This is a genomic window from Ornithinibacillus liuyingii (assembly GCF_055550225.1).
Genome location: NZ_JBPWOS010000003.1, coordinates 115,344 through 173,014 on the forward strand (window position 1 = coordinate 115,344; position 57,671 = coordinate 173,014).

Here is a 57,671-nt window from a genome sequence, read left to right on the forward strand (position 1 = left end):
ACTATACCGGATAATTTATCAATTAAGTTATCACGTTGATCATATAAGTCATTTGTTACATAGCCATGTGGCTCAAGCTCTTTAATTTGATCATTAATTCGACTTATTTGACGAAGAAGTGAGTTAGCATCACCAATTGTTACTTCAATCTGATTACTAACATCAGCCTCCATTTTTGTTAAATTTTCCCTTAAGTAGTTAAACATGTCTGCTACCGCAAGGCCACGTTGTACGACAACTGACCTAGCACCAGAATTTTCTGGACTACCAGCTAAAATCTGTAATGATTCCCAAAACTTGTCCATCGTACTAGATAAACCGCTTTCTGATGGTTCATTTAGAAGGCTTTCCACACGATAAAGGGATTCGGACATTGTTTCCCAATAGCTAGCTTTGCTGTTTTCTGAACGAAATTGAAGATCTAAGAATCTATCACGAATACGTTCCACTGACCCAGCTTGTACACCTTGTCCAAGCTGGCCAGGTATTTGTGGACGATTGAGTGAGCCACTTGGATAGCCTGGCAACGTCTCAAAATTAACACGTTGTCTCGAATAACCTTCTGTATTCGCGTTTGAAATATTATGACCAGTTGTATATAAAGCGGATTGTTGGGTAAATAGCGCTCTTTTCGCCATTTCCAAGCCGTGGAATGTACTCATTTCATTTCTCCTTTTCTATCATTTTTTCTTATGCTTTTGAATCAAAGACCGAGCGATTGATCTGTGATTGCTCTTGCTCTTTTCCATAATTCAAGTTTTTTAGCGATGGACTCAATAAATCAATGGAAAGCTGAACAAACTGCATAGACTGTTGAATTAGTGCCATGTTCAATTGTTCCTGTTGCTTTAAATTCACGATAGTTTCTGTTAAGCGAACAGCACTTTCTTCAATCGCTTTCCTCTCTTCATTATTACTTAGTTGATTAACTAAATTAGTAACGGTAGCTTCTTCGTTGGTTAGGCGATGATTCGCAAACCAGTCCTCAACTTCTTTCTGCCGACTCTCTTCTAGTTGGGTGATTTGCTGTAGGATTTTACGTTCCTTTATTAATACAGTTTGCAAATTTTCTACATTGCCTTCTTTAACGATAGCTGTTTTTTCCTTTGATAGGTCTAACAACTGTTCGTGAGTCACTATTAACTTTTCTAGCTTTTCAATAATTGCTTGTACGGACACTTGGTGAGTCCTCCTCTTATTGCTTCGACCAGAAATCGATCATTTTTTGTGCTGTTTTTTCAAAATTGATGGTATATTCTCCTGATTCAACACGATTCTTTATTTCTTGTACATATGCTTCACGCTCAGCATTTACTTTTGTATTTTCCTGTAATTGCTTAGCTTGTGATGAAATCTGCAATTGATCTTGTGGCTTAGCGGATTTCTTCATATCCATATGCTGTTGGATTTGATTCTTGTACGGGTTAAAATTCGTTTGATTTGGTCCAGTTATTTTCATAAGATCACCTCACTAATTATCCGTTCGATTGATACTTACTATATATATCGGCACATTACCTATTAAGTAAAGTCTTATCTGTGATGTTTATCTAATGTATAGTAAATGTTTTCCTTTGATTTCGATTCTTTATTCCGCTCTGCTACCTTTTCAACTTTTTCTATTTTATTCAGTTCCTTATGAAGTTCATTGGAACATGATGAACAAATTTTACCAGTTGTAATGGGTGCTCCACATCTTTCACATGGGTATCCGAGCTTTGGAAACATAGTCGTACGTAGTCTTTTTTCCTTAATAAATTTCGTTATTAATGTTTCCTCTACCCCTGTTGCTTCCACCACTTCTCGTAATGTAGATTCTCTATTTTTTTGCTTTTTTAGAAATTCATATACTTTCTTAAATGCGGCTTCCTCTTCCTTATAGCAATCTTGACAAATGTCTCGAAGATTTTTTACAAATACTTTGCCACATTTTGTACAGTTGGTTAATTCAGCCATTTCAATCATATCTCCTCTTAACATTATCATACCATACTATTCCATCTATCCACGAATTAACGTATAAGAATATACTTCGGGACATCCGGCATCTTTCAATAACTTGGCTGCATGACGTAACGTAGTACCTGTTGTATATATATCATCGACAAGAATAATAGGATTGTTTAGTTTTTGCTGTAATATAAATGGATTTTCAGAATAAATTCTTTCTTTACGAGACTTTTTGGATTGTTTTTCACCGTGGGTTCTGGACAGGATATTCATTTTCTTAGGGGTTAGAAATGAGGCTAACATTTCTGCTTGATTAAAACATCTCTCTTGGAGTCTTTCCATACTCAATGGAATTGGAATTATAACAGCATCTTTAATCGAAGCAAATGCTTTATGGAAGTATGTGGAATAGGAATCTTCAAATATAGTACCGAGCTCATAATCTCCTCGGTATTTCCATTTTGCTATTATAACTTGCATAAATGTGGAATACGTATAGACAGAATAATTAAATTCGAGTACATCATGCCCACCATAATACGTTTCCCATCGCAAGCAATCATCACATATTTTAGCTTCTGTTACCCGACTACACCGTAAACACCGATTTCCACCAAGGAGCGTCATTTGCCGTTTACAAATATCACAAATCAGGCTAGGCTTTGGCGGAAACAAAAAATTAGCCCAGTCCATTTCTATGATTATTTCTTCGTGACAACATAAACAATTCATCCTCTAAAATCCCCCTCTTTTATTCATTTGCTTAATAGATTGGACGGCCTGAACCATTGCATCTGTTTTCCCTTCATGCAAGAATATTACTTCTCCGGATGGATCATCTGCACTTCTTCCTGCCCTACCAGCTATTTGAACTAATGCAGCTTCATCAAATACCGTATGTCCCGCATCCAATACCATCACATCTACAGATGGAAAAGTAACACCTCGTTCTAATATGGTTGTGGTAATTAATAGATCAATTTCTCGATTTCTGAATTGATTAATCTTCTCTATTCTTTCCTCATCATCCGAATGAACAGAATCAATTAATTGGAAAGGTAAATTCTTCATTTCCTTCAACATGGTCGATAAGTTCTCCGCAAGCTGGATGGTTGGAACGAATATTAGCATTTGCCGTTTAGGATTTTCTCTATGGTTCATCCATTTCATTAATGATTTAGGTAACTTATTTTTCTTCAATGTTTTTTTCAAGGAATAACTTATGACCAGCTGTGGAACAGGTAGTGGGTGGCCATGATAGCGAATCGGAACAAACGTATGTGGGAGATGTTTACGTGCAATGCGAAGACGAAGGTCTTGTCTTGGAGTCGCGGTTAAATATACCGTAGTACTAGTCGATTTCTTTGCCCGATTTACTGCAAAAGAAAGGGTGGGGTCATTATGGTATGGGAAAGCGTCAATTTCATCAATAATTATGATATCGAAGGTTTTATGATAGCGTAATAGCTGATGGGTTGTCGCAATAATGAGTTGTGTGGATCCTTCTTTCTCATCACTTCCACCATATAAGGCTTGGATTGGTACTTCTTGAAAAGCGGATTGGATTCGTGGTTTTAATTCACGGACAACATCAGCACGAGGAGTGGCAATACAAATCCTTTTTCCAAGCTGTAATCCTTTTTCAATAGCCTCAAAAAGCATTTCGGTCTTTCCAGATCCACAAACCGCCCAAACTAAATACGCTTTCATTCCATCCTGAATAGCTTGTACTAGTTTACTAGAAGCCTGTTGTTGAGCAGGAGTAAGTTCCCCCTGCCAGGTCATTGGCGAAGGATAGTTAGTCCAAGTTGGCTCTTCACCAGAATAATAATATAACGCTTCACATTCCATCACTCTACCCATTTGAATACAATTCCTACAGTAAAGATGTGTCTCATTACAATTAGCACAGGGTATCTTGCCAAATAAGGAGTGCTTCTGATTTCCACAGCGCATACATGTAAAAGATAGAAGCTTTCTCGTTATAGATGGGATTTGTGTAAACAGTTGGGGGTTAGCATCAGCGGGAAGTTCCGATTGGAGAAGTAATTTACCAGCGTATTGATATATATCAGAAGGCTGTTTGGAAGATTCGATTTTGAACGTCATATCCTCACTCACTTTCCTTTAAAGGATAGACTGCCAGATATCCTGACAGCCATGAATATAAAAATAAAATGATTGCTTATTTATAGTACCAGCATACTCCAATTGCCCCTTCACCAACATGCGTACCAATTACAGGTCCGAAGTAGCTAATTAAGGCTTCCGTATTGGGGTATTTCTCGTTAAAATCTTCTTTTAAATCAATAGCAGCTTGTTCGTCATTTGCATGAACAAACACAACTTTCGCTACCTTGTCTTCCTTCGCATCTTCCTCTAACATACCTAAGATACGATTCAGTGCTTTTTTACGGGTGCGAATTTTTTCAAAAGGAACAATAATCTTATCAACAAAGTGTAGGACCGGTTTAACTTGTAGAAGGCTACCAACAAGTGCTTGTGCTCCGTTAAGTCTACCGCCACGATGTAGATTGGTAAGATCATCCACCATAAAGAATCCATGCATTGTTTCCTTCATTTCATTTAAACGATTCATGATTGCTTCTGGTGACTTATTTTCTTTTGCCATTTCAGCCGCTTCTATTGCATAGAAACCTTGAGCCATACAACTAATTTCAGAATCAAAGGCATAAACATCGATTCCATCTACCATATCCCCAGCACTTACTACCGCTTGGTAAGTACCACTAATACCACTAGATAAATGAACCGATATCACCGCATCAAACTCTTTACTTAGTTCTTCTAATTTTTCCGTAATCAGACCAATAGCAGGCTGAGAAGTAGTTGGAAGTTCTTTTACATCTTTAATCTTTCGATAAAATTCTTCTGTTGAAATATCAATTTCCTCTTGATATGTTTCATCCCCAAAGTTCACACTTAGCGGAATCATATGTATTCCGTAAGCGTCACGCATATCCTTTGGAATATATGCAGTGCTGTCTGTCATTACAGCAACCTTCATTTCTTCCCTTCCTCTCCATTTATTTATTTTCATTGTACAAAATGTGTGCTTCTTATATTCTACATGAATGTAATAAAAAATGCACCAAGATATGTGTATACTTATCTATAGTACAAAAAATATACCAAATTAGCATAGCAGTGTAGATAAATCTGTATCTAACCATTGGAAAAATATAGCGTTATTCGTGACAATACGCCCGCTACTTGGTCGTAAACCATATATCGGTTATCCAACATCTCTACACAATAAAAGACCCTTGACATTATGAACATCAAGGATCTATTTCAGGAAAAATTATAATACTTCAACCCAGCCTTTTCTTATTGCAGATACTACCGCTTGGGTTCTATCATTTACATTCATTTTTTGAAGAATGTTACTTACATGGTTCTTAACCGTTTTTTCACTAATATATAACGCTTCCGCAACAGCGCGGTTACTTTTACCATCTGCTAAGAGCTGCAGTACTTCACACTCACGTTTAGTAAGCAAGTGTAATGGGCGATGATATTCAACTCGACTTCCACCTATACCAACAGCCACGTTCTCCTTTGCTAGTCGACGATATTCTTGTACGAGGTTATGGGTTACTTTCGGGTGTAAATAAGATCCGCCTTCACTAACAACCTTAATCGCTTCAATTAGAGAATTAGAGTCCATCTCTTTTAATAGATATCCTTGTGCACCTGTTTTCAGCGCATGTGTTACATAGCTTTCATCATCATGAATCGATAAGATAATTACTTTTGATTTAGGATAATTACGTACTAATTCAGCGGTAGCCTGTACACCATTCATGTTTGGCATGTTGATATCCATTAATATTACATCAGGATTATATTCTTGCACTAGTTTAGTTGCCATTGCACCATCATCACCCTCAGCTACTACATTAAATGATGGTTCAAATTCTAAAATACGTTTAACCCCTTCACGAAATAACTTATGATCATCAATTAAGACGATACTAACATTTTTTTCTAAACTCATTGTCTCTTCCTCCCCATTACGTAATATTATCCCCTATTACGTTTATCTGATAGACAATTTCTATAATATTTATTTTAAAAGAGCCCTTCCATGGGTACTTGAATAACTATTTTTGTACCTTTTCCGATGGTTGATATAATATCCATTACTCCATCAAACATCTCAACACGCTCTTTCATTCCCATTAAACCAAATGACTTATCTCGTTTTATAGAAGGATCGAAGCCTTTTCCATTATCTGTTACGATTAAATTTAAATTTCTAGTACATATTTCGATTTTAACAGAGATTAAGGTTGCTTCCGCGTGTTTTACAGCATTTTGTATTGCTTCTTGTGCTAATCTAAACACTGCTATCTCATACTTCTGATTAATTCGTTTCACTTCACCAATCGATGTAAATTCAATATTAATATTGTTGTACTCCGATGTAGTCGTTATATATTTTTTAATCGTAGGAATAAGACCTAAGTCATCAAGAGCCATTGGCCGCAAATCATAAATAATACGACGAACCTCATAAAGTGATGAACGAACCATTTTACGTAAGCTTCGTATCTCTTCTAAAGCATCATCTGTACTTCCTTCACGGAAGGTACGATCAACTAATTCAGAGCGTAAGAGAATATTAGCAAGCATTTGTGCAGGTCCATCATGAATTTCCCTAGAAATTCGTTTTCTTTCTTCCTCTTGTGCTTCAATGATTCTTAAACTAAATTCCTGTTTTTCCTTAGCCTCTTCTATCATTTCGTTTACTTGCCTGAAGTCATCTGTTAAATATGTGAGTATGACAGATATTTTGTTGGCAAGATTTTCTGCACGCTTAATCGTATGATCAATGTTTTGCAGTCTTCTCTCCAACTCATCACGCTTTTCACGTAGTCCTTTTTCCTCTTGACGAAGCATGGCTAGTTTTGTCTGAAGTTCATGTGTCGATTCATATACTTCTCGAATCTCATCTTCAGAATAGCGGTCAAAGTATTTACTGACTTCTGATAAACGCTTTCTCGAGTACCGAACATTTTGCTCTAATTTGTCACCTTCATCTATGTAACGTAATACTTTAGCCTTGGTGTACTCCAAATCTCGAAGCAATCGTTCATACTCCGTACGAGCCTCCTCACTTATGTGAAAAACCTCATCCTTACTGTTCTCAACTACATCTACCATTTCGTTGAGAATATAATCTAAAGCTTTTTCCCTAGTTTTCACTGCCATCAGCACTCACCAACCTATGGTATAATTATACGTGCTAAAAATCTTTTTTTATAGGGTTATTTGGAAAGTTTTTATAAAAATGATTAATTATTTGCATTTACCCTAGTAACATATACCCAAACATTTCTTTACTCAAACATATTTTTTCCTTATATTAGACTAAAATGCAACTAGGAGGAGGATTTATTCCTGTGTTAACGAACTATTATACTGTGAATAAAGATGGCGGATCCCATGAAATCGTTATTCAAAAATCAAGATTTATAGGCACGATTAAACGTGTTGAAACAGAAGAAGAAGCCCAGAGCTTTATTCAGGAAATGAAGAAGAAGTATCATGATGCAACACATAATTGTTCTGCATATATAATCGGTGAGCATGACCATATCCAAAAGGCAAACGATGATGGTGAACCGAGCGGGACAGCTGGAGTGCCTATGCTAGAAGTCCTAAAAAAACAGAATCTTAAGGACACTGCAGTAGTCGTCACGAGATATTTCGGTGGAATTAAGCTTGGTGCAGGTGGACTAATCCGCGCTTACGGCAGTTCAACCTCAGAAGCGATTAAAGCAGTTGGAATTATTAAAAGACAATTAATGAAAGGGATCTCTATCACTGTCGATTATGCCTTACTTGGAAAGCTTGAAAATGAATTACGGAATTCTGAACATATGTTAGAGACGATACATTATCTGGAGAATATAGAATTTATTGTCTATGTAGAAGATGGTCTGGAAACTGCCTTTCAAAAGTGGATGACAGATTTAACGAACGGACAAGCTGTCATACAAGCTATTGGCGAAAAGTATGTGGAAATTGAGGTTGAAAGTACAAAGGAATAGAAAAACTTGGCGTTTCAATCATGACGCCAAGTTTTTTTATTCCTTTGTACTTTTGATAAAGCTGCTTCATCTGCAATTACGGTAACATTCGGATGTTCTTTCAATACGGACGCTGGAAATTCTTCAGAAATTTCTCCATCTAACAATCGGTTCAATGCTTCAGCTTTATCCTCACCAGATACTAGTAATAAAATCTGTTTACTATCCATAATCGTACCAATTCCAGTCGTAATCGCTTGTGATGGTACTTCTTCCCATGAATTGAAGAAACGGGCATTGGCTTTACGAGTCGTCTCCGCTAATTCAACTAAATGGGTTCGAGTAGTAAACGATGTTCCTGGTTCATTAAACCCAATATGTCCGTTATGACCTATCCCTAGAATTTGTAAGTCAATGCAATTGTGCTGCTGAATTAATTCCTCGTAAGCTACACATTCTTTTTCTAAATCCTTGGCAGAACCATTTGGAATATGCGTATTCTCTATAGAAATATCAATATGCTGAAACAGTTTTTCATTCATATAATAGCGATAACTATTCGGATGATTTGCTGTTAGCCCAACATATTCATCCAAGTTAAATGTGGTCACTTCTTGGAAAGAAACTTGTTTCTCATTATTTCGATCAATCAGGCATTTATACAGTCCTTCTGGCGTAGAGCCAGTCGCAAGCCCTAATACTGGCTTGTCCAACTCTTTAATAGTTTGAATTACAAATTCACTAGCTTTCAAACTTATATCCTGATAATCCTTGGCAGATATGATGTTCATATCACTCGTCTCCTTTGTATGCTATCTTTCCACGGCAAAGTGTATAGTTTATCGTAAAGTTCTCATCAATTAATAAAATGTCTGCATCTTTCCCTTTAGCGATACTTCCTTTCCGGTCGTATACTCCCAGTTGTTTTGCTGGATTCGTGCTCGTCATTTTAATGACATCCTCAACACAAACATCCTGTATATTCAACATTTGTTTAACACCATGATTCATCTTCAAAATACTACCTGCTAGTGTTCCATCTTCGAGTACAGCTCGTTGCTCATCTACTAAAACTGTTTGACCGCCAAGTTCATATGTACCAGCATGTAAGCATTTTGCCCGCATGGCATCTGTAATTAGTATTATCCGATCACTACCCATATTTTGATAGATTACTTCTAGCATTTCAGGAACGACATGTATGCCATCAGCAATTAGTTCTGCTCGTATTTCTTCTAACAGAAATGCTGCTCCTACAACACCAATATCCCGATGATGAATCCCAGTCATGGCATTGCATAAATGTGTAACTTGCTTAACCCCATTGGATACCGCTTCTTTCATACCTTTAAAATCAATCGCAGTATGTCCTGCTGATATATTGACACCTTGATTTGCTAAATGGCGGATAAACGATCCCTCTGGATCAAGTTCCGGTGCCATCGTAATCGTTTTAATCATATGATTAGAAAGCTTCTGCCATTTGTCAAAAAGAGCACTATCTGGTCTACTAATATGCTCAAGAGGCTGTGCGCCTTTCTTACTTTCTTCTATAAAAGGTCCTTCCAGATGAATCCCGATTATTTCAGCACAATTCTCTTTAGGTTGATAATCCGCAACCGTACGTAGTGCCTGTTCAATTTGTTCTTCTGCCTGGGTAATCGTCGTTGCAAGGAAACTAGTTGTCCCTTCTTTCGGTAGTACTTCTGCAATGGTATCTAATGCCTCTTCTGTTCCATCCATTACGTCTGCCCCATTCGCACCGTGAATGTGGCCGTCAATAAAGCCCGGAACAGCATATAGCCCTTCCCCATCGATAATTTTAAACTGACTTGGATAACGCTTAGGCTTTTCATTTTCTTGATAGATCTCGCTTATTTTTCCTTTTTCAATGACAAGACTTCCATTAGGAATTCTAGTGTTCTCTAAGAATACGGTTACATTTTTTATCAATAGTGCTGTATGATCCATTTATGCCCCTACCCTTCGCTAACTACAATCTCAAATTATCATATGGTAGTACTATTGTCCAGTTATGGAATAGCTAGTCTAAACAAGAAAAAAGCCATTCCCTCTAAAAGGAAATAGCTCTAGTGTTAATTTATTATACGTTTATTTTGATTTAATTCTCGTTGATCATTCAATTCTTTAATTAATGTTTGAATTAATTCTTCAGAGGAACGGATTTTATTTTTTTCTGTATCATCGATTACCTTTTTCATCATGTTCTTAAAAAACTCACGCTCAACCATGAAATTACCGCCTTGACTATGATTTAATTTAAAAACTAGTATACCATGAAATCTATAACATTTTTACTATAATTATTAAATTTTATATTTTTTTCCATTTTTTGTACCGGATTAGTAGAAAGAAGTATGCCACGCTAGCTCCAAATCCGTCAATTACTACATCTCCATAAAAAGGCGTTCTGTTTGGTGTTAAGCCTTGATGTAATTCATCCATAATAGCATATGCAATCGTCAATCCAAATGAGACAACTAGAATTTTATGTAAATTCCATTGTACGGTCTTTCGGAATGCTATACAAAACAGAATCATCAATAAGAAAAATGCACCGAAATGCGCCCCTTTACGAATGAAAAATTCGATAAATCCTTCTACACCAAGTGCAGCAATGCTTACCTCTGATTGATTATATATAAATGAAACCCAACTAAAATACGGTTCTAAAATAGAAAAATCAATAATGCTCGCTAGTAATGGTTTCATATCCTGTTTTTCATAAGGGGTCGCAGAAGAAAAGAAAATGACAGCCATCCATATGATTGGCAGAAACCAATAAAATAGTTTACGATTCATCATTCCACCATACTTGTCCAAAATCACTTATATTACTATATCATAACAAATAAAAAAACCGCAGTATAATCTACGGTTCCTAATTATTATTTTTTCTCCATTTATTAAATTCAAGGAAACTCTTAAAATCTTCTTTCGATACACCAGATTCCATCGCTTCTTTCACGATTTCTAGCCATTCTCCGTCTAAATCTTCCAATTCTATGGAGTCTTTAGTATTAATTAATTCATTCACAGATACACCTAGAACCGCACTAATTTTCTCGATGAATTGTATAGATGGATTGGATTGGAGGTTACGTTCGATTGAACTTAAGTAAGACTTGGCAACATTTGCTTTTTCTGCTAGTTCAGATATAGACATTTTCTTTTCTTTGCGTAATTGTTTGATTTTTTCTCCGATCAATTCGACTCACCTCTTTCAAGCGAAATTATATCACAAACAGGTGAGCAGTTCTATATTAAGTACAAAAATACAACAAAAGAATTATGCATGGTGCTTTGCTTCCGCTAGAAATAGTCGTATTTCTTCTACGGTCATCCCCTGTTTTTTTGCCTCCTTAATTAACAAAATCCACTCATAGTCTAAACCGATCATTTTATTCAAATTCCCGTCCCCCATACTTATCTATGCAATCCAGCCATCCAGTATTGGACCTGTGACTTTGCGTCCCCATCTCTCAATGAGGTTGCCTTTGTAGATGGAATTTATTACTAAATCTATTATACTAAAGAACTAGTACTTTATGTATGTCTTGTTTTGTCAGAATGAAACTAGTTTTGTAGGAGGTTCAAACCAATCATATTACTTTTTTCGATATGCTACACTCTCCTCATTCACGCTTTTTTCAATCTTCTAGAAATAATGTAAATGATTAACCCAGCTAGAAGTAAACAGGTACCAATTAATAAATAATGAAACATATTTGTTGCTGTCTTAGGAAGTGGAGATCCTGCTGTGTTATCTCCATCGTTTATTTTACCTCCCACATGCTTTACATCTTTGTCTGTTTTGCTATTATCTTCACCATCGGAATCACCTGTACCAGGGGTGCTATTAGCTGCCTCTGCTACAAACGACATGTTAAAAAGAACAGCTAACCCTTGAAACTCATTACCAAGATGCTCCGGAAAACGAACGGTGATGTCTATTTCTTCGTATGTGTTAGCAGCAAGAAATCTCTTCGGTAACGTTTCCAATTCTGCTAATTTACCTTCATATAGTATCCCTTCCTCCCCTTCCATTTCGATGAGAAGTTCATTAAATAGTTTCGCTTCCCCTTCATTGGTAATGCTTATCTGATAGTGAAAATCATTTTTCCCGTCATTCATAACCGTAAGTGTTCTTGGTGCCCAGTCTCCTGGTTTCATATTATTCACATTAAAAAGCATATCACTAGGTGAAAGCGAGATAGCTATTTCTGCTTTTTCATTAATTGTTGCATTGGAATTATCGGCCATCGTTAATAAAGGATCATGTAGTATAAAAAACCCGATAACGAATGCCAAACTAACCAACATTAGCCGCTTCAATTCATCGCCCCCTTAAGGCAAAACTATCAAAATCATATTAAGATACCGTACTATTTTCATTTATTTGTTTAGCTAGTTCTTTATTCGTAGCCTCTAGTTCTCGAACTGCTTGCCATATAGTGAAACCGGCATACACGATTAGGATGAATCCTGGTATTAATAGTAAAAATGCTCCATTTTGGGATTGTGCAAAGTTAACGACATATCCTAAATAAGGAATAGTGAAGCCTGTATACTGGGCAACAACGTTATCAGAAAGTACTAAGCTACTATCTGGGGAAGCATTATTATCTCCCTTTGTTCGATACATAACATGTTCTCCACTATTTACTACCTCTATAACCCTATGGGTAATTAACTTTCCATCTTCTTCCACGAATGTGATAACATCCCCCGATTGAAAGCGAGTCATGTCTCCACCAGGCTCCACTGCGATAATAGAACCTGTATTGAATTCTGGCTCCATTGATCCCGATAATACCGTTTTTAATTGATAGCCTAGAATTTCTGGTTCTCCCCCTGAAGCTTTCGTTGCAACAACCGTAACCGCTAGAAAGATTAATACAGCCATCATGACATACGTAAGTAAATTACCAGTCCATTTTGCGACTGTTTTTAAATTCATTTAATTTTCTCCTTCCTCAGATGAATTCACAGTGTCTTCTTCCATCGGTTCACTCTCTGAATGAACAGATTCATTTTGTTCAACTGGATTTTCCTCTACCCCATTTATTTCATTAGCATTATCTTTTTTCGTGCTAGCCTTATTTTCATCTTCATTCTCTTCTTCTGGTTGTATGACGGTCTGCTCTTCTACTATTTCTTCCTCTTTAGGTTCATTTTCACTCGCTTCTTTCTCATTGATAGCAGAATCTTCTTCGTGTTTTTTATCTTTTGGCGGGCATTGTACCTTTACTTTATTGCTCCATATTTCCGTTCTATTCTCTTCATTTTCTTGAAAGCCTGGTAGCTGATACGCCATGAATTGATACCAACCTTCTTCTGTTGCAGTATATGTAAGGCTTATTTCTTCACCGGCATTTAATGGTTGTATCAGTCCATTTGCAATTTCTTTGCCAAGTTTCTCAGGGTTACCTTTTTGTTCAGAATAAAATACTTTGTATTCTGTTGCCCCTGTCATGTCACCGTGTCCAATATTCTTGATCTGTACTTCTATTTCAACTGGTGGACAGCTATGTACAACATCTGTTGCATTATCAAGGAATGCTAATTCACTTCCATCCCACCAGTCACTTGCTGTAGAAATGGTAGTCGTCACCTTAGGACTTGTATAGCTAAAATAAGCCGTTGTAGTTGAGGTAACGAGCGATAATGATGCGATAGAAGCATATAGGATAGCTAATAATTGCATGATAATGTTTAATTTTCTATGTTTTTTCCGATACTTAGCTACTCGTGACTGTCTCATTTTCTCCCCCCTATCTCCCCCTTATTAACTATCATCGTTATTCCAAGACTTCGATTAACCAGGATAGTTAATAAATAAGGAATGGAAAGGTGAGGATTCTCACCTTTCCTTGTTCATATTAAAATTACTTTTCTTCTCCGTCAGTTTGGTAACCTTCGAATGTCCAAGTAAGCTCTAAGTCTAGATTTTGTAGTTCATTTTGTGCCACACCAGTATCATTGAAACGGAATTGAACATCAAAGTTAGCTTTATCGCCAGCTTCAATACCATATACTTCCTCCGGTACATCATCAAATACTGGATCAACTGTTATCCATTTGCCAAAGACTGGCCAAATAATCCATTCCCAATATCTATACCCTTCTTCAACCATAATGTTTTCAAGATTTACTTTTGTTGCTAAATCTTCTGGTGTTAAATCACGAAGGTCTTTTAAACTTACTTCAAACAACACTTCATAATCCGCATCCCCAGAAGTATTTTTTAAGAATTGCACATAAAGTTGTTCTGCATATGCATCTGCTAAGTCATTACTAACAGCCTCACCATTTCTTGTAACCGCATATTCTGTCTTTAAGTCAACATACTTAATATCAAGCGTTCCATTGTTTTGTAATTCAAAAGATCTTGGCATCCAGTCTCCAGGCTTAAGATTATCCATTTCTACTTGTACAGTCGGATCAACATCAAGTTGAATTGTACCGGAAGCAAACGTGTTCGTTTGCGCTGCAGTATCACTAAAGTATGCAAACGTTCCTCCACCGATTAATGCAATACCTAATACAGCTGATGTAATGCCCATACCTAACTTTTTCTTCATACTCATCCTCGTTCATCTCCCTAATTTAAATTCTAATTACAGAACAATTCACCTTTAAATCTGCGCAAATTTAAAAGTGTCGGGAAAGAGTTTTATAATCATTCTCTTTCCATATGTATTTAACCAGTTAAACACAATCGTTCTTCAATAAGACTCATTTAGTTCCTAATAAAGAACAACCTAATTGGAGTATAGGATAATTTACTTAGATATGAAAACCTCAAATTTCGGCAAATATTCACTATAAAGAACGTTTTTGTTGGATTATCTTTATATTTCTTTAGATTCCTTATAATTACGTACTTTTTAACGTATTATATTTACTTTATAAAGAACAATTTGGATTACTATTATGTATGCCTATCTTTATAGTATGTGTAATATTATAAAGATAAGATTATGGAAGGAGTATTCTTATATGAAATAACAAACACGAATTTTGTGGGTAAGTGTTCGAAAGCCAACTGAGATAAGTGAATATTGCTGCTAACTACTGCTAATCGTTGTGTTTCTTTTTGGAGGAACTAAACCGCTATATGATTAACACAATTCCATTAGCGAAAAATAATGAGTAATAAATCCTATTTTGCAATAGACTAAAATGACAGGATTCGATATAATATTTCCAATAGTTAACAATTAAGGAGAATGACAGTGGCGGAATCAAGGAAAGAACTCAAACAAAAGAAAAGACGGAAATGGTTATACTGGGTCGGTGGGATACTTCTTTTCCTTCTACTAGCCGGTGGGGGATTTGCATGGTATGTATGGGATAAGATACACGACACAGTTAATACCATGCATGAACCATTGGATCGTGATAAAGACCCTAAAAGGCAAGAAGAGATTAATAGCATTTTCAAAGACAAAAAATCAATCAACATTTTACTTCTAGGTGTAGATGAACGTGAAGGTGACAGAGGTCGCTCCGATACCATGATTCTCATGTCATTAAATCCGAAGACCGATTCGATGAAAATGCTTAGTATTCCAAGAGACACTTATGTCAACATTCCTGGCCGAGGAATGGATAAAATCAATCACGCCTATGCATTTGGTGGGGTTGAATTATCTGTTCAAACCGTTGAAGAAGCCTTCGATCTTCCAGTACACTTCTACGGTAAAATAAATATGGAAGGCTTTGAGCTTGGGGTAGATGCTTTAGGTGGCGTAACCATCGATAATCATATAAATTTTACACAGGATGGCTTTCACTTTGAAGAAGGTAATATTCGTTTAAATGGTAAAGAAGCATTAGCTTACATTCGGATGAGAAAAAGTGACCCACGTGGAGATATGGGGCGGAATGAAAGACAACGCGCTATCGTAACTGCTGCAATGAATGAGGCTGCAAGTTTTTCAAGTATAACAAAAGTCGGTGAGATTCTCGATATTGTAGGTAATAATGTCAATACCGATTTGCAAATGAAAAACATGCAAGCATTATTCACCAACTATCTCGGCACTAGAGCGAACATCGACACAATGGAGATTTCTGGTAGCGGCCAAATCATTGGAGGAATTTGGTACTATATAGTACCGGAAGCAGAATTCAGTAGGATTTCAACTGAGATAAAAGATCATATGGAAGCGAACTAAAGAAAATAAGTCACCTGATGAATTCAGTGTGACTTTTTCTTTTATATCGATGATATAATACAAAGAGAGAAAAAAACACTTACAGATAGTAGGGGGATTAGTTATGAAACGCTTCTTTATTACCTTTGCATTATTTCTAGCTTTGATATTAGCTGGATGTTCCGAGGATAAAGTAACACCTCATGACAGACTTGATGACTATTTTAAACTTTGGGAGGAGCAAAGCTTCTCCAGTATGTATGATATGCTTACAGAGGAAGCTAAGCAAGCATATCATACAGACCAATACATAGACCGCTATGAAAAAATATACCAAGACTTACACATTACAGAAATACAATTACATTATGAAAAACTATCTGATGAAAAGATAAAACAAGCTTTGGAAGAAGGTACGGCAACGATACCATTTTCAGCAAGTTTGACGTCAATGGCTGGTCCAATTGAATTTGACTATGAAGTAACGTTAAAGCAAGCTGGGGAAGAAGAAGAGAAGAATTGGTTTATCGATTGGAATCCTGGTTTTATTTTCCCGGAAATCAAAGATGGTGGAGAGATTCGAATATCTACTACTGAGCCAAAGAGAGGAGATATTCTAGACCGTAACAGACTCCCATTAGCTCTAAATGGAATTGTATATGAGGTTGGGATTGTTCCTGGGCAATTGGGTGATAATCCTGAAGCAAGTAAAAAAAAGCTTGCTTCCCTATTGAATATTTCTGTTGCATCCATTGATAATGCTCTTAATGAGAGCTGGGTTCAGCCGGATTTGTTCGTCCCAATTGGAAAAAAGGTGCAAGAATCCGATCAAGCTTTGCTAGACCAATTATGGCAAATGGATGGCGTAATGACACAGCAAACAACAGGGCGTATATATCCTTTAGGCAAAGCGGCGGCACATGTTGTAGGGTATGTGAGAAAAATAACAGCTGAAGAATTAGAAGAGAAAGACCCTGAGCGATATACAGAAAATGATATGATTGGTTCTACTGGTTTAGAGAGACGTTTCGAAGATGAACTAAAAGGCGAGAAAGGGGTTAAGATTTACGTTACAGAGGATGAAAAAGAGGTTGCCACATTAGCCATGAAACCAGTAGAGGACGGAAAAAATATTCAAACAACCCTTGATATTACGGTCCAAGAGGAATTATTTAACTCTTTGGATGATGCACCGGGAACGGCGGCTGCTATCCACCCTAAAACCGGGGAAACTTTAGCATTGGTAAGTAGCCCATCCTTTGATCCAAATAAACTAGTCTATGGCATTTCTCAAAGCGATTGGGAAGCACTTCAAGACAACCCAGAGCAACCTTTATTTAATCGCTTTAATGCGACATATGCACCAGGCTCTGTTATAAAGCCAGTCACAGCAGCTATTGGTTTACAAAATGGCACGATTAAACCTGAGGAGGAACTCGAGATTAAGGGGCTATCTTGGGGTAAGGGTGAATCTTGGGGCAATTATGAAGTAACTCGTGTGTCCGAAGCTAACCCAGTTGACTTAATGAAAGCCATGGCTCTTTCAGATAATATTTACTTTGCAATGAAAGGTGTTGAAATGGGTGGTGATCAACTAGTAAAGGGACTCGAACAGTTCGGTTTTGGCGAACAGCTACCAATTAATTTCCCAATATCTACTTCAACCATTTCAACTTCTGGAACGTTAGATGATGAAGTATTAGTAGCAAACACAAGCTATGGTCAAGGTGAGGTTGAAGCAAGTGTCCTTCATTTAGCCACGATGTATACGAGCTTTTTAAATAATGGCAATATGATCAAACCAATTTTATTAATGGAGGAAGAACCGAATCAAGTTTGGAAAGAAGGTCTACTATCACCAGAACAAGCTACTATCGTGCAAGAAACATTGCGAAATGTAGTTACAGATGGAACGGCTGGCTATGCGAAAAATGCTTCATTCCCTATCTCTGGGAAAACTGGAACGGCAGAATTAAAATTAACCTTAGATGAGGAAAATGGCGAGCAAAATGGCTGGTTTGTTGGTTATCCAACAGAGGATCAGGACATCATCATCGCAATGATGATGGAGAAGGTTCAAGATCTCGGAGCAAGCGGATTAGTTGTACAGAAGGTTACGGATGTATTGGAAGCTATTAAAGAATAGAAACTTGTAAAAATGGCGCTTCCTACGAATGAATTAGAGAATGGGACAAAAAAAGTAAACGTAATGGATGTAAATACGAACATCTACTAGCTCCTAAAAATATACGTAGACGAAAGTGGGATGAATAAGGAAAGCTTGAGGCCTTAGATGTACCTCTAGTCTATTAACAATACTACTTAGAAGGTTTTTTCGGTGCATGGCTACTAAGAAGTAGCAGCCTGATAGACACTTCGGTGGATTTTTTGAGCAGATACCACCCCCTATACTGAAAGTAACCGCAACGATATTTCCAGTACAGGGGGCTTGCTCATTATTCGTATTTGCCTTTAAGATAAATCTTTTTCCCTTCCCCTTTATAAGAATTTACATCATTATTATTTATTTAAGATTAAAATGCTTCACTGTTTTATTAACCTTTTATAATAATGCAATTAAATCATAAAATGCTTCTTCATTGCGTTCATCTAATGCTTTATCAATTAATCGTTTAATATTTTGTTGTACTAGTTGATCCATAATAACATCAATATCTTCATTTATATTTTCTGTTTGAACATATTCAATATGAGGTTTTGTGATAAAGTAGAGCTTAATTAGAAAATCTGGAATATTGATTAGTTCACTCATCGTTAAATAAAATACGTTATCATCCTTCTTAAATGCAAAAGTCGCATCCAGATTCTCAATTTTTTTCGTTCTACGATTGATAATGAATTGTTTAGACTGTTCAGGGATAAATTGATACACTTCATTCTGTATAGAAATCGTGAAGTGTTCTTCATCCAAATAGACGTATATATTTTCTAAATCCGTTTTTATACAATAGGGCTTTAATAACTTTACACTTACCATTGTCATTCCCCCAATGCTTCATAATAGAAAAATCTTATTTGTTTAGTACCCGATAAATAAACTTTTAAACACTTTTTTATCAAAATAAATCAAAAGGAGCATGCCTTCCTATCTATCATAGGTAGTAAGTCATGCTCCTTTTGACTTATAACAATTTCACTAATTCGCGAAACATTTTCTCATCACGCTCATCAAGGGCCTTATCGATTAAGCGTTTTAAATTATACTTTTCTAATTCTTCTAATATCAATCTATTTTCACTCGCAATTTCGTCCATTTCATGAACTTCTTCATAATAAGGCTTTGCAATATGGTGTAATTGGGTTAGAAAATCGGGAAGTGTTATAAGTTCTGTCATTGTCATATAAATAATCTCCTTGCCCTTTTGAAAAGCAAAACGACTTTCAACATTTTCCACTCTTCGTGTTTTGCGGTTGATGCGAATCTCTTTAGCTTCAACAGGGATAAATTGGTAGACATGTTTATTAATACTGACTGAAAAATATTGATACGCTAAAATTATACGAACAAACTCATCATCAGCCTTTATATAATAAGGCTTGAGCATCTTTACAGATATCACATTCCCACCTCCCAATATTTTTCAAATCATAATTTTCAGTTAATTCATTTTACATGATTTTACAAGAAAAAACAAGAGGATATTATGGGATTAATTAAATTTGATTCTAATTTCCCTCTTATAAGCTAAAAGTCCTGCGAGTAATGACAGTATACACACAGGACCAATCATTATTCAATAATTTTTCCAATAATAAACGATTTTATCTTTTCCATTTCTAGATTGGTTAGGTCATATTGTTGTTCAAGCTTCCCTAATAATTCACCGGCTTCTTGCAGGTTGACAACACCTTTTTTCATATAAGCTTTGTAACGCGTATTTAAATCATGAATGACCTTTGTATATTTCTCATCTGTCCCCGGCGTTACTGCTTTTTCATACATATCTATTGTCTCTTCTCCAGGTCCATGTGGAAAAAACTCATGTGGGTCTGTACTATCAAAAATACAAAAATCTAGCTCTCGAACTAGCACCATATCAATACTATTAGGGTCGAAGCTACAGTGATAAAGCTCCACGTCAAAACCATGCGCTAAGCAAGCAGACATGATTTTCTTCATAAAGGTAGATTTACCTGTGCCAGCACGGCCTTTAATATAATTCTTTTTAGATAACGGACGTAAAAGTTCTGGAACAACATTCACTACGCCATCTTTGGTATTAGTGCCAAACAAGCGATGGTATACTTTGGATTCCTTTTCTTGTTTTGAAACACCCTTTAAAAGAGAAGCAATAAATTCTGTTGCAAGTTGATTCGCCTTTGCAAAGTCCATTTCTTTTATATAGACTTCTTCTAAATCGTCATGAATTTTCAGTCCAGCTTCAAAATCTCGGTAGGCATTTTGAATGAAAGTATCAATTGCTTCATGCTCCGATGCAAAATCTTGGCTAGCATCCATTCCTGTAAAAAGGGCAAGGTTTAATTCGAAGGAACTAGGTAAGTCTGCACTAGCTATTCTTTCATCCACGATAGCTACTTTCTTATCACGTATGATAACTCCTTCTAAGAATTCTTTACCTATTGAGCTATAAAGTACCTCGATATGATGATCTTCCTCATATTGGTTTATGATTTCATTTATAATAGCTGTTTTGAGTGAATAGGAGGGGTGTTTTAGTATGATATGATGATGAAAATCAGAAGTGTTGGTTGACAAAAAGTTTACAAAGCCTTCTGCTGTGTTTCCACTGACGTAGTACCCAATTTTGCTTGTCAAAATAACACATCCTTTGACTTTTGTTTTGTACTTTAATGTATGTATAGGCAGTTGTCTTGGTGAATGAAACAAATAACCTAAGGAAACACTCCCGAATCAATCGAGAGTGTTCTTTAAGTTCTTTAACGCTATTTATTTCTATTTAACTTCTGGTAATACACGTACTTCTGTTGTCATGTTTGATTGGCATAATGGACATTCTGGTTCTTTGTCAAAGCTAAATGATTCTCTCATCCAGCCATTACAATCCTCGCTAGTACATGCCCATACATTTGTTTCAACTTCCGGGACTGGCTCTTTTGGTCCTCTTGAAAAAGACATTACAGCATCCCCTTTCAGGCGTTGTATTTCTATTATACCTCTTTTCGAAACACAAAGAAAGGGACCTTGGATTTACTTACCCACCAGTAACAAGAATTGAATAACTAACCTATTCGTAAGGAATTACGTTATATGTCTTAATCTTCTAGGACAAACTTTTCAATTGCTTTTGCTACACCATGATTTACGTTCGTATCGGTTACGTAATTTGCTACTTTTTTAATTGCTTCTTGTGCATTTCCCATTGCTACACCGAAACCTGCTTCTTGAATCATTTTAATATCGTTCAAGCTGTCTCCACATGCCATTACGTTATCCATCGTAATCCCGATTTCGTTACAAACACGATGTAGCGCTTTTGCTTTGCTAACACCTTTGGGATTAATTTCAATGTTAGTTGGTAATGAATTGGTAATCTCAAGGTCAGCAAAATAGGATAGTTCTTTCACTACTTGAGCTAATTTATCCGGGTTTTCTGAGTCTACACCAAATTTCAACCATTGATAGTCGTATAAATTATCTGGACGTTCTCCAATGAAAAATCCTTCTGTAGAAGTCATCCACATATGGAGACCTAGTCCTTCACCTAAATTCCATATTTTTTCTACGACTTCCGTTTCTAATAAATGTTGCTCCAGTAATTCCTTTTTCATTGTCCAAATCTCGCCACCATTACAAGTGACTAAATACGATGTCAGGCCTAGTTCCTCTGCATACGGATAGCAGGTACCAAGTGATCGTCCCGTACTTAAGACAACATGGACACCTTTTGTAAGTGCTTGTTGTATCGCCTCTTTCGTACGAACATCAACCTCATGAACCTTATTCAATAACGTACCATCCATATCTAATGCAATTAACTTAATATCAGACATCTAAAAACCCCTTTATGCTTCTTTTTTTAATGCTTGCTCGGGCTTGATTCCTCGATCGTATAGTTTTGTAGTGAAGAATGGAATTAATAACATCACAATTAATCCATAAAACAGCACCTGAATATTAAAGTAATCAACAACTAAACCACCTAAGAATGGTCCAAGCATTCTACCTGCAGCCGCAACACTGTTGATAAATCCTTGATAAAATCCAGCACGACCTTGTGGTGCTAGTTCATTTGCCAAGGTTGGAATGGCAGGCCAAATTAGCATCTCCGCTATAGTCAATATTACCATAGCTACAGCAAACATAGTAAATGCTTCAGCATACATCGCGATAAGATATGATCCTAAAAAGATAACAGCCCCAACATAAATATGTTTTCTAGGTGAAGTAATTCTATCGGTAAATAGCTTTAATAAAGGCTGACCTAACACGATTAGGAAACCATTAATGGCCCAAAGCGAACTGTATTGTTCTAATGGAATACCGATATCCTGTGTGTAGGATGCAATGGTAGACTGCCACTGGCTATAAGCGAACCAGGTAACAAAGAACCCAACACTTAAAATAATTAATGCAGTAAAAGTGGATTTATCTTTAATCTTTCCACTTTGCTCGATTACATTAGTATGCATATGTCGATTTCTTTCTTCATCCATTCCTTTAAATGCAAAGAAAACAATAAAGGTAAATACGATAAATAGGGCTGCATTCGCAATGAAAATATAATCAAATGAAATACTTGCTACATACCCACCAATTGTCGCTCCAAGTGCGACCCCAAGATTTTGGGCAACATAAATCGCATTAAATGCACGTCTTCCACCTTCTGGCCATACAGATCCTGCCATGGCAAACATGACTGGCCATGTAATTCCTGATCCAAGTCCAATTAAAAGAAGACAGATAGAATACGATATAATATCATGATTAAACGCTAAGAAGATCGATGAGCTCGCTGATAATAACGTCCCTAGTAGAATCGTTTTATAAGCACTAAATTTATCAAATAATACTCCTCCAACTAGGTTACCGACAATGTTAGCTCCCTGATTAAACATTAAAATAAAGCCCGCAAATGCTAAGCTTCTTCCTAATTCATTATGCATGTATATAGTATTAAGTGGCCATAAAAAAGAACCACCAGTTACACTAATGGTTGTAGCTATTGCTAAAAGCCAAATGTATTTTGGCATACTCATCAACTCGCAATCTATTTTTCTCGTCAACTACGTAATTTTAATATATTTAGTTGATGAAAGCAATGAAGATAATGTAAATAATTTTCTTGTCTAGGACTTTTTTGGTAATAAATCCATAGCTAGAATATATCAAGCTTTGTCTAACGTTTTCTAAGTCCCCTATTAGGCATATCTTTCTTTTTCATATACAATGGGCCGGTATATTCTAGCTACTTATGTATCGCTTATAATCTGATTCCTTAACCTTTGATCATGCTTAAACCATCATGTCAAACCTTGCCTGACTGTTCATAATTTTATTGACAATGTTTATTGGATACAACTTATTGCTACTTTAACCGCCTCTGTTAAGTCTTGTTGTGACCAGCTTGGCATGTTCTTCTTTACGGCTAAGTTGTGTGATGCTGGGATGTGGATAAACCCTGATGGCTGCTCTAATCCTTTTTGCTTTAAATAATGAAGTCCATGATACATGACATTATTACAAAGGTAGGCACCTGCTGTATTAGAAATTTTGGCTGGATAGCCTGCTTCTTCTAGCTTGGCAACCATTTGATAGATGGGAAGTTTAGAAAAGTACCCATCTGGACCATCCACAAAGATTTTTTCTCCATTTGGCTTATGTCCATTATTATCGACTGGACCATCATTACAGTTAATCGCAATTCTTTCTGGAGTAATACAATTTCTACCAGCTGCAAGCCCTAAGGATACAACTGCATTCGGTTGATGCTTCTCAATTAATTCTAATAACTGGTTACCAGATTTATGAAAATCAACCGATAGCACCTCACCAATAATTTCATAATCCCCAATTAGTTCCCCATTTAACTGGTTTGCAATTTCCGTAGTTGGATTAATAGGAAATTCTAAGAATGCCTCAAATCCAGTTAGTAATAATTTTTTCATGTGAACACCTCTCCTGTTTTATTAAACGTATTTATCTCTACCTGCTCCAAACCCAAAAACAGTAACTAATAATGCGACTATCATTAATGAAATGATTGGTATTGTCCAAGCATGGGTAAGGTCGAATAAATATCCAATGAAGATTGGACCAATAGCAGCTAGAATATACCCTAATGCTTGTGCCATTCCAGATAAAGAGGCTGCTTGCTTTGCATCCCTTGCTCTCATTCCTAAGAAGGCTAATGCCAAGGCAAACGTACCACTCAATGCAAGTCCAATTAATGTAATACTAATTATTATTAGGATATTATTGGTACCTAATAACAATCCTGTAAAACCTACCATAGAACAGATTCCCATAACCAATACAATTAATCGCTGTGAAGCAAATTTAGCTGCCAGCACTGGTACTAAGAAACTAGCCGGAAGACCGACAAATTGTGTATAGGATAGTAACCATCCAGCCGTCTCCATACTCATGCCATGAGAATGTAGAATTTCTGGTAACCACGAGATTGTCACATAAAATAAAAATGACTGTAATCCCATATATGCTGCAATTTGCCAAGCTAAAGCAGACTTCCAAACATTCGTATCTGTACCCGTTATAAAATCGGTTTCGGGCGTAGCATGACGGCTGTTATTAGATAAATAAATCCAAATAATAATCCCTAGCACTGCAGGGGTAGCCCACACACTAAGAGCAACTTTCCATCCTAATCCGATACCATTTGCTAACGGAACACTTACTCCAGATGCCGTTGCAGCAAATATCCCCATTGCAGTTGAATAGACACTAGTCATTAAACCTACCTTTAATGGAAATTTATCCTTAACGACTCCTGGTAATAGAACATTACAAACCGATATACCAACCCCAACTAGCAATGTTCCTAGAAATATCAAGCCTATTAATGACACGGAACGGACCGCTATTCCAGCTAATAAAAAAATAAGCCCCCATAAAATGACTTTCTCATTGGTAAATCGATTACCTAGCCTTGCAGCAATTGGTGACATAAAGGCAAAAGCGATTAATGGTAAGCTTGTTAATAACCCTACACTCCAATTCGATAATCCTACATCATCTCGAATGGTACTCATAAGTGGTCCAACAGATGTGATAGCAGGCCGGAGATTAAAAGCAACGATGATGATTCCTGCTACTACTAAAAATTTGTATAACTGATTGTTGTTAGCCTCTTGATGATGCAATTCCAATTCTCATGCCCCTTCCAATATATTACTGTCACTACTATAGCATAATCCATTAAAAGAAGAAAAAGGAGGAGACTTGCCAATTTAGCTTTTTGTGAAGAATACGTTATTATTCATAGGGTTTTAGTATGGAATTTTTTGTAATTGTTTGGGATGGGGGGATTTAATGAGAATAGCCACTACACCATACCCTTCATTCGATCATCTGCTTTGTGTTATACTCATCTATCCACCTTAATTCTTATGCCATGTAAATATTTCCTCGGAAATACAGGGAATATGTCGTAAAAAGAAGTGGATGAACTAGCATCCACTTCTTTTTACTTTAAATCTATTCTTGTTTCTAACTCAGGAAACACCTGGTAGGTAGCATCATCTAACATAAAATGTGTATCCTTATCTATATCAACCTTTGGATATGTTACGATTACTTTATTATCCCCATCATATTGAAAAGAAACAGCATTTATATATTCATCCTTTTCCTTATTCACAATATAAGGAAAGACCGGAATAGTTTGATCCGTTGTATACGTTATAATAGTTGCATCTTCTTTATGTTTAATGCTCTCAACTTTAAATTCTGAATGACTGCCTACAATCTCACCCTCTGCAAAAGGAACATGGTGCTCATTTCTTTTGAAACTTATATAATGTTCATGTATGAACTCTTCACCTTGAAATGTAGTAATATAAGGAATGATTTGATAAGAGTATACATTGACCCCTCTTGGAATTTCCAGGACGTCATTAAACCTATTTACTTTGCCTACTTTAGGAGTGTTGCCGCCGGAACTATAATTATCTAGTAGATACATATGACCCTCTTTGCCCATTCCAATTACACGATAATTAAAATCTGTATATCCTGATTCCGGTTCTTCTACTTTGAGTTTTGTATAGGCTATTAGCTTTAATGTAGAAGGAGACAATTCTACATTCCCAATCATCATCGAATTTCCTAATGCATCTTGTTTAGCTTCAAAATCCGAGGATACTAAAAACTCCATTTCTTTATCTAGATGAAATTGGAAGAACCAATCTCCTTCTACATCATTAACCTTGTTGATGTGTAAACTTATTTCTGCATTAGGCTCAATATCCTTAACCTGATTAAAATGAATCACTCCACCAGTATCGAGTACATCGCGTTGTGAAATCTGAAATAAACTAGGGTGTGATTTACCATCCACAAGTAATTCAAAATCAATGAACCATTCATTAAATAGGATTTCATTCTCTTTCTCCGGATGAACCTCATAAGAAATTGCTAATTGGTGATTATCCATATACCCTTCTTCTAGCCTTACCTTAATCCCTTGATCCACTACTTCCTGATCTATTCTTTGGGAACGACCCTCTGTAACCATTCTTTTTAATCCATCGTCACTTTGCTGATACATAATAGATGTCGTATTTGGATTTTCACCACTTGCTAGTTCTAGATCATTACTTAACAACAATAAACCAAAAGCTAATACAAAGATAGACGCAATAGTGGCTATGACTCGATGCTTAGGAAAATAGAATGGTTTCTTCTCTTTATTACGTGCCTTGATAAGGGCATCTTGCACTGTTTCTTGAAGCTTTTGTTCTGGGATAGGTGTTCCATCTACCATTCTACTAATCTCACCTCGCAGCTTCTCCATATACATCTCCTCCATGTGCTAATTTTTTCTTCACAATTTGTAATGTTCTATGTAGTTGGGATTTCACGGTCCCCTCTGGCTTCTCCAAAATATCCGCAATCTCTGGTATGGAATAGCCATAATAGAATCGAAGTAATAATAAGGTCTTTTGATTTGCTTTTAGTTTTCCAAACACCTCTTCGATATCCATCACCAGTACGGTGAGATTTTCCTCGACAATTTGTGTATTAAGCCATCCAACATCTAATGGGATAATATCCTTCGATTTTTTGATATGATCTAATGCAGTATTAATCAGTATTCTCGTAATCCAGGTAGAAAAGAAGTCGATATTCTTTAATCTATCGAAGGACTTATAGGCCTTAATAACGGTATCTTGAACAATATCTAAAGCACTCTGTTCATTCTTTACATACGAGTATGCTACTCGATATAACTTTTTCTGCTCTTGTTTAATTAATGTTTCAAATAACTGCTCACGATTCTTTTGTTTTTCTGATTTAAACATAGACATATTGTCTCCTCCCTTCCATTATTTTACTATACAATGAAGAACTATTTTTAAATTACTGCTATTTATTAGACATCACTTTATATAAAACCGTTCCAATTAATTTTTTCATAAAAAACACCGCACTATTTAATGCAGTGTTCCGGTCTATATTCTGTTAAAGGAACAGTCTACTAAAAATGACAAGAGACCTACCCCTCATCCAAATATAAAAGGCAGGTTCTCTGAAATTACTACTCAGAGAACCTGCCCCTACTTACGTATTATAATGTTATCCAATTATTTTTAATGGCCTTGATAACGGCATTGGTACGATCGGATACATGTAGCTTCTTCAAGATAGAGCTTACATGATTATTCACTGTTCTAGTTGAAATAAATAGCTCTTTGGCAATGCTACAGTTGTTTAGACCTTTTCCAAGCTCCTCTAAAACCTTCCATTCTTGTTCGGTAAGAATGCCAGCTGGTCTAATCGGGTCTTTTCTAGTTAGTTTTACATAATCATCAAGTAGAATTGCTGATAGTTTCGGATGAATATATTGTTGATCATTTAACATCGATTTAGTAGCAAAAATTAATTCACTTAATTCCATACCATTATAGAAATAACCATGTAACCCATAACGGAAAAGCTCCCGTAACAAGTCATTGTCTAAATCAGATGTCCAAATTGCTATTCGGATTTTCTTTTCTAGAAACCTATCAATTACCTCTTTAATATCGATAGTCGTATTTAAATCAATAATGACTAAATCACTTTTAATTGAAGTCATTTTTGATTTAAATTCCGCAGATCCTATAGCCTTCCAGTCATGCTCAGGAAGACTTTCTTCCAGTTTTTCCACAATAATGTCTCGAACTAGATCTTTCTCTTTAATAATTGTTACTTCACTCATAGCCACTTCTCCCATCAAATTTATTTCCCTATTACAAATGGTAGAAATTGCCAAAATATGAATTACACATTAAAAAAGACTATTCATAATAGAATAGCCAAAATATTGATACAATCCATTTTGGCAACCAGGCGATCATAGCCATTACGACCTTAGACCCTTAGCTTTGCGTCCTACCCTTTCAGATAGTTTGCCTTTATCAGTTGGTGTTTCGATTTATTCACATAAGGTTATGTTAAACCATATCTAGTAATAAATGCAACTAAAATATCATTAAATATAGGATGTAATGATAGGAAAAAAAGATACTAGACACTTTCCACTAAATGTGTCTAGTATCCATTACTATAATTTAAAATTACCTACTAAATCATTCAGTTCCTCTGCTAGGGTGGCTAGTTTTTTGGAGCTATCAGCGACTTCCTCCATTGAGCCTCTAACCTGTTCTGCAGAAGCTGACGTCTCCTCTACCCCTGCAGCTGATTCCTCTGAAATAGCTGCAATCTCTTGGATAGATCCGTTCATTTCTTGACTGTTCGCAGCAATACTGGACAGGTTGCTCGTAATGGTTGAAATGTTTTCGACCATACTGGAAACCGCTTCGGTAATTTGACTAAATGTATCTCCAGTAGATTCAATTTGTTCTGTACCAATTTGAACCTCTTTATACCCTTCCTGTAATGACTCCGTAACAAGCGTTGATTCCGACTGAATACTCATTACCGTGTCTGTTATATCATTTACCGATAGCGCAACCTGCTCCGCTAACTTTCTCACCTCGTCAGCAACTACTGCGAAGCCTTTCCCATGTTCCCCAGCACGTGCCGCTTCAATTGCAGCGTTTAATGCTAGTAAATTAGTTTGCTCTGCAACATCCCTAATGATCGATACTAGATTGGTAATTTTTTGCGTATGCTCATGTAGTCCTTCTACTTTTCCTACAGCACCATGAACAATTTCATCTACTTTACGCATTTGTGTGGTTGAAGATTTCATTAAATCTCTTCCCGTATTGGTTAAGTCAAGCACATTCTTGGAGTGTGTTTCAATTGCTGCGCCACTTTCATCTGCCTCTTGTACTTGAACAGCAAATGAACTCATTGCCGATGATAATTCACCTGCACTATCTGCTTGTGTTTCCGTACCGTTAGCTAATTCTTCCATTGTCATTGCTATTTGCTCGGCACCTGTTTTCACTTCGTTAGTAGACTGAGTTAGTTCGGTACTCTGGGTAGCTAAGGTTGTCGATACATACTTGATTTGATTTAATAATGCCCGAATGCTCATACTCATCTTATTCGTCATATGAACAAGTTGTCCAATTTCATCTCGGTCATTGGATATTAAATCTTCCTGGCTTAAATCGCCATCAGAAATGGTCTGCATTCTCTCCATAACCAGCTTTATTCGCTTCGCAATCATATTAGAAGCAAAAATAGCCAATGTCGTTCCGATAACGATGCTAGCAATACTTAATATGATGGTCAGAACCATCATTAATTCACCATCATTAACCATATTCTGTCCTAGTTCATTAATAAGCTCTTTACGATGCTCGGTAGCTTCTTCAAATCCTTGGGTAATCTCTGTTCCTAATGGCATTACTTCCATTTGCATAATTTGTAATGCTGCTTCTTTATCACCACGATCATACGCTTGTAGTGCCTTATCCGTTAATGTTCCCCACTCATACTTCTTATTAAGTAATTCCTTCGTGCTTTCTGAATCACTCAATTCCATCAGTTCATTCTCTAACGCAATACTTGCCTCTACTTCATTTTCAAATTGCTGACGAAGACTTTCATCCTCCAGTAGGAAATATCCTCTTAATAATGCTGAGCGATTTGCCATATCATAGGATATATCCTCATCAAGCATAAGTAGGGCTAGCTGTTTGTTTACTATTTCTTTGGATTCCTTATTGATTAGATTAATTGAATATAAGGAAAAAGCCGAATAAATTACAACAAAAAATAATACGGTGGAAAATAAAAATAATATTCTAGTGCGTATCGATTTAAAATTAAATAAATTCTTCATTAGTCGTTCTCCTCAATTATAATGTGTTATGGTAAATGTTCTGTGATGTCGTAATTAGGCAAAATTAGTACTTCCACTCGTCTATTTATTGCTCTATTTTCCGCACTGTTATTTGGAACAAGCGGTTGATGCTCCCCGAATCCTTTTGCACTAAATTTCGCTGGATCGAGTTGTTCATTATCTAAAATTAACGTCATAAAGTTTACAGCGCGCATAACACTTAGCTCCCAATTCGAACCAAATTGTTCATTGTTCATTGGAACATCATCCGTATGGCCACTAATGACTACTTGATGAGGGGGATCTGTATATAACAGACGCGATATCTCATTCGCAATCTTTATCCCGCCCTGATTAACCTCTGCACTACCTGGCTCGAAGGAAATATCATTCTTGATCGTGATCATTAATCCTTCACCAGATAGATTGGTACCAAGTGACTCCGTCAGACCATTTTCTTGGATATAGGCATCGATTCTCTTTTGAAGCTCTTGTAAATTTTGCAGCTCATGTTGACCATCTTTATGATTCTGATTTTGTTCTTCCACTTCTTGTTGTTCTTTCAGCTCAGGAGAAGGAACAGGATGTTCCATTATCCCTTTATCCCCGCTGGAAAACTCGCTTCTAAAGAAAGTAGACAGTTCCTCATATTTCTTCACATCTATCTCACTCATAGCAAATAAGACAATAAACAAGGCAACAAGTAATGTTAATAAATCAGAGTAAGGGAGTAACCACGATTCATCAACATGATGTTCCGCTTTTTTCCGTTTATTCTTCTTCATTTTTCGGCTCCTGATTTAATCGTTCTAATTCTTTTGTCGTTAGATAAGAACCAAGCTTATCCCTTAGAACTTTTGATGACTCCCCAACTGTAATCGATACAATACCTTCAATCATGATTTCTTTAATTTCTACTTCACGCTTTGACTTTGCCTTCAGTTTATTGGCAAATGGATGCCACATGACATATCCAGTAAAAATACCAAGTAATGTTGCGATAAACGCTGCAGAGATTGCCTTTCCTAGTGCTTCAATATCAGACATATCCGCTAGAGCTGCTATTAAACCTACCACTGCACCAAGTACCCCCAGTGTTGGAGCATATGTACCAGCTTGAGAAAAAATAGCTGCACCTTCTTCATGGCGTTTTTCCATGGCATCAATTTTCTCCATCATGACATCTCGGATAAATTCCGGAGTTTGCCCATCCACTGCAAGCTGTAATCCTGACGCTAAAAATGGATCTTCAATTTTATCCAATTGACTTTCTAAAGATAAAATCCCTTCCTTTCTAGCTATATCAGCCATATCAGAGAATGTATCAATTAATTCTTCTGCACTTTGTTCTTTCCTTTCGGTAAATAGAATCTTGAAGAGTGCTGGTATTCTTTTCAGTGTTCTGGTTGGGAAGGCAATAATGACAGAAGCTGCTGTTCCTACAAGAATAATGAGAATGGCAGCAGGATTTATCAATGCTCCAAGACCAACACCCTTCAGTACCATTCCGACCCCAACTGCAAGGATCCCTAGTATAATTCCTATTAATGATGATTTATCCATGTGTAGACCTCCATATGTGAATTAAAAAAGCTATTCTTCTAGAAAGAATAGCCAAATAGAATGTTATAGATTCTATACTTGGTAACCTGGCAATCTTAGTCTACTAGACCTTAGACCCATGGCTTTGCGTCCTTACTTTTCAGTAAGTTTGCCTTTGTCGATTTGGATTATGTGTGAGATTAAAGTTTTTCTCTATTGTATATATCGGCTATTACATTTTAGAAGTAAAGGGGTATTATAGTAATTTAAAATAATTTATTTCAGCCGTATATAATCATTTATTTAATAACAACTATGTTTTTAGCTGTAATATAGAAGGACTCTAGAAACTAGAGTCCTTTAATATAATCTCTTTTGAACATCTATACATCCCCGACCTTACACTTTACTTATTATCCAAGAGATTATTAGTAAATAATATCACTTTCAAAAAGTTTCCATTTTCTTTTGATTGTTAGTTGAATTCTTTTGAGATAAATATTTAGCATACGGAATGGCGTGCTTAGCAACTTCGAATTCATAATACACAATCCCAGGTTTATTAACATTAACTTCAATTAGATATATATTTAAATCCTTGTCTATTGCTAAGTCGATACCTAATTCACTTATTTTGTTTTCGTACAGGGCATCAAATTCACTCGCAATATTTAGAGCTCTTTCCTCAATTTTACTTACAAGGATACTCGACTTATCTTGAGAATAATTCCTATTTAAGAAAGCTACTAACTCTCCAACATATCCACCACTTCTAAAGACTGTAATAGTTGCATAATTAGTACCAATTCTAGGGTGTTTATTAACAAATGACCATTCTCCATTTCCATCCTTCATCATATGGACACGGATATCAAACGGATTACCTTCTTTTGTTCTTGTTTCTATATACTTTTGTACAATAAAAGTGCCTTTTTTAATAACGTCTCTTATATACTTCGATAATGATAATTCACTCAGTTCATTAACATTTTCTCCATCAGCCACTCTATATCTATCAATATTCAATTTTTCAATATAGCGTACACCTTTTGCAAATGAACCTACTTCCGGTTTTAAGATTACTGAACCGTACTCTTGAATGTAATGGAATATATCTTTCAATCGATTAACTTTTTGATAAGGAATCATAATATCACTAAGTTGTTCTATTGCACTTAATTTATCATAAACTTCTAGTTTACTAATCGAATTTCCATAGAATTGATTAGTAAATGGAATTCCCTCTAGTTCTTCATAAACTGTATGAAAGCCCTCAATTCCTCTTGCTCGTAAACGATCATAAATTACATCAGGATAATTTACAATCATAGGTACCCATTCTTTATTTTGATAAAAGTATCCTCTTATACACATTTCATCATAATCTATATCCTTAGGAGTAAAATAAAAAAAGTGTACATTTTCATACTTTGCAACATACGCACAAGCAATCGTTAAATTATTTATCTCATTTTCCTGAACTAACATTCCAATACTTACTCGATTATCTAGTTCCGCCCATTCTAGATTCGAGTTTCGGGAATCAAAATTCCCTATACTTTTACTTTGCTTTTGAAAACTATTGGTTAGGAATATTCCATTCTTAGCAATATAAATTGCGTAACCGATTGTATTAATAGCTCTTTCTTTCTCATGATAGGTGGATTGTGGTCCATTATTTACTTCATGAAGCCAAAAACGGCCGTTTTTATCAATGGCTAAATCTAATCCTAACTCATCTAAAACCAAACCATAGAGTTTATCTAAATGATACGTTATATCTAGAGAAAGCTTCCTTAGTTCTTCCGCATACTGTTTACCCTTTGCACCATACTCGTTCGTCAAAAAAACGTCAAGTTCTTGAGTTCTACCACCTCGACTGATATTACTCAAAATACTTTTCTTATTACCTATGCGCGGATAGATTTTGGTTATCTGCCACTTTCCTTCATTATTCTTTTGAACATGAGCTCGAATATCAAATGGTTCACCAGCATTAGTACGAGCATGAATATATTTTTGAATCATATAGCTATTTTTGTTCTTTAGAATAACGTCTTGAATCCACATGGTGAATTTTTCTTTTCCTAGGATCCGTTCTTTCTTATCTTCGTGAATTATAAAGTGATTACCGTTCTTTTCTACATAATATATAAAGAGACCTTGTCTACCCATTATAGGTTTTAATACACCTTTTTGATTTTCATTTAAAAACTCTAATATTCTATCTTCATCAGTAATTATTTTAAAAGGGACTAGTAGCTCTGCAAACTTCCTATTTTCCACTACTATTTTTGGTAAATAAAATTTGTTTCCAACTCCAAAACTAGTAAAAGGAACCTCTCTTCGCAACTTCCTTTCCGTAATAGTTTGTCGCTCTCGAGATGCTATTCCTATGTTATGAATGACATTTGGAAAAGAAGAAGTAACCTCTTGCCACTTTCCATTTTGGAATACTTCTCCCGTAACTTGCTTAGCATCCATGTTAACACCTGATGAGGAAAAGAATAATAGGGTTACTCCCTGTTTCTCTGCTTCCTCAACTAAAGCATCAATTCTAGGTTTAGGATAAGCAATTCTTGGGTTAGATTCACTTAAATAGACACCGATAGTAATATCTTTATTTAGTAAACCGATCTCATCTACTTCAAATTCTTTTTGCCATTGTTTTAAGAGAGGCATTAATGAAAACTGTATTATTTCAGCAATTTTTATTAAATTATTTGTCTCTAACTCTTGAGCAATTAATAATAATGTATTTTCAATTTTCTTTTTTTCCTTTTGTCCTAATGTTAAATTAGAGTTAGCTGTTACTTTCTCAATAGCAGTAACACCATCTACGATTGAACTAAACATGAAGATACATTGGTTTAATTCCTTCTGTTTAACTAATTTTGAAAAGTGACTAGTTGCTTCAATTAATGTATCTATAATATTTTTTACCTGAAAAATAGTATTTTCTTCTAACTTGGTCATAGATGAAACTCCTTTAATATAGGTTGTAAATTACATAATATTAATATCGGATTAAATAATAATTTGTTTAGGGAATAAGGCGAGGATTTAAACGGAGTATAACAATAAAAAATTGGCGTACCAATTATTATCTGGTACGCCAATTTTTTTATTATAAACCTCTAAAATCTACTAATTAACGAAGTAATTGTAATACACCTTGAGGTTGTTGGTTAGCTTGAGCTAACATTGATTGTGCTGCTTGAGTTAGGATGTTATTCTTAGTGAATTCCATCATTTCTTTAGCCATATCAACGTCACGGATACGAGATTCAGCAGCAGTTAGGTTTTCTTGAGAAGCACCTAGGTTGTTGATTGTGTGCTCAAGACGATTTTGAACTGCACCAAGACCAGAACGTTGTTCAGAAACAGATTTGATAGCAGCATCAATTTTACCTACAGCAGCATCAAAATGTGAGCTTTCTGTAAAGCTAGATACATCAATATCTTTTACTTCTAATGCTTCAGCACCCATATCATTAATGTTTACAACAAGGTTTTGGTTTTGATTAGCACCGATTTGGAATACTAATTCGCTTTCACCTGCAGCAAAAGATCCATCTAGTAAGCCTTTACCGTTAAACTGAGTACGCTCAGCAATTCCATCAATTTCTTCAATAAGTGCAGTGATTTCATCTTGGATTGCAGATAAATCATCACTTTCTTGAGTTCCAAGGTTACCCGCTTGTACAGTTAACTCACGCATACGTTGTAAAATTGAATGAGTTTCAGTTAAAGCACCTTCAGCAGTTTGGATTAAAGAAATACCATCTTGAGCATTCTTAGATGCCATTTCTAAACCGCGAATTTGTCCACGCATTTTTTCAGAGATTGCTAGACCTGCAGCATCATCTCCAGCACGGTTGATACGAAGACCAGAAGATAGTTTTTCTAAAGAGTTTTGAGTAGCTCCTGTGTTTACACCTAATTGACGGTGTGCATTTAATGCAGAAATATTGTGATTGATAATCATGTTTACATACCTCCATGTATTTTGTTTTTATTTTGCGAGTCACATCCATATGGCTCGCATCTATAACAACTCCTATTAGAGTTATTAACTTAGTAAAGTAAAATGTTTGGCCAAAACATTTTTTACATCATCATGATGTTGTACCTATTATATCGGCATGAAAAATAGATGTTTAATCTTTTTTTAAAAAAAATTATTCTTTTTTGTAGTTCACTCCATTCCAATCAACAAAAAAGCCCATGGTACTAGACCATAGACTCCCCACATCCTCGATTAGATTTCAACTTTTTTCGCTTCTCCACCAATATCTTTTCTAGTATCTGATGTAATAATTCTCGGTCTTCCTCATACGAATTTGTAAATACTACTCTATATCCAAATCGATCACTTTCCTGATATAATTCCTTCCGAATGATTCTTCCTTTCAAAATAAACACCGTATCCTTTAGGGAAAAACGAATCTTTATGGTCATATCATCGATTATCGGATATTCAACATCACACACAAACGTTACACCGTCAAGACTAACATTTTTTAAAACACCCTGTATAAAATTCGGATTCAATTTCTCATTATCTACATCGAGAAATTCAACAAAACAGGTGATACCCTCTACACTTACCTGGTCATTTCCACTTAGAGTTACACTAGTTAAAGTAGGATGGTTCTCTACTTCGTTCCTATCTATAGTAGTGTTATCTTTAGGCTGATACTTTTTAATTACCTGTTTAATAAGAAAGAATAATAGCAATATGAATAGAAAAACAACAACCATTAGAATAGAAATCCAAACTTTATCATCCATTTCAAACACCTCCTTATATAAATAAGTAGGTTTTCGAAAATACCTAGGTCCACTATCACATTAGAAAAACGCTCATTTGGTTGCCCTTTAACGAATATGTTCGTTTTTCTATGCTGGCGGGAAAGCTGTTTATTCTTCCCATCTGCTAATTAAAAGGAGAACCAAAGAAAAGGTCCTCCTATCATACTCTAGTCCCAGTTTTCTCCGGTAGCTAGGCTGCCATAACAATAGTGCTTTAGGCCCTCGGCTTTGCGTCCTTCCCTTTCGGATAAGTTTGCCTTTTTCGTAAAACCTCTATAGTTGGTCCTATTATACTAGAAGACTTTCCATAATTCGACATTTTTCAACCGAATAGTACATTACACCTATCTTATTACAAACAATTAATCCAAAAGTCCTAACAAAACTAATTAAAAAAAGCGTGCCGAAGCACACTTTTTGCTATCACTATCTTATACTAAAAACTTCCGATCCTTCCGATTGGTAAATCGCATAAATATCAACAAGGATAACAGCACTAAAATCATCAGTAATAAAGAAAGTGCTGCACCAAGCTGCCAATTCATTTCAACTAAGAATGCATCACGAATGACATTCCCAACCATTAATAGCTTACCACCAGTAAATAAGTCGGTAACAACAAATACACTAATTGCTGGTACAAATGTGATAATAAAGCCAGCCAAAATACCAGGGAATGTTAATGGTAATGTAACATTTAGGAAAGTTTTTACCGGTCCTGCCCCTAAATCCTCCGATGCCTCCAAGTATGTTTTATCTAACTGCTCGATGGAGGAGTATATCGGTAAGATCATAAATGGAAGGAATCCGTAAACTAATCCAAGAATGACGCCACCTGGTGAATACATTAGTGCAAGCGGCTCCTTAATAAAGCCTAAATCTATTAATACATTATTAATGACACCTTGATTATTCATTAAAATAATCCATGCATACAAACGAATCAATAAATTGGTCCAAAACGGTACCATGACAAGCAGTAGCAATAAATTTTTCCACTTACCAGCATTAGCTATAAAATAGGCAAATGGGTAAGCAATGAATAAACAAACGATCGTTGCTATCAGTGCCCACCATACCGATTGCCAAATCACTTTTGCATAAAGCGAGCTAAAAGCAGAAGAATAGGCTTTTAAGCTAAATTCATAAATAATTCCACCAAAATCACCATTTGTAGTGAAGCTGATCACTGCAATAAATATGACTGGGATAACTAAGAATAAGGTTAGCCAAAATAAGCTAGGGGATAACAATAAATAAGCCTTTTTAAAATTTCTAATCATTTCTCATATCCCCTTTCTTTCGCATATTTAGCCCAACAATGGTGACCACGATAAACATGATTACGATAATTATCGTAGAAAGTACGTTTACTTCAGGTGATACACCTAATCGAACCATCGAATAGACGAGTACTGGTAATGTATTATCACCTGGTCCTAGTGTAAAGAACGAAATAACAAATTCATCCAACGAAATCGTAAAAGCTAGCAATCCGCCAGCTAATATACCCGGAAAGATTAATGGAAAGGTAACCTTCCAAAAGGTTTGCCACTCATTAGCCCCTAGGTCTTTTGCCGCTTCCTCTAATGAACTATCAAAGGAAGAAAGTCTTGCTAGTACAACAAGCATAACATACGAAATTGTTATAGCCACATGTCCTGGTATCGCTGTATTTAATCCTAACGAGACATTTAGAATCCCATAAATGGCAAGTAAAGCTACCGCAACGACAATATCCGGAATGACGACTGGAATATAGAATAGAAACTCAACAGCCTTTTTCCCGATAAATGTATAACGATATAGCGCTAATGCTGCTAGCGTCCCTAAAATGGTTGCAATAACAGTTGAAATTACTGCTAGATATAGACTATTCATCGTTGCATTAATCAGTTGATGATTTTGAAAGATAGAGCTATACCAATCTAACGTAAATCCTGTCCAAACTGTTCCTAATTTAGAATCATTAAATGAATAGATAATAACGAACATAATTGGAATATAAAAGAATAAAAAGACGAGTAGGGAAAACGAAAATAATAGTTTCTTCGTTCTTGGTCTCACATGTTCCACCTACCTTCCAAAGAGATAAAACACTATAAATGTGTATGTTTCTGGCGCCTAAAAACTAGACATAGGAGAAGAGGTTGTCTATAAGGGGATAGTCCCTCATCATGTTATGAGGGACCCCGAGCCTTTTGACAGCCTCTTTATTTACTTCATTATTCAACCTTTGCTTCTTGGAACAATCGATTCATATATTGCGTCCGATCTGAATCTAGTGGTAAATTCCACTCCGTACGCTCAATTACTTCGTCAGGGAAGTTTAAGCCAGGGCTATTTTTAATTTCATCTGGTAATATCTCAACAGCCGCCTCATTTGGATTTCCATAAGGAATAAATTCAGATAGTTTAACACTTACCTCTGGACGTAGTAGGTAGTCAATAAATACCTCAGCAGTATATTTATTTTTTGATGTTTTTGGAATTACCATTGCATCTAACCAAACAACGCCGCCTTCTTCCGGCAGAACAAAGTCAATGTCTTCATTTTTTAACCATGCCGTAGCAGCTGATCCGGAATAACCATGACCAATCCATGCTTCTTCTCTAACAAAACGGCTGGATGGTGCAGCATCAAATGCTAATACATTTGGCATAATTTCTTTTACTCTTTCGAAGCCTTCCTCTAATTGTGCTTCTGTTGGATCATTCATGTCATTACCTAATAATTGTTGTACCATGTTGGAAACTTCTTTGGATTCTTCTAGTAGTACTAATTTCCCTGCATATTCAGGGTTCCATAAATCTTCCCAGCTAGTAGGGGCTTCTTTAATGTATTTCTTGTTATATATAATTCCGTCATATCCATACATAAATGGAACGGAGAATTTATTTTCAGCATCAAACGGCATGTTTCGCCATGCATTTGCGATATTCTCATAATTTGGTATGTTATCGAAATTTATTTCTAGCAATAAGTCATTATCTACCATTTGCTTCACATAATAATCGGAAGGAAATACTAGGTCATAAGCAACCGTACCGCTTTGTACTTTTGTCAGCATTTCATGGTTTGAATTGTAGGTAGAATATACAACATCTACACCATACTCTTCTTCAAAACCATCAATAACTTCTTGGGGAATGTATTCACTCCAGTTAAATACGATTAGTTCATCACTTAATTCCTGCTCTCCACCTGCATTATCCGAATCACCATTAGATCCACAAGCTGCTAGAAATAATACAATCAACAAACTAAATAGTGCAAATACAAAAGACTTTTTCAATCTTTCCCATCTCCAATCTCTTCATTTTAATTTATGTTATTTTTTTAAAACAACCGAATTATTAGGGCTCCAGCTGACATAGATATCATTAGTATTGGTTAATTCATCAATATTATCATGGGATTCATTAACCGTCAGATCCTCACCGTTTGGCATGGTTACTACGATTTTCGTCACTGAGCCAACATAGATTTTTTCCTTGAAGGTACCTTTTACATTATTCAATCCTTCAATCGGTGTACTGCTAATTTTTAATTTTTCAGGACGTACAGAAATAATGACTTCCTCATCCTTCGTCACATGAGCGGTATTCGGAATTGTAATCGGTTTATTGGCGTACTCCATCTCCGCCATTTCACCATTAATTCCACGAACAGTACCTTCGATAATATTAGTTTGACCAATAAAATCTGCCACAAAACGTGTTTGTGGTCTTTCGTATATTTCATATGGCAGACCAATCTGCTCGATTTTCCCTTTATTCATAACCACGATTCGGTCAGACATGGTTAATGCTTCCTCTTGATCGTGGGTTACATAAATAAACGTAATGTTTAATGTTTGTTGGAGATGCTTTAATTCTAGCTGCATTTGTTTTCGTAGCTTTAAATCTAGTGCTCCAAGCGGTTCATCTAATAAAAGTACCTTTGGATTATTCACAATTGCCCGTGCAATTGCAATCCGTTGTTGTTGTCCACCACTTAATTGTTTCGGCTTACGATTTCCGGATTCTTCCAGTTGGACAAGCTTAAGCGCTTTAGTGACACGCTCTTTAATCTCTTCCTTACCAACCTTTTTCATCTTCAAACCAAATGCTACATTATCAAACACACTCATATGTGGGAAAAGGGAATAGCTTTGAAACACGGTATTAACTTCCCGTTTATAGGGCTCCATTTCATCTACTTGCTTACCATTTAATAGAATCTTACCTGTAGTTGGCTTTTCAAAGCCAGCAATCATTCGAAGTGTAGTCGTCTTACCACACCCAGATGGCCCTAGCAATGTTAGAAATTCCCCAGCTCTAATGTCTAGATTTAGATTATCTACCACATTAGTATCATCAAATTCTTTTGTTACATTTTCCAATTGCACCATTTGAACACCCAACATGCATCCCTCCTTTTTCTAACTGAGGGGGGACAGTCCCCCATAATGCCACGAGACTCTGCCATACTATTTACTTTTTCCCTCCAGCTTATAAGTATACGAAACACTACGCTTCTTCACTTTTAAGCATGGTATTTGGGGGAAGACTGACAATCAGTCATAATTTTTGGCATTAAAAATACACCCTTCTCTACCAGGTAAAGGTGTCTACAATTAGACTTTTTCCTTCCCCGTTGGGTGCGTACTGTTTCGGTAAACCTATATAAAATTACTTAATTAATCGACAACATTTCTTCCTATAAAAGTAAGCGTTCTGTCCTTCCCCATTAATGTATGTAACATAGGTAGTGCATATCACTTTTTACAATAATCTTTCAAAAGTCGATTTATGCTAAAAAAAATATAGCAGTTTTTACTAGGTAATTCAATAGTTTTGCTGTAATTAATTATATTTTTCTTTTTGGAGGTTGTATTAATTTATTCATGAGGGAGGGAAGTTGCCTTTTGGGGAGGGGGATGGGCTCGGGGTGCGATTTGATGTAACCTTTTGAGAAGGAGATAGGACCGGGACGCGGGAAGATGCGACCTTTCGGAATTTAGATAGGACTGGAGCACGCGATGATGCGACCTTTCGAGAAATAGATAGGACCGGGACGCGGGGGGATGCGACCTTTCGGAATATAGCTGCGTCCCATTCACGCTACAATACCCCCAATCTAAGTTGAGATGTACTCACTACCTACCCCTTTATCGCCCCTTCTGTCATTCCCTTAGCAATCCTTCTCTGGAAGATAGAATAGAGTACAATTACTGGAACTATTGCTATTACTAGACTGGCAAATAGGGTTCCCCATGCGTTGGTGTACTGGGCTTCATTGCTTATGTAGTCGATTGCTAGGGCTAGCGTGTAATTAGTATTAGTCTGTAAGAAGATTAGCGCCATGAAGTATTCATTCCAAAACTGGATACAGTTCATAATGGTAACGGTAATAATGCCTGACATCGTAAGTGGTGTAACGATTTTAAATAGGATGCCATAAGGAGAAAGTCCGTCTATCGCGGCAGACTCTTCTAATGATTTTGGGATGGTACTCATAAAGCTCGTGAGGACAAAAATGCTAAATGGTAATTGGCTCACAGCATACACGATCGCCAGGCCAAATATATTATCCAATAGATTTAATTGGGCTAACAGGAAGAATAGCGGAATCCAGCCTAACACCATTGGAATCATCATGGCTGAAATATACAAGGTAAATAAAACCCTACTCCCACGAAAATTAATTCGTTCTATTGCATAGGCTGTAGGAATTGCTAATATCAAAGTAAGAGCTGCTCCTATTACGGTAACCAGTAAACTATTCCATACACTCACATCAATATTGTAATTTGTCCATGCTTGCACATAGTTACTAAAGTTTAACGTATCTGGCCATCCCCATGGGTTACGATAGATTTCTGCATTGGATTTAAACGATCCTAAAAACATCCAAAATATCGGATACAAAACAGCAATAGTCCATAGTATAAGTGGAATTCTAATACCTGCCCTACCTAATAGTTGCCCTACACTTCGCTTCATTGCTCATCCCTCCTTAACTAATATTCTACTTTTTCCCTGCGCATCAAAAATTGCAATAATAATACGGTGATTAACGATAAAACAAGTATCATGACACCAATCGTTGCTCCGTATCCAAAGTTGTATTGTTTGAATGCCTGCTGATACAAATAGGAGCCCATCACATGGGTCGCATTATTTGGACCTCCACCTGTCATAACTTGTACAAGAATAAAGGAGCCGTTTAATGTCGTTATTACAATATATAAAATCGAAACTTTGATTTGTGGCCAAACTAGTGGCAATGTAATTTTCCAAAATTGCTGCCATTCGGTAGCTCCATCAATTTTAGCCGCTTCGTAATAGCTTTTCGAGATATTCGCAATACCACCCATCAGCATCAGCATGAAAAGTCCAATTCCTGCCCACACAGCTGGAAAAACCAAACTCGGTAATGCCCACTTCTCATCACCTAGCCATGGTCTTGCCCATTTTTCTAGCCCTAAAAACTCTAGTCCGGAATTAACAAGACCTAAACTAGGATTATAAATAAACATCCACAATATCCCGATTACGACAACAGACATGATATTAGGAAAGAAGAACACAATTCGGTAAAAGGGTGCTTCTATAATTTTTAATTGTGTTAGTGCTACTGCGAAGAACATGGCCAGAACCATGATTCCGATAATCTTCGTCACAACTAAAAAATAATCATGGACAATTGTATCTGGGATGACAGCATCATGAAATAGCTTTACATAGTTACTGAAACCAATAAATTCCTTATTACTAGACGACCCAGACCAATCAAAAAATGAATAATAAAGGCCACTAAATAACGGATATAGGGTGAAAACGGCAAAAAGAATAAATGTAGGAATTAAACAAAATGCCAAAAACCAATATTTTTGCTTTTTAGATTGTACCATCCGATCACTCATTTCCTATCATATGGACTGCTCCTCTGGATAGGGAGAAGCAGTCCATCGTAACTTATTCTAATCCTGCACGATATTCGGAAGCAGCTTTTTCTGCTTCTGCAACGAATTCTTCAGCAGTCATATTTCCAAGCATGAGAGATATTAAGGCATTCCCGATAGGTGTTTCTAAATCAGCACTCATTGGATGTGGTTTTTCATAGATTTCTACTACATTGGGGTCATTAATCATTGCATTGGCATCCATTAAGTATTCTGGAACATTCTCATTCTGTGTTAGATCAACACCATTTAAGTTCATGATCGCTCCAGTATGCTCGGAGAAGGAGCTCGCATATTCTCTTGTAAACACAAACGCAACAAACGCTTTTGCAGCTTCTGGATTAGCTGCTTCCTCTGCAATTGCTAATGGACGTAAATCTGGTACAATGGCATATTTCTCACCAGAAGCATTCATTGGGGATGGGATAAAACCAAATTCGAATCCATCAGGAATATCATTTCTCATCTCATTCGGCAACCAGAACCCAACTGGGATAAATGCATTTTCATGTAGTAAGAAGTTCATTTGTGACTGGGTATGATTCAATGCACCTAGCCCAGAGTCAAACATCCCTTCTGTCGCCATTTGCTCGACACGTTTCATAATCGCTAATACTTGCTCACTTGACCATGCGCCTTCTTTTCCAGTAATGACATCCGCTAATAATTGCTCGCCACCGGCTGCTGCAAAAGCAGGATAAAGCATCCCACGTAGGAAGTAATATGGATGTTGCCCTGTGGTCACAAACGGGTCAATTCCCTCTCCAGCCTTTATCTCACTCATTGATTCCATAAATTCATCGAAATTAGCTGGAACTGTATAACCTTTTTCCTCAAATAATGCTTTATCATACCACGTACCCCAAGTATCAAATACTAATGGTAAGGAATAAATTTCTCCATCATAGGTAGCAGGCTTCACAATAAAGCTATCCAATAATTTATCTCCACCTTCTAGTTCGATTCCCTCTAGCCATGCGGTTAAATTCATCAACTGTCCGTCTTCTACCATTTGGGTTTCACTCGATCCAGCACCATCAATATATACGACATCAGGAGGGTTATTGGATACCCATCTGGAGCGCATTTCATCATTAATCGTTGGACCAGCATGTTCAATAACATTGACATCAGGATAGGCATCTTTAAAATCAGAAATTACTTCCTTCCACCATGAATCGCCATACCCACCGACAAAATATTGAATTTCTAAATCACCAGCAATTTCACCGCCTTGACCAGTATTCGTACCTGTGTCGCCATCATCAGAACAAGCGACAATAAACGCCCCCATCAAAACACATTGCAACAGGACTAACCAAGAACGACTTCGCAATTTCATACATTGCCCCCCTTTTATGCATTCTTGTAAAAAGTTTGGGCAATGGTAAACGCATACAATTTGCCCTACTTTTCTTACAAATATATGTACAACTTTTAAATAAATGCTAGAAAAAATCTTGTACCTATCCTGTGTAGTTCTTTTAAAGCCTTTTTGGAATATAGTTTTAAAAAAGGAATTAAGGAGGGATTAAATGCCTGGTAAGTATATTGAGGTAGATTCAGGTGTTGAGCTTTTTGTTCAAGATGTTGGTGAAGGAGATCCTATCGTTTTTATTCCAGGATTTACATTCACTACAGAAGTGTTTGAAAAGCAAGTAGCCTACTTTTCCAATTATCATCGTGTTATTGTGATGGATCCAAGGAGTCATGGAAAATCAACCATAACCGTACATGGAAATGATTATGTAACACACGGAACAGATTTACGGAAAGTATTGGAGCACCTACAATTACATCATGTAACCTTAGTCGGGTGGTCGTTTGGTTGTTTAACCATATGGGAGTATATGAAGCAATATGGGGCAGAAGGAATAAAGTCTCTCGTATTAATCGATATGCCACCAAAATCATTGTCTATCGATACGGAGGATTGGGTAGAAGGAGCACTGGATGATATTGCAGCTATATATATAATTCATTACGTACACCAAAAGGGCAGCGAGATTTTATCATTGCCTATGCTACTGGGGTCATGATTCAGCGGGAGCTTAAGGAGGATGAATTAACTTGGCTAGTCGAGCAATCAATGAAAACACCTTACTACATAGCAGGGAATCTATTTGCATCGGGAATGTTCTCCAACTATCTAGCGGAAGCATCAATTGCTAGCAAATCGTTACCTACTTTAACAGTAATTGCCGAGCATTGGTCTGATACTGCAACAAACTTCATGAAAAAACATGTACCACAAACACAACTAGAAGTATTAGGGGGACATATGATGTTCTGGGAGCATCATGAAAAATTCAATACAATACTAGATGAATTTATCCAATAGCATTAGGTGAGGCTGGGACTTAACTAAAAGAATTAAAAGTAAAACCGATACTAGATTCGGAAATATACGTAGACTCCTGCGGGAGGATAGGCATAGGTGAGACCCCTAAAGAAGTAGCACGAGGAGTCTAAGGCAGCCGCCCGCGGAAAGCTAAGTATATTTCCGGAGCGGGGTCCTTGCTCACTATTCAGTTTTTCCTTTAAAATAAATTCTTTTGTCCCAGCCTCTAAACTCATTTATTCCTAACCTCTTCTAACAACCTAATAATCTCCTGATTCTGTTTCACTTGCACGTCACTATTTACTTTCATCTGGTACAACCAAATTAATACGAAAACCGCAAGTGCAATAGGGATCAATGCAAAGATTAAAGATAAAAAACCGCCAAAAATGCCTATCGCTTCCACCATTTCCATTTTTCACTCCTTCTATTAAATGTTCATACTTCATTCTACCATAAATTAAATTGAAAATTCTTTTTGTTAAAACAGTTCACCTAATAGACAACTTAATCCCCTATGGCTTCTCTAATTTCTCTTCTAATACTTCCCTATGTTTTTGGGCTAACTCCAGTAATCCAAATTCATTTCGCTCTATTAACGTCAACAACTGATTTACTTCATTCCATGCCAATTCATATAGGGCCTTAGTAATCACGCCATTTGTCAATGCTTCATCCAATTCATCCTCATCTAATACTCTCACTTGACCCGTTGGTAAAATCACGATATCCAGGAACAAATCATCCATCCAAGGAACACCATTCTCCACTCCTGTTGCTACGCAAATATCTATGTACCATTGGACAATTTCTCCCGCCGAATTAAATGTCGTTGTTACTGTATGATGCTGATTCTCGGGAAATTGAAATAGCCATTGATAGCCATCATCAACAATACATCTTTCTTCTTCTCCATAGCGAATAATTAATGGTTCACTGACCTTGATCATATCGAGTAATGTCATATATCCAGTAAATTGCTCATCCTCTACATATTGTTGTGCAAACCTACGTTCAATTATCCGTGCCCAATTGGATCGATCCCCATATCGCCGTTTCAGCATCCTACTACTCCCTCTCTATGAAAAATAACTACGAATGATATTATGTAATCTTGGGCGTAAACGAAGAATGGCTGGTTTCCTACCAAAATGCACACGATTAGTTAATAGGATGACAGATAGATCTACCGCTGGGTCAAACCAGATACTAGTACCAGTAAACCCAGTATGGCCAAAGGAAGCATCAGAGAAATAATCACCACAAGGTGCGTAGGTTGGTCCCTTCAACATCCAGCCCAAACCACGATATTCTTCATCAAAAGCTGTATAATTTTTCCGTGATAATTGTATAGCTGCCTCAGAGAGCAGTTGCTTACCATTAAATACACCATTATTTTCTATCATTTGCGCAAATTTAACTAAATCACCCACTGGTGCGAATAATCCTGCATGACCACTAATTCCGCCCATATATTCAGTGTTATCATCATGTACAATACCAGATTTATACGCTTTTAACGTCTCATTATATTCCGTAACTGCATACCTTTCTTCACTAAAACATGGATTAAATCCTGTTTCATCCATTTCTAATGGCGCAAATATTTCACGCCCTACAAATGTTTCAAATAGCTCACCGGTTACTTTCTCAATCACCTGATATAACATAATTAATCCAAGGTCACTGTATACAACCTTTTCCCCTGTTGGATAGACTAAAGGTTGTTGGTAAATACGCTCGATTACTTGTTCTTTGCCGAGCTTCTCTTTGAAGTATTCCACATGTGCTGGTAGACCAGAAGTGTGCGTGAGTAAATGACGTAATGTTATATGCTCCTTCCCTTCGCTAGCAAAGTCAGGTAGGAAAAAGGATACTCGGTCATCCAGTCTAATTTCCCCGTCGTCCATTAGTTTCAGGATAACTGGTAATGTGGCTACAACTTTGGTTAGAGAGGCAAGGTCAAATAACGTATCTAGTTGCATAGGCGCTTTTTCTGGATAGACAACACGATTACCTACCGCCTCTTGCATGATGACCTTTCCCTTATTGGAAACATGAATAACCGCACCTGGTATATGCTGTAATTCAATTTCCTTTTGCAAAAAATCTAGTACTTTAGCATGCATAATCACATCTCCTTTTTATAGGATTGATAGCTTTTCCATACGTCAAAGCCGAGCTTTCGGTAGAAATCGACCAATCCAGTCCAATCAATAACCATTTGGTTAACCCCTCTAGCCCGTAGAAACGCAATCCCGGCTTGAACAACTGCTATACCATAGCCACTTTTTCTTTTCTTGGCATCGACTCCAAGGGGACCAATCCCTCCGACTTTCCCTGGAAATAGTGGTGTCCAATTTATATTTCCCATTATAATAGGGGACTCGGCATCATTAATTCGGCAAAATCCGATTATCTGCCCATTTTCCTTTTCCACAACAAACTCACGACCTGTTCCACCTTTTTGGAAATAGTGAATTGCCTCATGTTCCCATCTGCCAGGAAAACAATGGTGTAGAAATTGGAGGAAATCTTCTTTTTCCGCTTCTTGGAGAATGCTAAATTCTAGATTTGGAATAGTTGGCATTTGTACTGTTTCAGAATCGGTAAAGGATTTGCTTAAGTCTACTTCTGTTCCTTGATGCTGATACCCTCTTTTTTCAAACCAATCCACTGTTTCTGCTAGCTCACTAGGTATGCCGGGAAAGTAATGATACATATCTCGTCCTAGCAAAATTTCCTTTAGACCTATTTGTTTGAAGTGAGCTTCCGTATGATTTAGTAGCTGTGTCCCAATTCCGCGATTTCGATAGGCAGAATCAACGATGATGGCTTGAATCCAGCCCAGATCATCACGCATACTTACTTCTGTTTTCTCTTTCATATACTTCACTACCATAAACCCAATTACCCGATTTGCCTCATCCACAACCATTCTAGAGCATTCATAGGAAACATTGACATCTAGGAAGCTATTTTGTCTAAATAATTCTGTACGCATCGGATAATGAGCTCCGAGTTCTTGATTCCATAATGCTACCAGTTGATCCAATCTTGCTTCATCCCAAGGAAGATAGTGCATATCATGACCTCCTTAAATTAAAAAAGCGCAGGGCGCTCGTTTTGCGATATACGGACTAGACTTAAACCAGAAGCACGGTAATCCTGATCTTGCGGAGATAGAGATCTTAGTATCTCGACTTCCGGAGCTAGACACTTTAAATTTATGCTATTTAGAAAAACTCAGCATTCGCTGTCCTTTAGCGAATGTAGTAGCTTTTCTTATGCAGGGGGAAGATTCTTCTACTTCCCTATCTGCAAAAATAAGCCAACCCATTTGGAGTCAGCTCATTTATCCTACCTTTTCTTACTGTTTGCTGTAATAAAATCAATTGCATCTCTCGTGACATCAATATAGTTTACCGTTTCCTCGTATTTCAAGGTCGCTACCCGCATGAATAAAATATCAATTACTTGCAATTGACCAATTCGTGACGATGTGGCACCACTACGGAAGGTTGGTTCTCTTGTTGCTGATGTATACAGTCTAATATCAGCTTGTTCGGTCACCTTTGAGCTACCATATCTCGTAATACTGATCGTCTTCATCTTTTTCTGTTTAGCAAGCTCTAATACTTTAGCCACTTCCTGGGTTTCACCAGAGAATGAGATTCCAACCACTACTTCATCCTCATTACCATTCGCTACTAATGTTGCTGCCATATGGGTATCGGAAAAGGCATGAACTGTTTTATTGATTCGAAGAAACTTCTGCTCGGCATCCTTGGCAATGATTCCAGATGCTCCAACACCAACAAAGTGAATTTTCTTGGCATTCAACAATAACTCTACCGCCTTCTCCACTTCATCAATCCGTAGTAGCTCTGTCGTTTCCTTAATCGTTTGGATACTGTTAATTGTCATTTTATCAATAATAGATTGTAGGCTTTCGTTTGGCTTAATATCGCGAAAGCCCTCATCAGTTGTTTTTTGTAAATCCCCTGCGATTCGAAACTTCAGGTCTTGAAAACCTTTTAAGTCTAGTGATTTACAGAGCCGAATGACAGCAGCTCCACTTGTATTACTTCGTTTACCTAATTCCTGCGCTGTCAAATTGATCGCCTCTTCAGGGTGTCCAATAATATAGGTAGCTATCTTTTTCTCCGAGGGAGGTAACATCGGCAACATCTCCGTTAGCATGGTTAAACCTCCAGTCATATATGACATGCGATCAACTCTCTTTCTTTTATATATCTTTCTTCATCACATGGAACTGACGTGTAATGTTAAACCCTGTTTTTAAATATAAATATCCTGCAGAGCTTTTCTCCCCAGTCCATAGGAACCAGGCATGATGAAGCCCTTCTGCTTTCATTTGAAATAAGCACTCATGAAGCAATAGCTTCCCAAGTCCTTTTCCTTGCATAGAGGGGTCTACACCAAATGGTCCGAACCGTTCTGGTATTCCTTCATATCCCCCATATAAACAAAAGCCTATCAATTGATCATGGTATCGCGCAATTAATAAACGCTCTAGTGGCACAACTTCTTTCAATCCTTCGCGGATAGCCCTTCCCCAATCCGGATTAAACAGTTGATTTGCAAACTGAATGACTTCATAAACATCTTTATCCTGTGCAATGGAAATCGTAAAGCCTTCCACTTCACGTTCTCTTTTCAATTGTTTGATGTCATCTGACAATTGAAAATCTAACAGACTACGGTCCATCGCCACTGGAGAATAGAGTGTTTTAAACCCAAGTTTTTGTAAAAATGCATAGCCTCCTGGATAGGTTTTCTCATCTAATCCGGGCAAAATATAGTTCGGGGCATACGATGCAAAGAAAATACTTTTGCGATTATTCGCCTGAAAGAATTCCTCCACCTGCTTCATTAGCTCCGACCCAATTCCTTGCTGCTCGTAATCCGGGTCTACAAAGAAAAAGGTAATCCAGCCATTTTCCTCCTCCAGTTCTGTACCAATCATAGGAAGCAATCTTCTTAATCCGTAAATACAACCAACTAACGTTTCGCCGTCAAATGCTAACCGTAGACCATTCGGGTCAAAGTTCGCATCGAGTAATACAAGATGACGGAATCGTTTCGGGGTAATGGGGTCTTTACCTAGACTATTATTCCATACATGTACGATTTGTACCTCATCACCAGATTGGTAGCTACGATAGGTTATCAATTATACTCCTCCTTTGGCTTCTGCAATGTCAATCGCCTTTCGAACAAATCCATTAGCTTGTTGTATCGCTCTCTTTGCCTCGTCTAACGTTGTATTTGCCTTGATCATTACAATAGCAGGCTTTACTTCATTATTCGATTGTGTCAATGTTCCCTTAGCCTTTTCGTAGGAGGCACCTGTAATCGTTGAAACGATGTTAATCGCTCTTTCTCTTAATTTCTGATTACTTACCTTTACATCAACCATGAGATTTTCATATACCTTACCAATTTTAATCATGGTAGTAGTCGTAAGCATATTTAAGATTAACTTATGTGCAGTAGCCGCCTTCATTCTCGTTGAACCTGTAATGACCTCAGGACCGGTCTCTACTTCTATTTTCACATCTGCAAATTGACTGATGACAGCCTGCTTATTGCTTGTCAAGCTAACGGTTGCTGCACCAATCTTCTGTGCATACTTCAAAGCACCAGCAACATATGGCGTACGGCCACTAGCAGCAATTCCGACAACGATATCAAGCTCCGTTAGCTCGCGTTCTGCTAGGTCATTGGCACCCAGTTCTTCACTATCCTCGGCACCTTCAACCGCTTTTTCAATCGCCTTTGCTCCCCCAGCCATGACAGCTTGAACTAGCTCTGGTGGTGTGCTATAGGTAGGTGGGCATTCCACTGCATCTAATATTCCAAGCCTACCACTTGTACCCGCTCCAACATAAAACAATCTTCCGCCATTTTTTAATGCTTGGTAGATTCTCTCTACTGCCATCTCTATATCAGGTAATACCTGTTGAACTGCCAGAGCTACTTTCAAATCTTCCTTATTAATAACCGACAGAATCTCCGATGTAGACATATTATCAATCGTCATCGAATTCTCATTTCTCATTTCTGTAACCAAAGCTGATAACTTATTCATTCGCATACCATCCTATTAAGTTTCATTTTAATTTCCGTAGCATTGGTTTCATAGATTAGGGATTGATGTTTCCGAATAACAGTTACTCATCACCAAACCTACCAGTACCCTAAGCTAAACCAATTTTACTACTCCTTCACTCCGCCCAAAGTCAATCCTTTTACAAAGTGACGTTGGAAGATAAGAAATACGATGATCATTGGTATTGCTGCTATGGCCGCACCACTCATCAGTAGCTTGAAGTCTGCTAAGTTTGCATCCTGTAATGTTTTCAAACCTACTGGTAATGTGTATAGTTTAGCACTGTTTAATACGATAATTGGCCATAAGAATGAGTTCCAAACGTTCATAAATGTAAAGATGCCAAGTGCAGCTAGTCCTGGCCTTGCTAGTGGTAATACAATTTTCCAATACGTTCTCCATTCACTCGCCCCATCAATCTTGGCTGCTTCAATTAGCTCATCTGGAATGGAGAGCATAAATTGTCGCATAAGGAATACACCAAATACCATGGATAAGTCTGGTAAAATTAGCGCCCAATGGGTGTCCATTAATCCTAAATCACGAACCATAATGAACATTGGTACTAGTGTTACCTGCGATGGAATCATCATCGTGGATATGATAAGCCAGAATATGAGATTTCGCCCAGGAAACCTCTTCTTGGCGAGCACATAGCCGGCCATAGAGTCCAATAAGAGAATCCCGATAGTAACCACTATACCAATATATAAACTATTGAAGAACCACCATCCCATTTGATTTTTACTAAATAAGTTTGTAAAGCCAGAAAAAGTATCACTGATAATATGGGACATAATATCACGGTGGTATGCTTCTTTTTCCGCATCTCCAGCTTTTTTAGCTTCTCTTGCCTTTCCCCAGTGCTCGAAGTATTCCGGTATACCAACAGGATACATCTTCGGTGGGTTTGCATTGACGTACGATGTTGGACGGTCTAGCTCTTCATCCTGATAGCTTTTAAGCTGTAACGATGTACTAAATACCCAATACAATGGTAAAAGGGAAATAACTGCTGCTACAGATAATAAAACATAGACTATCAATTTATTGAGTGTAAATCGCTTCTTCAAGTATTTCCCCTCCTAACTTTTCCGATTTAAGACTTTGTATTGAAGTACAGAGATGATAAAAATAATAAAGAATAGCACGACTGATTGTGCCGCAGCCAATCCAAATTCAAAGTCTCTAAAACCAGTTTTATAGATTAAGTGTACTAATGTTTCTGTGGCATACCCTGGTCCGCCACCGGTCATGAGGATAATCTGGGTAAACACTTGGAAAGATCCAATCGTACTTAAAAGAGTTAAGTATACTGTCGACGGTGTTAGCATTGGAATGGTAATCTTGATCCATTTCTGAAATGCATTGGCACCATCTATTGTCGCAGCTTCGTATAACGAGTCTGATATGGAGCTCATCGAAGCCATATATAGAATAATTCCAACTCCAAAAGGAATTAACATTTGCATAATTATGATTGCCCATAATGCGGAATTGGTTTGCCCTAACCAGTTAATCGGTTCCATACCAAACCATCCCATCACATGATTAAATAGTCCAAATTCATAGTTATACATCCAACGCCATACCATTGCGATAATAACCATCGACGTAACAGTTGGTAAATAAAATGCTGCACGGAAGAAATTCTGTGCAAATTTGCCTAACGAATGTATTAAGGTTGCAGCAATTAATGCTGTAATGACGTTAAAAGGCACCGTGACTACGGTATAAATGGTTGTATTAAGTAATGCCTGCTTAAATGCATCACTTTCAAATACTTTTTTATAATTATCGAACCAAACCCAATTGTTAGCATCCATTATGCGATATTCCTCAAATGATAAAACAAATGCCCAAACTACGGGTATGGCAATAAACAATGTAAATAGAATCAATTTCGGGAGTAAAAAGAGATAGGCTGCATAGTTCTTACGCATCAATTTACCTGTTCTTTTTATACTCTTACCAGCATTTTTAAAACGTCCTGATAATTCCAAAATTCTCCCTCCCTGCTGTCTCCTGGAATATGTAGCAAAATCTCCTCAAGCATTCTTTTATATTCGTGTTTTTACTAGTTGAATGTTGATGATTACCTCTTTCTCACTATTCTTAGTAAAGTAACGATGATTCGTTAATTAACATAAAAAGAGCACAGTTGCTTTATCTGTTACCTTTTTCTGCTTCATTCCCTTAAAAACGGCTTTGACACGCTCTATCTGTTACCTTTCCCTGCCGCATCCCCTCAAAAAGAGCTCAGTCAATCATATTAACTTTCCAATCTACTGAATAAAATCCGGTAGACTTCGAAAGCTTAAATCTCCAAAGTCTACCAGATTATCAATTATTCACCTAACAATGCTTCAACTTCTGGTTTGGCGGTTGCCATCGCTTCTTCAGCTGTTTTCTCTCCGTTAAATACGAGCTGTAATTCACGTTGGATGATTTCATCGATTTTCTTCCATTCTGGATGACGTGGAAGCATCACCACTTGGGAAGACATCTCTTGTGCGCGAGCCATTTGCTCATTATCTTCAAATGGATTCATTTCTGCTGCACTAATACGAGCAGGGAAAATACCATATGATTTAGACATTAAATATTGCTCATCTGTAGTAGAGATAAACTTCATGAACTCTCCCACAACTTTTTTCTTCTCTTCACTCTCTTGCTTAAACATAGTCCAGCCGCCAACACCACCGATTGTGACCGGTTCACCTGTCGTACCAGTTGGGTAGTTTGCTACCATAAAATCAGTTGGGTATGTTGTTTGGGCAGATGTAATGGCCCAAGTCGCCCAAGGTTGCATTGCTACGGTACGTTGTTCTTCACTTGCCCAAGCTTGGAATGTACCACCTACATCAGCACCACCCATGGATACAGGTGCTGCTTCATTTACTAGTTTTAAATCAGCAAGCTGTTGAATTGCTTCAATTGCTTCAGGTGAGTCAAATGTGAATTCCGATAAGTCATCACTTAGAGGTTGACCACCATTAATGTAGAAGAATGGCCAAGCTTCATAATATCCAGGTAGGATATAAGTAGAGAAACCATATACATCAATTGTTCCATCTCCATCACGGTCAAAGGTTAATTTTTCTGCTGCTTCCAAAAACTCTTCCCATGTCCATTCACCGTTTTCAGGTGCTTCAACACCAGCTTCTTCAAATAATTCTAAGTTAAGTAGCATAGAGTGAACCGTTAATGAATTCGGTATGCCATACATTTTTCCATCAAACGTATAAGCCTCTAATGCATTTTCATAGAAATCGCTTTTCTCTTCCTCTGTAAATAAATCATCTAACGATTCAATGACACCTTGGTCAATATGATCAATACTTACAGCACTACCACTAATATCAACTGGTGCAATATCCGGCCAAGATTGACCAGCAATATTAACGCCTAGCTTATCAGGCATTTCAGCCCAAGGTACTTGAATAAGCTCAATTTTCACTCCTGGATTTGAATCTTCAAATTCTTTAATTTTTCCTTCTAACCAGAAGTATTGATTACCCTTACCTTCTTCACCTGATGTATCCCCTTCTTCAGCCCAACGAGGACCATCCCAAATCGTGATGGTTCCAGTCCAATTACCATCTTCATCTGTATCTCCGTCTGAGTTGTTACCACATGCACTTAGCACTAGTACAAACGCTAATGCTAGTAACATTAATGAAAAAAACTTCATTTTACCTTTCATGGTTTACTTCCCCCTAACATAATTTTAAAAATAAGTAGTTAGATAATGATTATGATTGCTTAAAAGTAATTCACCCCCTTAACGTGCCCCAGGCTACTTTCCCCATGACGACTTCGCGCTTAGCTCCAGTAGCTGGAGGAAAATTATTGGTTCTTTGTTTCAAACACTGATAACCTAATAAAGCAAAAATCATCGCTTCCTTGGCATCAGCAGGCATACCAATCTCATCCATCTTCCTTAACTGAACATGGTCAGGTAACCCATTTCGTATTTCTTTCATTAAAATAGGATTGTAGCTACCTCCACCACTTATAAATACTTCACGAATTCCATCAGGTTCGATATGTCGTTTAATATCATTTGTAAGTGTTACCGCCGTTAGCTTCGTAATCGTAGCAATTCGATCAGCTAGATTAATCGATAATTTATCCGCATCATTCCAGAGTTTAATTGCGTATTCTTCCCCAAATAGCTCTCTCCCCGTTGACTTCGGTGGAGGGATTTTATAGTAGGGCTCTTGTAATAAAATATCCAACCATGTGTGATTAACGGATCCGTTAGCAGCGAGCTCTCCATTTTTATCATAAAACCATTCACCATTCGTCATTCTTCTAGCAAAATAGTCGATTATCATATTTCCAGGTCCAGTGTCATATGCTTTCACCTGAGACGGAGCACTATTTTTTGGCAGTATTGTAAGGTTAGCTATTCCACCGATATTCACTAGTACTCTACCAATTGCCTGACTACGGAATAATAGATAATCAGCATATGGTACTAAAGGAGCACCTTGCCCACCTACTGCCATATCTCTTGTACGAAAATCACCTACAGAAGTAATTCCGGTTAGCTCAGCAATCGTGCTAATATCACCAATTTGTAAGGTTGAAGCAACTAGCTCCCCTGCAGCATCAATAGGATCTGGCTGGTGGAATATCGTTTGACCATGGGAACTGATAAAGCTAATATCCGCTAATCGTAAGCCGGAATCATCTATAGCCTTTAAAGCCGCTTCTGCATACAATTTTCCTAATAACATATTCATGCTAGAAATCAGTTGAATACTAGCAGTAATTGGATCACAAAGGTCGAGAATTACTTGCTTTACCTCATTGGAGTACGGTACCGTATCAAAGTGTTCCAATTCTATATGTACTGAATCGTTTTCTTCTGATATTTTAACGACAGCAACATCAATTCCATCTAGGGAAGTTCCTGACATGATACCGACACCATATGTAAAACTATTGTCTAAAAGCATCGTTTTCACCCCCTCTGTGGCAGGGTAACTGGTAATTTCCCTTTCACTTTAACTTTACCAAACACTGCTTCTGCCGCTGTTTGTAGGGCAGGATTGGTAAATTCATAGGTTGCTATATAGGCTGGCACATCTGGCAAATAAGCAGTATCATAAGGACTTCTTGTAGCAATAACAATTACACTCTCATTTTCCTTAACCAATGCTTCCACCATCTTCACTTGCTGATCATTCTCCTTAACAGATAGCGTACCGACAATCACTGCTTCAAAGTCTTTAGCTATCTCCTTTACACGGGTGATTTCCTC

General features: G+C 37.0%; 60 protein-coding genes and 4 riboswitches (2 of these 64 cut by a window edge). Of the genes, 5 read left to right on the forward strand and 55 right to left on the reverse strand.

Going from position 1 to position 57,671, the window contains the following annotated elements; translation table 11 throughout:
• The 9 genes from flgK to ACSKT4_RS05190 form a co-directional block, all read right to left on the reverse strand.
• Positions 1-662 carry the 5' portion of a flagellar hook-associated protein FlgK gene (gene flgK, locus ACSKT4_RS05150; protein WP_186870607.1) on the reverse strand. Its footprint begins 811 nt before the window's first position, so the window shows 662 of its 1,473 coding nt (coding positions 1-662); its start codon is at positions 660-662; its stop codon lies beyond the left edge, outside the window.
• Between the two features lie 28 nt (positions 663-690).
• Positions 691-1,179, reverse strand: coding sequence for a flagellar protein FlgN (locus tag ACSKT4_RS05155; RefSeq protein WP_211742451.1), 489 nt, complete (start codon positions 1,177-1,179; stop codon positions 691-693).
• Positions 1,180-1,195: 16 nt separating this feature from the next.
• Entirely contained in the window at positions 1,196-1,459 is a 264-nt protein-coding gene (gene flgM, locus ACSKT4_RS05160) for a flagellar biosynthesis anti-sigma factor FlgM (RefSeq protein ID WP_186870609.1), read from the reverse strand.
• 74 nt (positions 1,460-1,533) lie between these two features.
• The gene (locus ACSKT4_RS05165; protein WP_366481254.1) at positions 1,534-1,986 is read right to left on the reverse strand and encodes a TIGR03826 family flagellar region protein; all 453 of its coding nucleotides are present in this window, start codon (positions 1,984-1,986) and stop codon (positions 1,534-1,536) included.
• A 15-nt stretch (positions 1,987-2,001) separates the two neighbouring features.
• Entirely contained in the window at positions 2,002-2,682 is a 681-nt protein-coding gene (locus ACSKT4_RS05170; protein ID WP_186870610.1) for a ComF family protein, read from the reverse strand.
• A 3-nt stretch (positions 2,683-2,685) separates the two neighbouring features.
• Entirely contained in the window at positions 2,686-3,813 is a 1,128-nt protein-coding gene (locus ACSKT4_RS05175) for an ATP-dependent helicase ComFA (protein WP_465822939.1), read from the reverse strand.
• 322 nt (positions 3,814-4,135) lie between these two features.
• On the reverse strand, positions 4,136-4,978 hold the full coding sequence (locus tag ACSKT4_RS05180; RefSeq protein WP_186870612.1) for a DegV family protein: 843 nt from the start codon (positions 4,976-4,978) through the stop codon (positions 4,136-4,138).
• Positions 4,979-5,275: 297 nt separating this feature from the next.
• Positions 5,276-5,971 carry a response regulator gene (locus tag ACSKT4_RS05185; RefSeq protein ID WP_186870613.1) on the reverse strand — a complete coding sequence of 232 codons (696 nt, stop codon included), beginning with the start codon at positions 5,969-5,971 and terminating at the stop codon, positions 5,276-5,278.
• 74 nt (positions 5,972-6,045) lie between these two features.
• Positions 6,046-7,188, reverse strand: a complete 1,143-nt coding sequence (locus ACSKT4_RS05190) for a sensor histidine kinase (protein ID WP_186870614.1) — start codon at positions 7,186-7,188, stop codon at positions 6,046-6,048.
• Between the two features lie 191 nt (positions 7,189-7,379).
• Here ACSKT4_RS05190 and ACSKT4_RS05195 point away from each other — a divergent pair, with 191 nt between their 5' ends.
• A complete protein-coding gene (locus ACSKT4_RS05195) occupies positions 7,380-8,030 on the forward strand; it encodes a YigZ family protein (RefSeq protein ID WP_186870615.1) in 651 nt (216 codons plus the stop codon).
• A 14-nt stretch (positions 8,031-8,044) separates the two neighbouring features.
• Here the strand turns inward: ACSKT4_RS05195 and nagB are convergent, their stop codons facing one another.
• The 10 genes from nagB to ACSKT4_RS05245 all read right to left on the reverse strand — a co-directional run bounded on the left by nagB (position 8,045) and on the right by ACSKT4_RS05245 (position 14,614).
• Positions 8,045-8,800, reverse strand: a complete 756-nt coding sequence (gene nagB, locus ACSKT4_RS05200) for a glucosamine-6-phosphate deaminase (protein ID WP_186870616.1) — start codon at positions 8,798-8,800, stop codon at positions 8,045-8,047.
• A 1-nt stretch (position 8,801) separates the two neighbouring features.
• Positions 8,802-9,980, reverse strand: a complete 1,179-nt coding sequence (nagA, locus tag ACSKT4_RS05205) for an N-acetylglucosamine-6-phosphate deacetylase (protein ID WP_186870617.1) — start codon at positions 9,978-9,980, stop codon at positions 8,802-8,804.
• Positions 9,981-10,105: 125 nt separating this feature from the next.
• Complete coding sequence (locus ACSKT4_RS05210; RefSeq protein ID WP_186870618.1) at positions 10,106-10,261, reverse strand: hypothetical protein; 156 nt, start codon at positions 10,259-10,261, stop codon at positions 10,106-10,108.
• Positions 10,262-10,343: 82 nt separating this feature from the next.
• A complete protein-coding gene (locus ACSKT4_RS05215) occupies positions 10,344-10,832 on the reverse strand; it encodes a VanZ family protein (protein WP_343221470.1) in 489 nt (162 codons plus the stop codon).
• A 79-nt stretch (positions 10,833-10,911) separates the two neighbouring features.
• A complete protein-coding gene (locus ACSKT4_RS05220) occupies positions 10,912-11,238 on the reverse strand; it encodes a helix-turn-helix domain-containing protein (RefSeq protein ID WP_186870620.1) in 327 nt (108 codons plus the stop codon).
• A gap of 81 nt (positions 11,239-11,319) precedes the next feature.
• The gene (locus ACSKT4_RS05225) at positions 11,320-11,430 is read right to left on the reverse strand and encodes an anti-repressor SinI family protein (RefSeq protein WP_246521669.1); all 111 of its coding nucleotides are present in this window, start codon (positions 11,428-11,430) and stop codon (positions 11,320-11,322) included.
• A gap of 30 nt (positions 11,431-11,460) precedes the next feature.
• A riboswitch (cyclic di-GMP riboswitch) is annotated at positions 11,461-11,536 on the reverse strand.
• A 133-nt stretch (positions 11,537-11,669) separates the two neighbouring features.
• Entirely contained in the window at positions 11,670-12,365 is a 696-nt protein-coding gene (locus ACSKT4_RS05230; RefSeq protein WP_186870622.1) for an LPXTG cell wall anchor domain-containing protein, read from the reverse strand.
• A 37-nt stretch (positions 12,366-12,402) separates the two neighbouring features.
• The gene (sipW, locus tag ACSKT4_RS05235; protein WP_186870623.1) at positions 12,403-12,990 is read right to left on the reverse strand and encodes a signal peptidase I SipW; all 588 of its coding nucleotides are present in this window, start codon (positions 12,988-12,990) and stop codon (positions 12,403-12,405) included.
• Positions 12,991-13,794 (reverse strand): amyloid fiber anchoring/assembly protein TapA, encoded by an 804-nt coding sequence (tapA, locus tag ACSKT4_RS05240; protein ID WP_465822941.1) that lies wholly within the window; start codon positions 13,792-13,794, stop codon positions 12,991-12,993. It abuts the gene before it with no gap.
• Positions 13,795-13,918: 124 nt separating this feature from the next.
• The gene (locus ACSKT4_RS05245) at positions 13,919-14,614 is read right to left on the reverse strand and encodes a TasA family protein (RefSeq protein ID WP_343221469.1); all 696 of its coding nucleotides are present in this window, start codon (positions 14,612-14,614) and stop codon (positions 13,919-13,921) included.
• 654 nt (positions 14,615-15,268) lie between these two features.
• Between ACSKT4_RS05245 and ACSKT4_RS05250 the strand changes: the two genes are divergently transcribed.
• Positions 15,269-16,213, forward strand: coding sequence for an LCP family glycopolymer transferase (locus tag ACSKT4_RS05250; protein WP_425516499.1), 945 nt, complete (start codon positions 15,269-15,271; stop codon positions 16,211-16,213).
• A 103-nt stretch (positions 16,214-16,316) separates the two neighbouring features.
• A complete protein-coding gene (locus ACSKT4_RS05255) occupies positions 16,317-18,338 on the forward strand; it encodes a penicillin-binding transpeptidase domain-containing protein (RefSeq protein WP_186870627.1) in 2,022 nt (673 codons plus the stop codon).
• A gap of 417 nt (positions 18,339-18,755) precedes the next feature.
• Here the strand turns inward: ACSKT4_RS05255 and ACSKT4_RS05260 are convergent, their stop codons facing one another.
• From ACSKT4_RS05260 to ACSKT4_RS05375, 24 genes are all read right to left on the reverse strand, one after another.
• Positions 18,756-19,190, reverse strand: coding sequence for an IDEAL domain-containing protein (locus ACSKT4_RS05260; RefSeq protein ID WP_186870628.1), 435 nt, complete (start codon positions 19,188-19,190; stop codon positions 18,756-18,758).
• 145 nt (positions 19,191-19,335) lie between these two features.
• On the reverse strand, positions 19,336-19,773 hold the full coding sequence (locus ACSKT4_RS05265) for an IDEAL domain-containing protein (protein WP_186870629.1): 438 nt from the start codon (positions 19,771-19,773) through the stop codon (positions 19,336-19,338).
• A 170-nt stretch (positions 19,774-19,943) separates the two neighbouring features.
• Complete coding sequence (locus ACSKT4_RS05270; RefSeq protein ID WP_186870630.1) at positions 19,944-20,990, reverse strand: hypothetical protein; 1,047 nt, start codon at positions 20,988-20,990, stop codon at positions 19,944-19,946.
• A gap of 138 nt (positions 20,991-21,128) precedes the next feature.
• Positions 21,129-21,311: a cold-shock protein gene (locus tag ACSKT4_RS05275; protein WP_186870631.1), complete on the reverse strand. Its 183-nt coding sequence runs from the start codon at positions 21,309-21,311 to the stop codon at positions 21,129-21,131.
• Between the two features lie 137 nt (positions 21,312-21,448).
• Positions 21,449-22,186 (reverse strand): Cof-type HAD-IIB family hydrolase, encoded by a 738-nt coding sequence (locus tag ACSKT4_RS05280; RefSeq protein WP_186870632.1) that lies wholly within the window; start codon positions 22,184-22,186, stop codon positions 21,449-21,451.
• A gap of 12 nt (positions 22,187-22,198) precedes the next feature.
• Positions 22,199-23,386: an MDR family MFS transporter gene (locus ACSKT4_RS05285; RefSeq protein WP_186870633.1), complete on the reverse strand. Its 1,188-nt coding sequence runs from the start codon at positions 23,384-23,386 to the stop codon at positions 22,199-22,201.
• A 315-nt stretch (positions 23,387-23,701) separates the two neighbouring features.
• Positions 23,702-24,301: a pyroglutamyl-peptidase I gene (locus ACSKT4_RS05290; RefSeq protein WP_186870634.1), complete on the reverse strand. Its 600-nt coding sequence runs from the start codon at positions 24,299-24,301 to the stop codon at positions 23,702-23,704.
• A gap of 21 nt (positions 24,302-24,322) precedes the next feature.
• Positions 24,323-25,522, reverse strand: a complete 1,200-nt coding sequence (locus ACSKT4_RS05295) for a CynX/NimT family MFS transporter (RefSeq protein WP_255488151.1) — start codon at positions 25,520-25,522, stop codon at positions 24,323-24,325.
• Between the two features lie 317 nt (positions 25,523-25,839).
• On the reverse strand, positions 25,840-27,168 hold the full coding sequence (locus tag ACSKT4_RS05300) for a DUF4179 domain-containing protein (RefSeq protein ID WP_186870635.1): 1,329 nt from the start codon (positions 27,166-27,168) through the stop codon (positions 25,840-25,842).
• Positions 27,149-27,682, reverse strand: coding sequence for a sigma-70 family RNA polymerase sigma factor (locus tag ACSKT4_RS05305; protein WP_255488152.1), 534 nt, complete (start codon positions 27,680-27,682; stop codon positions 27,149-27,151). The genes ACSKT4_RS05300 and ACSKT4_RS05305 overlap by 20 nt, the downstream gene beginning before the upstream one ends.
• Before the next feature lie 260 nt (positions 27,683-27,942).
• The gene (locus tag ACSKT4_RS05310) at positions 27,943-28,575 is read right to left on the reverse strand and encodes a response regulator transcription factor (protein WP_186870636.1); all 633 of its coding nucleotides are present in this window, start codon (positions 28,573-28,575) and stop codon (positions 27,943-27,945) included.
• A gap of 119 nt (positions 28,576-28,694) precedes the next feature.
• Positions 28,695-28,780, reverse strand: a riboswitch (cyclic di-GMP riboswitch).
• 140 nt (positions 28,781-28,920) lie between these two features.
• Positions 28,921-30,615, reverse strand: a complete 1,695-nt coding sequence (locus tag ACSKT4_RS05315) for a methyl-accepting chemotaxis protein (RefSeq protein ID WP_186870637.1) — start codon at positions 30,613-30,615, stop codon at positions 28,921-28,923.
• 26 nt (positions 30,616-30,641) lie between these two features.
• Positions 30,642-31,400 (reverse strand): flagellar motor protein MotB, encoded by a 759-nt coding sequence (gene motB / locus ACSKT4_RS05320; RefSeq protein ID WP_186870638.1) that lies wholly within the window; start codon positions 31,398-31,400, stop codon positions 30,642-30,644.
• Positions 31,387-32,178: a flagellar motor stator protein MotA gene (gene motA, locus ACSKT4_RS05325; RefSeq protein ID WP_186870639.1), complete on the reverse strand. Its 792-nt coding sequence runs from the start codon at positions 32,176-32,178 to the stop codon at positions 31,387-31,389. The genes motB and motA overlap by 14 nt, the downstream gene beginning before the upstream one ends.
• Positions 32,179-32,255: 77 nt before the next feature.
• A riboswitch (cyclic di-GMP riboswitch) is annotated at positions 32,256-32,341 on the reverse strand.
• Between the two features lie 263 nt (positions 32,342-32,604).
• Positions 32,605-35,133 carry a YheC/YheD family protein gene (locus tag ACSKT4_RS05330; protein ID WP_186870640.1) on the reverse strand — a complete coding sequence of 843 codons (2,529 nt, stop codon included), beginning with the start codon at positions 35,131-35,133 and terminating at the stop codon, positions 32,605-32,607.
• A 175-nt stretch (positions 35,134-35,308) separates the two neighbouring features.
• On the reverse strand, positions 35,309-36,145 hold the full coding sequence (hag, locus tag ACSKT4_RS05335) for a flagellin Hag (RefSeq protein ID WP_186870641.1): 837 nt from the start codon (positions 36,143-36,145) through the stop codon (positions 35,309-35,311).
• Between the two features lie 245 nt (positions 36,146-36,390).
• Positions 36,391-36,951 (reverse strand): PilZ domain-containing protein, encoded by a 561-nt coding sequence (locus tag ACSKT4_RS05340; protein WP_186870642.1) that lies wholly within the window; start codon positions 36,949-36,951, stop codon positions 36,391-36,393.
• A 203-nt stretch (positions 36,952-37,154) separates the two neighbouring features.
• A riboswitch (cyclic di-GMP riboswitch) is annotated at positions 37,155-37,240 on the reverse strand.
• 163 nt (positions 37,241-37,403) lie between these two features.
• The gene (locus ACSKT4_RS05345) at positions 37,404-38,255 is read right to left on the reverse strand and encodes an ABC transporter permease (RefSeq protein ID WP_186870643.1); all 852 of its coding nucleotides are present in this window, start codon (positions 38,253-38,255) and stop codon (positions 37,404-37,406) included.
• Positions 38,248-39,039: an ABC transporter permease subunit gene (locus tag ACSKT4_RS05350; RefSeq protein ID WP_186870644.1), complete on the reverse strand. Its 792-nt coding sequence runs from the start codon at positions 39,037-39,039 to the stop codon at positions 38,248-38,250. Before ACSKT4_RS05350 ends, ACSKT4_RS05345 begins: the two co-directional genes overlap by 8 nt.
• A gap of 158 nt (positions 39,040-39,197) precedes the next feature.
• A complete protein-coding gene (locus tag ACSKT4_RS05355) occupies positions 39,198-40,268 on the reverse strand; it encodes an ABC transporter substrate-binding protein (protein WP_211742439.1) in 1,071 nt (356 codons plus the stop codon).
• 36 nt (positions 40,269-40,304) lie between these two features.
• Positions 40,305-41,381: an ABC transporter ATP-binding protein gene (locus ACSKT4_RS05360; protein ID WP_465822945.1), complete on the reverse strand. Its 1,077-nt coding sequence runs from the start codon at positions 41,379-41,381 to the stop codon at positions 40,305-40,307.
• Between the two features lie 736 nt (positions 41,382-42,117).
• Complete coding sequence (locus tag ACSKT4_RS05365) at positions 42,118-42,960, reverse strand: carbohydrate ABC transporter permease (protein WP_211742437.1); 843 nt, start codon at positions 42,958-42,960, stop codon at positions 42,118-42,120.
• Between the two features lie 17 nt (positions 42,961-42,977).
• Complete coding sequence (locus ACSKT4_RS05370; RefSeq protein WP_186870659.1) at positions 42,978-43,871, reverse strand: carbohydrate ABC transporter permease; 894 nt, start codon at positions 43,869-43,871, stop codon at positions 42,978-42,980.
• Between the two features lie 64 nt (positions 43,872-43,935).
• Positions 43,936-45,264, reverse strand: a complete 1,329-nt coding sequence (locus ACSKT4_RS05375) for an ABC transporter substrate-binding protein (protein WP_211742436.1) — start codon at positions 45,262-45,264, stop codon at positions 43,936-43,938.
• 193 nt (positions 45,265-45,457) lie between these two features.
• Between ACSKT4_RS05375 and ACSKT4_RS05380 the strand changes: the two genes are divergently transcribed.
• Positions 45,458-45,961 carry an alpha/beta fold hydrolase gene (locus ACSKT4_RS05380; RefSeq protein ID WP_465822946.1) on the forward strand — a complete coding sequence of 168 codons (504 nt, stop codon included), beginning with the start codon at positions 45,458-45,460 and terminating at the stop codon, positions 45,959-45,961.
• A complete protein-coding gene (locus tag ACSKT4_RS05385) occupies positions 45,958-46,263 on the forward strand; it encodes an alpha/beta fold hydrolase (protein WP_465822948.1) in 306 nt (101 codons plus the stop codon). The genes ACSKT4_RS05380 and ACSKT4_RS05385 overlap by 4 nt, the downstream gene beginning before the upstream one ends.
• 232 nt (positions 46,264-46,495) lie before the next feature.
• On the opposite strand, the gene ACSKT4_RS05390 is transcribed toward ACSKT4_RS05385, so the two are convergent.
• The 12 genes from ACSKT4_RS05390 to nagZ all read right to left on the reverse strand — a co-directional run.
• The gene (locus ACSKT4_RS05390) at positions 46,496-46,678 is read right to left on the reverse strand and encodes a hypothetical protein (protein WP_186870501.1); all 183 of its coding nucleotides are present in this window, start codon (positions 46,676-46,678) and stop codon (positions 46,496-46,498) included.
• Between the two features lie 100 nt (positions 46,679-46,778).
• Positions 46,779-47,327, reverse strand: a complete 549-nt coding sequence (locus ACSKT4_RS05395; protein ID WP_186870347.1) for a ribonuclease FAU-1 family protein — start codon at positions 47,325-47,327, stop codon at positions 46,779-46,781.
• Between the two features lie 15 nt (positions 47,328-47,342).
• Positions 47,343-48,392, reverse strand: coding sequence for a serine hydrolase domain-containing protein (locus ACSKT4_RS05400; protein WP_186870348.1), 1,050 nt, complete (start codon positions 48,390-48,392; stop codon positions 47,343-47,345).
• Positions 48,393-48,394: 2 nt separating this feature from the next.
• Positions 48,395-49,348: a GNAT family N-acetyltransferase gene (locus ACSKT4_RS05405; protein WP_186870349.1), complete on the reverse strand. Its 954-nt coding sequence runs from the start codon at positions 49,346-49,348 to the stop codon at positions 48,395-48,397.
• Positions 49,349-49,623: 275 nt separating this feature from the next.
• Positions 49,624-50,466, reverse strand: a complete 843-nt coding sequence (locus tag ACSKT4_RS05410) for a MurR/RpiR family transcriptional regulator (protein WP_246521630.1) — start codon at positions 50,464-50,466, stop codon at positions 49,624-49,626.
• A 46-nt stretch (positions 50,467-50,512) separates the two neighbouring features.
• The gene (locus tag ACSKT4_RS05415; protein ID WP_465822949.1) at positions 50,513-51,460 is read right to left on the reverse strand and encodes a GNAT family N-acetyltransferase; all 948 of its coding nucleotides are present in this window, start codon (positions 51,458-51,460) and stop codon (positions 50,513-50,515) included.
• Positions 51,461-52,378 carry an N-acetylmuramic acid 6-phosphate etherase gene (gene murQ, locus ACSKT4_RS05420; RefSeq protein ID WP_436262600.1) on the reverse strand — a complete coding sequence of 306 codons (918 nt, stop codon included), beginning with the start codon at positions 52,376-52,378 and terminating at the stop codon, positions 51,461-51,463.
• Positions 52,379-52,506: 128 nt separating this feature from the next.
• Positions 52,507-53,472: a carbohydrate ABC transporter permease gene (locus ACSKT4_RS05425; protein WP_186870353.1), complete on the reverse strand. Its 966-nt coding sequence runs from the start codon at positions 53,470-53,472 to the stop codon at positions 52,507-52,509.
• A 12-nt stretch (positions 53,473-53,484) separates the two neighbouring features.
• The gene (locus tag ACSKT4_RS05430) at positions 53,485-54,402 is read right to left on the reverse strand and encodes a carbohydrate ABC transporter permease (protein WP_246521628.1); all 918 of its coding nucleotides are present in this window, start codon (positions 54,400-54,402) and stop codon (positions 53,485-53,487) included.
• Positions 54,403-54,746: 344 nt separating this feature from the next.
• A complete protein-coding gene (locus tag ACSKT4_RS05435) occupies positions 54,747-56,105 on the reverse strand; it encodes an extracellular solute-binding protein (RefSeq protein WP_255488129.1) in 1,359 nt (452 codons plus the stop codon).
• A gap of 70 nt (positions 56,106-56,175) precedes the next feature.
• Complete coding sequence (locus tag ACSKT4_RS05440) at positions 56,176-57,366, reverse strand: anhydro-N-acetylmuramic acid kinase (protein WP_186870354.1); 1,191 nt, start codon at positions 57,364-57,366, stop codon at positions 56,176-56,178.
• Positions 57,367-57,371: 5 nt separating this feature from the next.
• Positions 57,372-57,671 carry the 3' end of a beta-N-acetylhexosaminidase gene (gene nagZ, locus ACSKT4_RS05445; RefSeq protein ID WP_186870355.1) on the reverse strand. It continues 1,299 nt past the right edge of the window, so 300 of the gene's 1,599 nt are visible here — the last part of the coding sequence; its start codon lies beyond the right edge, outside the window — the gene reads right to left on this strand; it ends in the stop codon at positions 57,372-57,374.

What these genes read in the sequence shown, in the direction of transcription:
- ACSKT4_RS05185 (WP_186870613.1), bottom strand. Translation starts at nt 5,971, where the DNA reads ATGAGTTTAGAAAAAAATGTTAGTATCGTCTTAATTGATGATCATAAG.
- ACSKT4_RS05260 (WP_186870628.1), bottom strand. Translation starts at nt 19,190, where the DNA reads ATGGTAAGTGTAAAGTTATTAAAGCCCTATTGTATAAAAACGGATTTA.
- ACSKT4_RS05285 (WP_186870633.1), bottom strand. Translation starts at nt 23,386, where the DNA reads ATGCCAAAATACATTTGGCTTTTAGCAATAGCTACAACCATTAGTGTA.
- ACSKT4_RS05395 (WP_186870347.1), bottom strand. Translation starts at nt 47,327, where the DNA reads ATGCTGAAACGGCGATATGGGGATCGATCCAATTGGGCACGGATAATT.
- ACSKT4_RS05340 (WP_186870642.1), bottom strand. Translation starts at nt 36,951, where the DNA reads ATGGATGATAAAGTTTGGATTTCTATTCTAATGGTTGTTGTTTTTCTA.
- ACSKT4_RS05390 (WP_186870501.1), bottom strand. Translation starts at nt 46,678, where the DNA reads ATGGAAATGGTGGAAGCGATAGGCATTTTTGGCGGTTTTTTATCTTTA.
- ACSKT4_RS05300 (WP_186870635.1), bottom strand. Translation starts at nt 27,168, where the DNA reads ATGGAGAAGCTGCGAGGTGAGATTAGTAGAATGGTAGATGGAACACCT.
- ACSKT4_RS05375 (WP_211742436.1), bottom strand. Translation starts at nt 45,264, where the DNA reads ATGAAATTGCGAAGTCGTTCTTGGTTAGTCCTGTTGCAATGTGTTTTG.
- ACSKT4_RS05180 (WP_186870612.1), bottom strand. Translation starts at nt 4,978, where the DNA reads ATGAAGGTTGCTGTAATGACAGACAGCACTGCATATATTCCAAAGGAT.
- ACSKT4_RS05255 (WP_186870627.1), top strand. Translation starts at nt 16,317, where the DNA reads ATGAAACGCTTCTTTATTACCTTTGCATTATTTCTAGCTTTGATATTA.
- ACSKT4_RS05385 (WP_465822948.1), top strand. Translation starts at nt 45,958, where the DNA reads ATGATTCAGCGGGAGCTTAAGGAGGATGAATTAACTTGGCTAGTCGAG.
- ACSKT4_RS05410 (WP_246521630.1), bottom strand. Translation starts at nt 50,466, where the DNA reads ATGCTAACGGAGATGTTGCCGATGTTACCTCCCTCGGAGAAAAAGATA.
- ACSKT4_RS05290 (WP_186870634.1), bottom strand. Translation starts at nt 24,301, where the DNA reads ATGAAAAAATTATTACTAACTGGATTTGAGGCATTCTTAGAATTTCCT.
- ACSKT4_RS05330 (WP_186870640.1), bottom strand. Translation starts at nt 35,133, where the DNA reads ATGACCAAGTTAGAAGAAAATACTATTTTTCAGGTAAAAAATATTATA.
- nagA (WP_186870617.1), bottom strand. Translation starts at nt 9,980, where the DNA reads ATGGATCATACAGCACTATTGATAAAAAATGTAACCGTATTCTTAGAG.
- ACSKT4_RS05225 (WP_246521669.1), bottom strand. Translation starts at nt 11,430, where the DNA reads ATGATCGGTTTAGACTATGAGTGGATTTTGTTAATTAAGGAGGCAAAA.
- ACSKT4_RS05400 (WP_186870348.1), bottom strand. Translation starts at nt 48,392, where the DNA reads ATGCATGCTAAAGTACTAGATTTTTTGCAAAAGGAAATTGAATTACAG.
- ACSKT4_RS05365 (WP_211742437.1), bottom strand. Translation starts at nt 42,960, where the DNA reads ATGAAGCGAAGTGTAGGGCAACTATTAGGTAGGGCAGGTATTAGAATT.
- ACSKT4_RS05315 (WP_186870637.1), bottom strand. Translation starts at nt 30,615, where the DNA reads ATGAAGAATTTATTTAATTTTAAATCGATACGCACTAGAATATTATTT.
- ACSKT4_RS05175 (WP_465822939.1), bottom strand. Translation starts at nt 3,813, where the DNA reads ATGGGTAGAGTGATGGAATGTGAAGCGTTATATTATTATTCTGGTGAA.
- hag (WP_186870641.1), bottom strand. Translation starts at nt 36,145, where the DNA reads ATGATTATCAATCACAATATTTCTGCATTAAATGCACACCGTCAATTA.
- flgM (WP_186870609.1), bottom strand. Translation starts at nt 1,459, where the DNA reads ATGAAAATAACTGGACCAAATCAAACGAATTTTAACCCGTACAAGAAT.
- ACSKT4_RS05380 (WP_465822946.1), top strand. Translation starts at nt 45,458, where the DNA reads ATGCCTGGTAAGTATATTGAGGTAGATTCAGGTGTTGAGCTTTTTGTT.
- nagB (WP_186870616.1), bottom strand. Translation starts at nt 8,800, where the DNA reads ATGAACATCATATCTGCCAAGGATTATCAGGATATAAGTTTGAAAGCT.
- ACSKT4_RS05310 (WP_186870636.1), bottom strand. Translation starts at nt 28,575, where the DNA reads ATGAGTGAAGTAACAATTATTAAAGAGAAAGATCTAGTTCGAGACATT.
- ACSKT4_RS05345 (WP_186870643.1), bottom strand. Translation starts at nt 38,255, where the DNA reads ATGATTAGAAATTTTAAAAAGGCTTATTTATTGTTATCCCCTAGCTTA.
- ACSKT4_RS05370 (WP_186870659.1), bottom strand. Translation starts at nt 43,871, where the DNA reads ATGGTACAATCTAAAAAGCAAAAATATTGGTTTTTGGCATTTTGTTTA.
- sipW (WP_186870623.1), bottom strand. Translation starts at nt 12,990, where the DNA reads ATGAATTTAAAAACAGTCGCAAAATGGACTGGTAATTTACTTACGTAT.
- ACSKT4_RS05210 (WP_186870618.1), bottom strand. Translation starts at nt 10,261, where the DNA reads ATGGTTGAGCGTGAGTTTTTTAAGAACATGATGAAAAAGGTAATCGAT.
- motB (WP_186870638.1), bottom strand. Translation starts at nt 31,400, where the DNA reads ATGAAGAAGAATAAACGGAAAAAAGCGGAACATCATGTTGATGAATCG.
- motA (WP_186870639.1), bottom strand. Translation starts at nt 32,178, where the DNA reads ATGGATAAATCATCATTAATAGGAATTATACTAGGGATCCTTGCAGTT.
- ACSKT4_RS05275 (WP_186870631.1), bottom strand. Translation starts at nt 21,311, where the DNA reads ATGTCTTTTTCAAGAGGACCAAAAGAGCCAGTCCCGGAAGTTGAAACA.
- ACSKT4_RS05305 (WP_255488152.1), bottom strand. Translation starts at nt 27,682, where the DNA reads ATGTCTATGTTTAAATCAGAAAAACAAAAGAATCGTGAGCAGTTATTT.
- ACSKT4_RS05360 (WP_465822945.1), bottom strand. Translation starts at nt 41,381, where the DNA reads ATGTTGGGTGTTCAAATGGTGCAATTGGAAAATGTAACAAAAGAATTT.
- ACSKT4_RS05280 (WP_186870632.1), bottom strand. Translation starts at nt 22,186, where the DNA reads ATGTCTGATATTAAGTTAATTGCATTAGATATGGATGGTACGTTATTG.
- ACSKT4_RS05435 (WP_255488129.1), bottom strand. Translation starts at nt 56,105, where the DNA reads ATGAAAGGTAAAATGAAGTTTTTTTCATTAATGTTACTAGCATTAGCG.
- ACSKT4_RS05405 (WP_186870349.1), bottom strand. Translation starts at nt 49,348, where the DNA reads ATGCACTATCTTCCTTGGGATGAAGCAAGATTGGATCAACTGGTAGCA.
- ACSKT4_RS05440 (WP_186870354.1), bottom strand. Translation starts at nt 57,366, where the DNA reads ATGCTTTTAGACAATAGTTTTACATATGGTGTCGGTATCATGTCAGGA.
- ACSKT4_RS05190 (WP_186870614.1), bottom strand. Translation starts at nt 7,188, where the DNA reads ATGGCAGTGAAAACTAGGGAAAAAGCTTTAGATTATATTCTCAACGAA.
- ACSKT4_RS05170 (WP_186870610.1), bottom strand. Translation starts at nt 2,682, where the DNA reads ATGAATTGTTTATGTTGTCACGAAGAAATAATCATAGAAATGGACTGG.
- ACSKT4_RS05165 (WP_366481254.1), bottom strand. Translation starts at nt 1,986, where the DNA reads ATGATAATGTTAAGAGGAGATATGATTGAAATGGCTGAATTAACCAAC.
- tapA (WP_465822941.1), bottom strand. Translation starts at nt 13,794, where the DNA reads ATGAGACAGTCACGAGTAGCTAAGTATCGGAAAAAACATAGAAAATTA.
- ACSKT4_RS05245 (WP_343221469.1), bottom strand. Translation starts at nt 14,614, where the DNA reads ATGAAGAAAAAGTTAGGTATGGGCATTACATCAGCTGTATTAGGTATT.
- ACSKT4_RS05215 (WP_343221470.1), bottom strand. Translation starts at nt 10,832, where the DNA reads ATGAATCGTAAACTATTTTATTGGTTTCTGCCAATCATATGGATGGCT.
- murQ (WP_436262600.1), bottom strand. Translation starts at nt 52,378, where the DNA reads ATGAATAAGTTATCAGCTTTGGTTACAGAAATGAGAAATGAGAATTCG.